The organism is Pseudomonas sp. C2B4 (assembly GCF_013359695.1).
Lineage (GTDB): Bacteria > Pseudomonadota > Gammaproteobacteria > Pseudomonadales > Pseudomonadaceae > Aquipseudomonas.
Genome location: NZ_JABFMU010000015.1, coordinates 57,173 through 112,265, shown reverse-complemented (window position 1 = coordinate 112,265; position 55,093 = coordinate 57,173). Strand labels below are relative to the sequence as shown.

The window sequence follows — 55,093 nt, the reverse complement described above, 5'->3', positions numbered from 1 at the left end:
AGGACCGGAGCGAGGGCATGCCGAGCCACAGCGAGGCACCGAACGACAGGGGCAAGAGCCCTTGGTTACTTGGGGCTCTTCCAAGTGACCCGCCGTAAGGGCGGAGCCGCCAGCAGCCATCACTCAAAAAATGGATATTCACACCATTCAAAATCAGACTAACCGCTCTAGCTCCGGCACAGCCTCAAACAAATCCCCCACCAACCCATAATCCGCCACCTGGAAAATCGGCGCCTCTTCGTCCTTGTTGATCGCCACGATCACCTTGGAGTCTTTCATCCCCGCCAGATGCTGGATTGCCCCGGAGATGCCGACAGCGATGTACAACTGTGGCGCGACGATCTTGCCGGTCTGCCCCACTTGCATGTCATTGGCGACAAAACCGGCGTCAACCGCCGCCCGCGAAGCGCCAACACCCGCACCGAGCTTGTCGGCCAGGGCATACAGGTGCTTGAAGTTGTCGCCGTTCTGCATGCCACGGCCACCGGACACGATGATCTTGGCGGCGGTCAGTTCGGGACGGTCGGACTTGGCCAGTTCTTCAGCCACGAAACGGGAAGTGCCCGTGTCGTAAACAGTGTCCACGCGTTCAACGCTGGCCGAGCCCCCGACAGCGGCAACCGGGTCGAAACCGGTGGCCCGCACCGTGATCACTTTCACCGCTGCATTCGATTGCACGGTGGCGATGGCATTGCCGGCGTAGATCGGCCGCTTGAAGGTATCGGCGCTTTCGACCGAGATGATCTCGGAAATCTGATCAACGTCCAGTTGCGCCGCCACCCGTGGCAGAAGGTTTTTGCCGTTGGACGTGGCCGGGGCCAGGACGTGGTTGTAGATCGAGTGCTGTTCGATCACCAGGCTCGCTACCAACGGGGCGACGTTCTCGGGGAGTTGATGGGCGTAGGCTGCGTTGTCGGCGACCAGCACCTTGGCCACGCCAGTGATCTGTGCGGCAGCTTCAGCCACGGCCCCCACGTCGGCTCCAACAACCAGCAGGTGAATGTCACCGCCGATCTTGCCGGCAGCGGCCACAGTGTTCAGTGTCGCCCCTGCCACTGTTTTGTTGTCGTGCTCAGCGATTACCAAAATAGTCATCAGATCACCTTCGCTTCGTTTTTCAGTTTCTCGACCAGTTCAGCCACCGACTTGACCTTGATCCCCGCGCTGCGTGCAGCCGGTGCTTCGACTTTCACGGTTTTGTTGGTGGACGCGATGGAAACGCCCAGTGCATCCGGGGTGACGGTTTCCAGCGGCTTCTTCTTGGCTTTCATGATGTTGGGCAGCGACGCGTAGCGCGGCTCGTTCAAACGCAGGTCGGTGGTGACGATGGCCGGCAGTTTCAGGGAAACGGTCTGGGCACCGCCGTCGACTTCCCGGGTCACGGCAACGCTGTCGCCGCTGATGTCGACGTTGGACGCGAACGTGCCCTGACCGTAGCCGCTCAATGCCGCGAGCATCTGCCCGGTCTGATTGTTGTCGCTGTCGATGGCTTGTTTGCCCAGGATCACCAGTTGCGGCTGTTCCTTGTCCACCACCGCCTTGAGCAACTTGGCAACCGCCAGGGAGCCCAGATCGTCAGCTGATTCGACGAGGATGGCGCGGTCGGCACCCAGTGCCAGGGCGGTACGCAGTTGCTCCTGTGCACCGGACGAGCCCACTGAGACCACCACAACCTCAGTGGCAATGCCTTGCTCCTTGAGGCGAACGGCTTCCTCGACGGCGATTTCGCAGAAAGGGTTCATCGCCATTTTCACGTTGGCGAGGTCGACGCCGGAACCATCCGCCTTGACGCGGACTTTGACGTTGTAGTCGACCACGCGTTTTACCGCAGCCATTACTTTCATTTGAGGGCTCCTATTGAGCAGGTTGTTTCAACTGTCCAGCCGATGCAGTGCGGCGTGATGATCGAAGGGTTGATAACGGTGTTGCTTGTCGCGGGCGATCTTGATCATCGCAACGCCGGGGTCGCGGGCCAGGAACAGCCGCCCACCTTGGGCAACCAGGTGGTCGAGCAGGCGTTCCTTTTCATCGATCAGGCCTTCCGGGTTGCGATCGAAAGCCGTCGTCAGATCGAGGGTGAGCCACTGCCTGGCGGGGACCAGGTCCCCGGCAAAGATGATCGGGCCACCCGGCATCTCGATTTCCGGCAGCAACTGCCCCGGGGTATAGCCATCGCTGACATGAAATCGCCAGCCTTCACCCAGCCAGTCGCTGGTGACGCCGTCCAGCAGATGCAGACGCCCGCTGCCTTGCAATTGGTTGATGACCTGCGGCACAAACAGCGCCCTGTCGCGCGGGTGGGGATGGCTGGCGCGCGTCCAGTGCTGGCGCCCGACCAGGTAACGCGCCGACGGGAACAACAGTCGGGGCGTGTCGCCGTCACTGATGGCCCGTCGCACGTCCGCCGCGAGCATCGCATGCAGATGGGTGAGCACCACGGCGTGGATCTGCCCTTCTTCCACTCCCAGACGGGCGAGGCTATCGAGCAGGCCAACCGCCGGACGCTGGCAGCGACAGGTACGCGCCAAGGGCGCCAACAGCGCATCGGTGCCGGCCATTACCAGAATATTCAGTCCGTTCTGCTGAACCAGCAGCGCACGGGACGCCAACTCGACTTCATTGTCGTAATCGGGGCTCAGCCACTCGACCCAGGCGCTGCGAGGCGTCGTACCAAACAGCGCGCCGCCATCGAGCTTGCGCGGCTTGCCTGTCACCGAAAATAGTTTGCGATACACCCGTTGCACCTCTCTGAACGCTGTCCACCCGATTGCCCGTAAAGGGGTTGGGGTATTCGGAGCTTATCCAAAGAAGGTCGTGCATGACCCTCCCTTGAATGGGTGGTCGGCACGTCCGAATGCACCCACCCTTTTTTGGGGTGGAGGGCTATGGGTGGAGCGTTTGTATGTCAAGCAGCCGCTTTCCCGGTCAGCAGAGCAATTCGCTCAGAGCCGCCCGCAGCGCTTGGGGAATCGGCACCGGGCGGTGACTGGCCCGCTCGACGAACACATGCACAAAGCGCCCGGCCGCACAGGCCTGCGGCTCCCCGGCCTTGAAGATGCCCAGTGAGTAATGCACCGAACTGTTACCCAACTTGCTCACCGCTAGCCCCACCTCGATCGGCTCGGGAAAGGCAATCGAGGCAAAATAGTCACAGCTGGAGCTGACCACGTAGGCGATCACATTGCCCTGATGGATATCCAGGCCACCGGATTCGATCAAGTAAGTGTTCACTGCACTGTCGAAGTAGCTGTAGTAGACGACGTTGTTGACGTGGCCATAGAGGTCGTTGTCGTGCCAGCGCGTGGTGATCGACTGGAAATGGCGAAAATCTTCGCGCAGGAATGTATCCATGGCAGGTGTCCCTTCATGAAAGCAAACCGCGCTGCCGATCGCCAAGGCATCGGCAGCGCGGTTTATTGAATCGATTGGGTGGATGGGCGCGGGGTTCAGAACGCGAAATCGGTCTCAGGCAGCGCCATCAGGCAACCGGCACCGGCCAGCAAGGCCTCGCGATGAGCAGTGGCCCGTGGCAACACCCGGCGCAGGTAGAACTCCGCCGATTGCAGCTTGGCCTGGTAGAACGCTGCTTCCCCGGTGCCCGCCGCCAGCGCTTCACTGGCGCGCACCGCCGCTTGCAACCACAACGCGGCCAACACGACATAGGCCGAGTAGGCGAGGAAATCCACCGACACTGCACCGATTTCCTCGGGATCGCGGTGGCAGGCTGCGAGCACCGACTGACCCAGCGCTCGCCATTCTTCCAGGCGCTGCCCGACCCGCTCGGCCATCTGCGGCTGAGCCGTTGACTGATTGACCTGAGCGGCCAGTTCGTCGATCAGTGCGTTGAGCTCGCGACCGCCATCACCCAGCAGCTTGCGGCGGATCAGGTCCAGGGCCTGGATACCATTGGTGCCTTCATAGAGCTGAGTGATACGGCTGTCGCGCATCAACTGCTCCATGCCCCACTCGCGGATGAAACCGTGGCCGCCGTATAACTGCACGCCAAGGCTGGCCACTTCCTGACCGCAATCGGTGAAAAACGCCTTGATGATCGGAATCAGGAAGGCGGCGCGACGGGTCGCCGCTTCACGCCCGGTCGCATCGCTGCCACCGTGCTCCAGATCCAGTTGCCGGGCACCATACGCCGCGAGCATGCGACAGCCTTCGCTGAGGGTTTTCTGGATCAACAGCATGCGCCGCACGTCCGGGTGGACGATGATCGGATCGGCCGGTTTATCCGGTGCCACGGGACCTGTGATCGCCCGTGACTGCAAGCGCTCGCGGGCATACGCCAGGCCGCCCTGGAACGCGGCTTCGGCGATGCCCAGGCCCTGCAGCCCGACCTGGAAACGTGCGTCGTTCATCATGGTGAACATGCAGGCCAGGCCCTGGTTCGGCTGACCGACCAGCCAACCGGTGGCGCCATCAAAGTTCATCACACAGGTGGAGGCGCCCTTGATGCCCATTTTGTGCTCCAGCGCGCCGCAGCTCAGGGCGTTGCGTTCGCCTGGCGCGCCATCGGCGTCGAGCAGCCGCTTGGGCACCAGGAACAGGCTGATGCCTTTGACACCGGGCGGTGCGTCGGGGAGTCGGGCCAGCACCAGATGAATGATGTTGTCACTCAGATCCTGCTCGCCGCCGCTGATGAAGATCTTGCTGCCGTTGAGCCGGTAGCTGCCATCAGCCTGGGGCTGGGCGCGGGTGCGCAGCAGCGCCAGGTCGGTCCCCGCCTGGGGCTCGGTGAGGCACATGGTGCCGGTCCACTCGCCGCTGACCAGGCGCGCCAGATAGCGCTCCTTGAGTTCGGCGCTACCGTGGCGATTGAGGGCCACGACCGTGCCTTCGGTCAATCCGGAGTAGACGCGGAACGACAATGAGGCGCTCATCAGCATTTCGTGGAAGCTCGCCGAAACCATTTGCGGCAAGCCCTGGCCACCGAACTCCACTGGCCCGGTCATGCTGGCCCAGCCTTGTTCGACGAACAGCTTATACGCCTCGGGGAAGCCCTCCGGGGTGGTCACTTGTCCATCCTGCAACTGACAGCCCTGCTCGTCGCTGTTGCGGTTGAGCGGTGCCACGACTTCGGTGCAAAACCGTGCGGCTTCTTCCAGTACACCGTCAATGGTGTCGCGATCCAGGCCGTTGTCCAATTGCTGACAATGCCCGGTCACGTCGAACAGTTCGTGCAGGACAAAACGCATATCGCGCAAAGGCGCCTGATAGTTCATGCCCGGCCCTCCACATCGGCAAACCCTTTGCCCGCCGCCACGCGTTCGGCAATCAGCGCCGCCGGTTTCCAGTGTTCGCCGAGTTTTTGCTGCAAGTCTTCCAGACGCTGTCGAATCGAGGCCAGGCCCTGGGCATCGGCCCAGCTCATCGGCCCGCCCACGGCGGCCGGGAAACCATAACCGTTGAGGTACACCAGATCGATGTCATGGCTGCTGGCGGCGATGTTTTCTTCAAGGATCTTCGCCCCTTCGTTGACCAGAGCCAGCAGGCTGCGCTCGACAATTTCCCGGTCATCGATTGCCCGGCGGTGATAGCCCAGATTGCTGGCGATGCGTTCGATCAGCGCATCGACCTCGGGGTCATGCCCGGCCTCGCGACTGCCTTCGGCGTATCGGTAATAGCCGCGACCGGCCTTCTGGCCGAAGCGCTCAAGGTCGCACAGGGCGTTGTCGACCTGCACGAGCGGACTGTCCATGCCCTGCCCGGCCAGTTGACGAGCACGCCATTCCAGGTCGACACCCACCACGTCGTACATGCGAAACGGTCCCATGGCGAAACCGAAGGCTTGCAGTGCGCCATCCACCTGCTGCGGCTGCGCGCCCTCAAGGAGCATTTTGCGAGCCTCGTCGGCGTAGGTCTTGAGCATGCGGTTGCCGATAAAGCCACGGCAGTTGCCGGCCACCACCGCCACCTTGCCCAGTCGTTGGCCCAACAGCGTGGCCTGCGCCAGCACAGCGGGTGAGGTCTGCGCGCCCCGGACGATCTCCAGCAGCTTCATGATGTGCGCCGGGCTGAAGAAATGCAGGCCCACGACCTGTTCAGGGCGCCGGGTGACAGCGGCAATGGCGTCGATATCCAGCGCCGAGGTGTTACTGGCCAGGATCGCGCCGGGCTTGAGGGTACCGTCCAGGAGGCGAAAGATTTCCTGTTTCAGCTCAAGATTCTCGTACACCGCCTCGATCACCAGATCGACGTCAGCCAGCGCCGCGTAACTGTCCACCGCCTGGATGCGGGCCAGGTTCTGCTCGGCTTGCTCTTCGCTGATGCGTCCCTTGACCACCTGATGGGCCCAGGTCTCGGCCGCCATTTTCAGGCCCGCCGTGACCATTTGCGCATTGGCGTCCAGCCACAACACTTCAATGCCGGCACTGGCCAGGCTGATGACGATGCCCCGGCCCATGGTCCCGGCGCCTACGACCGCCGCCTGTTTGATGTCGAATTCGTTGCTCACACCCACGCTCCCAAACTGAAAAGAAGGATTGCCGACACCCTAAGCAGCTGCCTACTATTTGAGAAATTTCATTTTCATATGCGTGATATTTGCGAAATGAATACAACCAACTTCGATCTCAACCTGCTGCGCATCCTCGACGTGTTGCTGCGCGAACAGAACGTCTCCCGCGCCGCCGAGCGCCTGGCCCTGAGCCAGCCCACCGTGAGCAACGCGCTGGCGCGCCTGCGCGAGTTGCTCGATGACCCGCTGCTGGTGCGCATCGGCCGTCGCATGCAACCGACGCCCAAGGCCCTCGCGCTGGAAGGCCCGATTCGCTCGGCGCTGCAACAGATCGAACAGACCCTCAAGGTCGACGACAGCTTCGACCCGCGCTCAAGTCGCCAGACGTTCCGCATTGCGATGACCGACTTCGTTGAACAGATCTGCATGCCGAGCCTGCTGCGGCGGTTACAGGACTTCGCGCCCAACCTGCGCCTGGACATCGCCCCACTGGCACCCAGCCTGCCGATTGATGCCCTGGACCGTGGACAACTTGACATGGTGCTGGGTCGTTTCGACGAAATCCCCGCGCGTTTCGCACGCCACCACTGGCGCAGCGAAACGTTGCAAATCGCCCTGCGCCAGGACCATCCGCTGGTCACGGGCACGCTGGACCTGGACACCTTCCTGCGCCTGCGCCATTTGTGGGTGCACGGCGGCCAGACACGCGGCATGGTCGATCAATGGCTGGGCGAGCAAGGGTTGTCGCGGCAAATCGTCTACACCACACCGAACTATTTGCAGGCGGCGCATCTGGTGGCGGCATCCGATCTTTGCGTGGTGTTGCCGACCCAACTGGCGCGCAACTTCGCGACGATGTTGCCGTTGCAACTGCATGATTTGCCGTTTGCGCTGGAAGCCTTCGAGCTGGACCTGGTGTACCTGGCACAGCGCGGACAGGACCCGGCGCTGGACTGGCTGGTGGGGGAAATTCTGCGGGTCGGTAAAAACTGATGATCCCCTATAGAGAGGGTCGTGAGCGATTACGCGTATACCCGATGCCCAGCGGCGCCCTCAGGTTTTTCGCGAGCAGCGCTCGCTCCTACAGGAGGGTTGCGGGCATCGGTTATTGCAACGGCGAAAACACGGCCGGCAAGTAAATCGTCGAACGCATGTCGCGCAGTTGCGGGCCGGAGTTTTCCGGTGGCCAGACGCCGTCCGCCACAGCCTGGGTCCGTACTTGCAAGCGCTGCTCCAACGTTGTCCACGGCCAGATGTGCAGGTAGCGCGGCAACGCGCCATCGGTGGCATAGAGCGCCGCGTACACCGGCGAGTACTGCTCCGCGGTGCGTGGCTCTATCGCCTTGGCCCAGCCATCGAGTGTCGGTTGCAACCCGGAACTGATCAGGTCGTACACGCGCATTTCATAAAACGCCCCGTGCTTGCCGGCGCTCAAGGGCTTGAGGAATGGAAACAGGCTGTAGTTTTCGATCCGCAGATCGGTGATGAACGCGTTGATACCGAACGCCGTGCCATCCAGCAAAAAGCGCTCGCGCTCGGCCTGCCGAGAACTTTCATCGGCAAATCCGCGCAGCACGGCGATCTGGTTCAACTGGCCGATCTCCGAGGCCCAGCACCCCATCAGGGTCCCGCCCACCTCCGGATCGGCCAGTGCCGTTTCAATGCACGCCAGTGCTTGTGCGACGGTGCGCACCCGTACCGTAAAGGTGATCAACTCAAACAACCGCATGACGTACCCCGACCTTGGACTGTGTAGCCGGTAGCCTAGGGCAGCGTGTTGCGGTGAGGTATTCGGACGATCACCCTCCATCACGGTAAATGCCGCAGTTCGCTAGGTAGTTTCTTTAGATTCACGACCTAGTTCGGGTCCAGCAACCCACCACTCCAGTTGCGCGACAAACGACTGCCCGTGAACTTCGCCACCCCCATGCCCTGGGAGATCAGGCGATCCCGATAGCGCGTGACCAGGCGGCCGGTTTGCTCGGCATGCAACACCACTTCCGAAGACGGGTCGCCCGGTCGGCGCAGGATGCGCGCAAAGCGCTGGCCTTCTTCGACGACATCGCCCAGTTCCTTTTCAAAGATCAGCACCCCGGGCTGCGGCGCGAGAATGGTCTCCATATGGCCCATTTCCACGGACTCCACGGTCCAGTCGAAGGGCGTTACCGCTTCATCGATGACGCCATAGGCACACAGCCAGGCATAGAGTCCCTCGGCATCCTGCCGGGCGAATCGATCGTTGACGTCGCCCTGCCCGCGCAGCTCCAGGGTCGCGGCCATGCGTTGGTCGGTCGTACCGTCACGCAGCCACGGCGCGATGATGGTTTCCTCGAAGGAGCCATCGTCGCCGTCATCCCAGATGATCGCCACGTCCATTTTCATGGCGGCCGCCAGCTCGCGGCCCCGGGGCCAGAAGCTGCGGTGAACGTAGAGGTAGGGCAAGGCTTCATCATCGGTGTGCAGATCGAGCATGACGTCTGCCGATGCCGCCAGTTGCACCAGTTGTTGTTGCCATTGCTGGACAACGGTTGAAGGTCGTTCCATCGCCGCCGACTGGTCGAAGCCGCGGTTGAAGTTGTGTCCGGTCGCATCGTGATAACGCCCCAGAATCCGTCCCTGACGAAACTGCCCGATACCCAGGGGATTGGCCTGCGGAACCACGGTCACGTTGCCCTTGAGCCGACCCGCGGACTCGGCCATCTCAAGACGCTGCATCAACAGGTGCAGGACGAGCATCCCGGCGATTTCATCGGCGTGCACCCCGGCCTGCAAATGCACCGTTGGCCCGTGGCCGTCGCCTTCAAAGCGCCAGGCACCGACCTGTACCGCATCGCCGTTATTGTTGCGAACGTTGAACGAAACATCCTGGACCATGCACCTACCCTCCCTTAATGACTGTCTGTGGCGAGGGGATTTATCCCCGTTCGGCTGCGAATCAGTCGTAAAGTCAGACAACTATGTTTGTTTGAACGGGCGCAGGGGGCCGCTTCGCAGCCCAACGGGGATAAATCCCCTCGCCACAACTTGGTGTGCACTGCGCCTTAAGTGAAGATCATTACCTCGCTGCCAAGACTGGAGATTGAACACACGTTCAACTAAGCTCGCCAACGTGGAACCGCACCCAAGGACTCTCCTGTGACCACTCCCTTGAAAAACCGCCGCACCGAACCCGACGAGCGCCGCGAATTGCTGGTGGCCGCCACCCTGCGCTGCCTGGTCCGCGATGGGCACGCCGGGATTTCCGTCAGGCGCATCGCCACCGAGGCCGGGGTGTCCGTCGGCCTGCTCAATCACCATTTCGGCAGCATCGATGCGCTGATCGCCGACACCTACCAGAAGCTCGCCAGCGAACTCACCACCGCCCTGCTCCATGAAATCCGCCAGGCCGGCACCCCGGCCGAAAAAATGGATGCTTTCCTGGTCGGTTCTTTTTCACCCCGGGTCATGGACCCGAAGCTGCTGGGGGCCTGGGTGGTGTTCTGGAGCCTGATCCGTCACTCCGAACACGTCAGCCAGTCCCACGAAAAAAGCTACGGGGCCTATCTCGATCTGCTGCGCCAGCTGCTCGATGACCTGGCGGCCAGCGAAGGGTTCGCGATTCACGACACCCGCCTCGCCGCCATCGGTTTATCGGCGATGCTCGACGGGCTCTGGATCGAGTGGTGCCTGAACCCCGAGACCTTCAGCCCGGCCAACGGCCTCCATATCTGCCGCTGCTGGATAAAGGGACTGCGACACGGAGCATTCGGCACCGACGACGTCCTGTGAGGGATGCCGGCCAAAGATCATCGCCAGGGTGCCGCTGACCGCGATCAAACCCGCACCGATCGTCAACGACACATCCATCAGCGTGCCCCAGATCAGGCTCGACAACAGGAACGCCCAGATCAGCCCGGTGTATTCGAACGGCGCCAACACCGTCGCCGTGGCGCGCCGGAAGCTGGCGAACAACAGGAACTGCCCCGCACCGCCCATCAGGCCCGCACCGAGCATGCCCAACCAGGCGGGCATCGGTGTCGGTGTGTGGGTCCAGGGCAACGCCACGGCCATGCAGATGACAAACACCACATTGGTGATCAGCATCTGTTCCAGCACCGAGGTCTGGTCATCCACCTGGCGCAGCTGGATGTAGGTAAACGCCCAGAACATTGCCGCCAGCAACGTCAGGACAATCGGCAAGGGCTCTGTCATGTGGGTGGGGCGACAGGCGATCACCACGCCGATAAAGCCGAGGATCAGGGCAAACCACTGCCAACCGGTGACGCGCTCCTTGAGAATGGCCGTCGCCAGCACCGTGACCATGATCGGTGCCGAGAAATACAGGGTGGTCATTTCCGCCAGTGTCAGGTCCCGGGCCGCCGTGTAGTACAGCAGCCACGCGGCAATCGACAGCAAGCCGCGCACCACCAGCAAACGGCGGCTCGGCGAGCGCCAGGCGCGCTGGATCAACTGCGTGCGCCCCGCGAGCACCACCGCAACCACCACCACGAGCGCACGCCAGAACAGGATGGTGAACACCGAATAATCGTCCACCAGCCACTTGATGCCCGCGTCCTGCAACGACAGGAACGCGTAGCCCAGGGTGCACAGGCCAATGCCCTGCAAGGTGCGATCAACCACGGGCTTGTTCATCATGCGGACCTGCGCACCGGCGTTCCGCGGCGTTCGGCAAGCGCGAACAACGCTTCGATCAGGAACGTCAGGCAGACGTAGACCCCGGCTACCAGCAACAAGGGTTCATAGACTTGCAGGGTCTGCGCCCGCACCACGTTGGCCGCGCCCAGCAGGTCGATGACCGCAATGGTCGAGGCCAGCGCCGTGGATTTGAGCAACATCACGGTTTCCCCGGCCAGGGTCGGCAACAGCAGGCGCAACGCTCGGGGCAAACGTACCCGCAACAACGCCTGGCGCGGCGTCATGCCAAAGGCCGAAGCGGCTTCCATTTCGCCCTTGGGCACGGCCAGCAGGCCGCCGCGAATCACTTCGCCGACATAGGCGCCGACCGAAACCACCAACGCGAAGACGATGTACCAGTAGCCATCGCGCAAATACGGCCAGAGAAAACTGCCGCGTATCAGCGGAAACTGCGCAAACAGGCTGCCCAGGCCGTAGTAGAAGATGTAGATCTGGATCAGCAGCGGTGTGCCGCGTGTCACGCTGGTATAGAACAGGCTGACCTTGGCGATCACTTTGTTTTTCGAGATCCGCGCCAGGGCGACCAGTACCGCCAGTACGAAACCCAGCACACTGGAAATCAACAGGATGGCAATGGTCGTTTGCAGCCCTCGGAGCAACAACGAGCCGTATTCTAGGGTCCACGCTGGAATCATTTCATTTACTCAGCCGGTTTAGTCAACAAGAGGCATCCAGCGACGAATGCGTCGTTCCAAACGCCCCGACAAATAGTTGGACACCAGCGTCACCGCGTAATACAGCGCGGCGGCCGTGAGGTAGAACAACAGGTAGTGACGTGTCGAACCCGCGCCTTGTTTGGCGGTGTAGAGCAGCTCGTTGGTGCCAACCACGCTGATCAGCGCGCTGTCCTTGATCAGGTTGATCCACAGGTTGGCCATCCCGGCCATCGCATACGGCGCCATGATCGGCAGCGTCACGCGGCGGAACAGGCCAAAGCCGTGCAAGCCGAAGGCCTTGGCCGCTTCGATCTGGCCAAAGGGAATCGCCTGGATCGCCGCGCGAAAAATCTCCGACGCGTAGGCGCCCTGCACCAGGCCCAACACCACGATAGCCGCCAGCGGACCGCTGACATTCGCCACGCCAAAGCCGAGCGAGGTCATCAGCGAGTTGAGCAGCATGGAACCGACGTAATACAACAACAGGATCAGCAACAACTCCGGCACCGCGCGGAACAGCGTGGTGTAGCCACGGGCCAGGGCCGCAATCGGTTTCGGCGCGCCCAACTTGACGCACGCCACCACCAGGCCGATGGCCAGCCCGAGCACAAAGGCCCCGGCCGATATCTGCAGGGTCATCCAGAGCCCCTTGAGCAGCGCCGCCCCCCATCCTTGTTCGCTGAAATTGATCAAATCGAACATTGCTGGCATTTCAGTCTCCAGTTATCGCTGGCGATCCCTGTGGGAGCGAGCCTGCTCGCGAAGGCGTCCGAACATCAAACGTCGATGCAAGCTGACCCACCGCTTTCGCGAGCAGGCTCGCTCCCACAAGGGATTCGGGGTGTTCCTGCTGTCAGAACGCCGGCTTCACGCTGGTACCGAAGTAGCTCTGGGACAGGTCGTCATAGTCCTTGCTCGCCAACAGTTCCTGGATGGCTTTGTCGAGCTTGGCCTTGAGTTCCGTGTCGTCCTTGCGCAGGCCTGCGCCCACGCCTTTGCCGAAGATCGGGTCGTAAGGCACGGCACCGAGGTATTGCAGGTTGCTGTTGACGGCATCCGGGGTCTTGGCGAAGGCCACCATCGCGGTGCCGTCGGCCATCATCAGGTCGATGCGCCCGGCAATCAGGTCGGCGTTCGCCGAGTCCTGGGTGTCGTAGTACTTAACGTCGGCGATTTTTTCGTAGTAGGTCTTCAGGTAACTGGCACTTACGGTGGAGTTCTGCACGCCGATGGTCTTGCCCTTTAGGTCATCCGGGTACTTGCTCACGGTGGTGCCCTTCGGCCCGACAATGGCCACGACCGAGTCGTAGTAGGCCTTGCTGAAGGCGATCTGTTTTTCCCGCTCTTCGGTGACCGACATCGAGGAGAAAATCACGTCGATCTTCTTGGCCAGCAGCGACGGGATGATCCCGTCCCAGGCCACTTCCTTGATCTCGCACTCGGCTTTCATTTCACTGCACAGCTTGTGGATCAGGTCCACTTCGAAGCCCTTCCATTCACCGTTGGCCTGTTTCTCGGTGTACGGCGGATAGGGTTCAGCGGCGACCGCGAAGCGGATCGGTTGGGCTTGCGCCGCGCTCATGCCAGCCAGCATTACAGCGGCCACGCCGGTGATCCAGGTTGCCAAACGTCGATTTCCCATGATTTTTGCCCCGTCTTTTGTTGTTTTTAGCGAGTCTGATGAGCGTTGACGAACTGTCGGCAACGCTCGCTGCGTGGGTGTACGAACACTTCGTCCGGCGAACCGGTTTCCTCGATCAGCCCCTGATGCAGAAAGGCGACCTTGGAAGAAACATCGCGTGCGAAGGCCATCTCATGGGTCACCAGGATCATGGTCCGGCCTTCTTCGGCGAGCGAGCGGATCACCCGCAGCACTTCCCCGACCAGTTCCGGGTCGAGTGCCGAGGTGGGTTCATCGAACAGCATGACCTTGGGCCGCATGGCCAGGGCCCGGGCGATGGCCACCCGCTGTTGCTGTCCCCCGGAGAGAAACGCCGGGTATTCGTTGCGCTTGGCCGCCAGCCCGACGCGTTCGAGCAAGGCTTCGGCCCGTTCGGTGGCCTCTGCCTTGCTCTCGCGCAGGACCTGGGTCGGCGCTTCGATGAGGTTTTCCAGCACCGTGCGATGGGGCCAGAGATTGAAGTTCTGGAACACCATGCCCAGGCTGGAACGGATGCGTACCAACTGTTTGGCGTCTGACACCAGTGGCGCGCCGGGGCGGGTGTGGTTCAGGTGAATGCTTTCGCCATCCACCAGAATGCGCCCCTGATCCGGCACTTCGAGCATGTTGATGCAGCGCAGCAAGGTGCTTTTGCCCGAGCCGCTGGCGCCGATCAGCGAGATGACTTCGCCTTCGCGGGCCGTCAGGGACACGCCCTTGAGCACTTCGATATTGCCGAAGCGTTTGTGCAGTTGCTCGACTTCGATCATGGTCCGGGCCGCGACGGGTTCGGGCTTCGCTTCGCAGGTCACACGGCTGATGACCGGTCGCGGCGCCTCACCCTTGAGCACCAGGACAAAATCGCGGATACGCTGGCAGGCTTCGGTCAGTCGCTCTTCACCCAGGGTGAAGGACAAGCGCACAAAACCCTGCGCCGGCTCGCCAAAGGCCGCCGCGTCGAGCACCGACACCCTCGCCTCTCGCAACAGGCGCCAGGCGAATTCCAGTGACGTCAGGCCGGTGGCGCGCACATCCACCAGCACGAACATGCCGGCATCGGGCGTGAGTACGCTGATCCCCGGGCAATCCGCCAACCCCGCCACGACCAGATCGCGACGGCGTCGATAGATGTCGCGCATACCGTGGGTGACTTCGTCGTGGGCCTGAACGGCCTTGAGCGCGGCTTCCATGGCAAACCCCGGCAAGCCGTAGAGCATGCTCAACGCCAGGGTTTCGACATGGGCGACCAGGGCCGGGTTGGCCACGATCCAGCCGATACGCCAGCCGGTCATGGCATGGGATTTCGACAGGCTGCCGATCACCACGCAACGCTCGGCCATGCCCGGCAAGGCGGCCATGCTCAGGTGGTCGCGTTCGAACGCCAGGCTTTCATAGACTTCGTCGACCACCACCCACAGGTCATGGGCGATGGCGAGTTCAGCAATGGCTTGCAGCTCTTCGCGATTGAGCATCACGCCGGTGGGGTTGTTCGGGTTGGACAGGAAGATTGCCCGGGTTCGTGGGGTGATGGCCTTCGCCAGCACTGCTGCGTCAAGACGGAAATCATCGTCCGCCGAGCACGGCACCCTGACCAGCGTCGCACCGGAAGCCTTGAGCGTCGCCTCGTACGTCACGTACATAGGATCAAGGGCGATCACCTCGTCACCGGCCGTCAGCAGGCACAACGAGGTGGCGAACAAGGCGTTCTGCGCCCCGGCCACGGCAATCACGTTGTCGGCTTGCAGCTCGCGGCCCAACAGTTTGCCGTAGCGTGCGGCGATGGCCTCGCGCAAAGCCGGGCGACCGGCAACTTCGGTGTAGTGGGTATCCCCTTCGCGCAGCGCGTGGATGGCGGCATCGGTGATGAAATCAGGGGTGGGGAAATCCGGGTCGCCGACGCTGAGAATGATCACATCCTCGCCCCGACGCCGTGCTTCAAACGCCGCGTAGTGAATATCCCAGGCGGCAACGCCCTGGCCCGATATCCGCTCAACAAAGGGTGAAAACCGCATGCCAGTGCCTCGTTCAAAATGAAGAAACGCAAGCCCGCAACCAGCCGGGAAAGAAGGTGAAACGAACATAGTCCAAGCTGAACACTCGTTCAACAGAAAACTGACAAAGGTTCGCGTTCAGCGCAAACAGGTCGTTTTTAAAACATTGGTGTGGCGAGGGGATTTATCCCCGTGGGTCGCGAAGCGGCCCTAAATCAAGCGCCTGCAGTGTCTCGGATAAAACGCATCCAACGGGTTTGCGACTGCTGCGCAGCCGAACGGGGATAAATCCCCTCGCCACACAGGCTCGCTCCTACAACAAGGGATTGCGTACCACCCATCCTCCTGGCGTCTATGCTGCTGTGATATTCCTCGGTCGGAAACGCGCAATGCCTCCAGCCACCCGCCCATTGCTGCTGTTTGCCGTGCTTGTCCTTGGCGGCTGCGTACGGTTGGGGCCGGACTTCCAGTCGCCCGGCGAGCCCTGGGTCGATCACTGGAATACGCCGAACCTCGACCACGCCAGCCAGCGGGCGCTGCAACCGGATATACGCCAGTGGTGGGAGATTTTTGCCGATCCGACCCTGGACCGATTGATCGCCGAAGCCGATGCGAACAACTCCAGCCTGAAAATTGTGGGTCTGCGGGTCATGGAGGCACGCGCGCAATTGGGCATCGCCGAAAGCGGCCGCTACCCGCAACTGCAACAGTTGAGTGCCGACAGTGTGTACGTGCATCGCGATCAATCCGGCGGGCGCAACCCGATAGACAGCCGATTCTGGCAGCACAGCGCCGGGTTCGATGTGGGCTGGGAACTGGATTTCTGGGGCCGCTTCAGCCGTGCCATCGAGGCGTCTGACGCTGCCTATTTCGCCGCTGAGGCCAACTATGACGACGCCCTGGTCCTGCTCCGCGCGCAGGTTGCCGACAGCTATTTTTCGCTGCGCACGACCCAGGCCCGTCTGCGGGTGGCCGAGGAAAACGCCCGCCAGCAGGAACGCAATTACGAGATCACCGAAAAACTGTTCAAGAGCGGACAGACCGCCGAACTCGACCTGCAACAAGCCAAGACCCAATACCTCGGCACCCTGAGCAGCATCCCCCTCCTGCAAGATCAGCTGGTGCGCTTGCGCAATGCCCTGGCGGTACTGATCGGCCAACCGCCGGGCGAACTGCCGTTGGTGGTCGAAAACAAGGGATTGATCCCGCTGGTGGATCGCGCCGTGCTGCAGGATGTGCCGGCCCAACTGCTGCTGCGCCGTCCCGACGTGCGCGCCGCCGAGTTGAATGTCGCCGCGCAGTCGGCGCTGGTGGGCGTCGCCGAAACCGATTTCTACCCGTCGCTGAGTCTGCTCGGCAGCATTGTCTGGTCCACCGATACCTTGAGCGGCAGCTCCCGCAGCCTCGACCTGATCGGCGGCCCGAGCCTGCGCTGGAACGTGTTCGATTACGGCCGCATCAGCAACAACGTGCGGGTGCAGGATGCGCGCTTGCAACAGCTGATCGAGGCCTATCGCGACAAGGTACGCCAGGCCGCCCGCGAGGCGGACGATGCCGCCAACGGCCTGACCCAGGCCTTGCAGCGCGAACGCATCCTGCGTGAGGCCGAAGGCGCGGCGAAGCGCTCGCTGGAGCTGGCCAACGCGCTGTATCGCGAGGGTTACTCGGACTTTCAACGGGTGCTGGATGCCCAGCGCGCCCTGCTCGACACCCAGGACAGCTACCTGGTCAGTCGGGGTGACGCGGTGAGTAACGTGATCGCTCTGTACAGGGCCCTTGGCGGTGGCTGGTACAGCGCCCAGGCCAAAGTCGACCCGGCCACGCGCCGGCAAATGGAACAACGCACCGACTGGGGCGACCTGCTGTCCGAGCCCCAACCTGCTGCCTCCTTTCCCAACCCGGTAAGCCACCATGACTGACGCCGCGCCTCTCTCCTCTGACGCCCCGCCGCCTCCCGCCGATCCAACAAAAAGCGGCGTGAAATGGGTGTTGCTGCTGATCGTCCTGAGTCTGGCCTGGTACCTGCTGGCGGATCGGTTCACGCCCTACACGCAGCAGGCGCGGGTCGGCGCCTTCGTGATTCCGGTGGCGGCGGAAGTCGCCGGCCGGGTGATCCGCGTCAATGTGCGCAACAACCAGGACGTCAAGGCCGGGGAAGTGATCTTCGAGATCGATCCGCAGCCCTATCAGATCGCCGTCGACCGGGCCCGCGCCGATCTTGAATCCACCCGTCGGCAGATCGGGGCCAGCACCGCCGGCATCGCGTCGGCGCAGGCCAACCTGCGGGCGGCACAGGCCAACGAACTCAAGGCTCGCCAGGACAATCAGCGGCTGGAAGGCTTGTACCGCGAAGACCCGGGCACCATCTCCGTGCGCCTGCTGGAAGTGTCCCGGGCCAACCACGAAGCCGCCGTGAGCAAGGTTGCCGCGGCCCGGGCCGAAGTGCAGCGCGCCCGTGAAACGGAAGGCGGCAGCGAGGATGACAACGCCAAACTGCGCAGCGCCGCCACGGCCTTGTCGAAGGCCGAGCTGGACCTGTCCAATACCCAGGTCCGTGCGCGCTCGGCCGGGCTGATCACCGACTTACGCACCGATGTCGGCCAGTTCGCCGCAGCCGGTAATCCGGTCATGACCCTGATCGCGATCCATGACGTATGGATCAGTGCCGACATGACCGAGAACAATCTCGGCCTGGTCAAAACCGGCACGCCGGTATCGGTAGTGCTCGATGCGTTGCCCGGCGAAGTATTCGAAGGCCGCGTGCGCAGTCTTGGCTACGGGGTCAGCGTGGGCCAGCCGGCCGCCCCTGGCACCTTGCCCACGGTGCAGAACAGCCGCGACTGGCTGCGACCGGCCCAGCGTTTCCCGGTGATCATCGAGTTTTCCGCCGAGTCACTGGCCATGCTCAAGGACAACCGCTCCATACGCGCCGGCGGCCAGGCCGAGGTGATGGCCTTTCCTTCCGAGGGCAATGTGCTCAACCCGTTGGGGCGGATCTTCCTCGGGCTGATGAGTTGGCTTTCCTATGCCTACTGAGCGCTCGCCGAGGGTCCAGCGCGCGGCACGCCTGGCCACCGGCACCGCGCTGTGCCTGGCCGCCAGTTATGGCCTGGCGCTGCCGATTCCGTTTCTGGCACCGGTGTTGTGCGCGCTGTTGCTGATTTCCCTCAACCGTCCCTTGTCGTTCAAGGCCGCCATAGCCCTCGGATTGATCGCGATGCTGACCACTGGCATCGGCCTATTGCTGATTCCGCTGCTGCGTTACTTCGGGTTCAGCGGCGTGCTGTTGATCGGGCTTTGTCTGTTCGCGGTGTTTGGATTTGGCTTGAGGGGTGGCAATAACCTGATCGTCACCTTGCTGGTGATCGGTCTGACCATGATTTCGTCAGCGGGATTTGCCGACTTCGATCTGGCGCTGACGGTGATCACGGCACTGGTCGCCGGGCTGCTGTTGGCGGTCATGGTCGGCGTGGTCAGTCACGGGTTGTTCCCGGAACCTGCCAATGCCCCTGCCCCACCCGCCGCCCCGCCCTTGCCGGAAAACGAAGTACACCGGGTAGCGTTGCGCGCGACCCTGATCGTGATCCCGGCGTTCCTGCTGGCGCTGATCGACCCGGCCAGCTACCTGCCCATCGTGCTCAAGGCGGTCAACCTGGGACAACAGAGTTCCACCACCTCGGCCCGCAGCGCCGGGCGCGAACTGCTGGGATCGACGCTGCTTGGCGGCCTGTTGGCGATCCTGTTCTGGTGCGCACTCAGCCTGTTCGTGCACCTGTGGATGTACTTCCTGTGGATGCTGCTGTTCGGCCTGATCCTGGCGCGCAAGCTCTACGGCCTGAGCCCCGGCCGCTGGAGCCCCGGTTTCTGGATGAACACCCTGATCACCCTGATCATCCTGCTGGGGCAATCGGTGCAGGACAGCGAGGCGGGCAAGGACGTCTACACCGCATTCGCGGTGCGCATGGGGCTGTTTATCGCAGTGACGCTGTATGCCTGCCTGATGGTCCACCTGCTCGAACAGCGGCAGAAAACCATTATCAAGGCCTGATGCCGCGATCCTTGTGGGAGCGAGCCTGCTCGCGAAAGCGGTGGGTCAGTCGACTTCGATGCTGAAGCTGATGGCCCCTTCGCGAGCAGGCTCGCTCCCACAGGATTTTTCCTGGCCGGGACAGGCTCAGGGATTGACCTGATAACCCTTGCCCTGCAAACAACTGGTATAGGCCGTCGATGTATTCGCGGCGTTGGTTTTGTTTTGCGCCCGTCGTTCCTGACGCTGACGTGAACCACCGACCACCGCCCCCGCCGCGGCGGTCTCCTTGGCGCGGTTCTGCCGATAATCCTGCTTGGTGTCGTCATCGACGCGATCATAAAACTCGTCATGCTGACGTCCACGCACTTGCGCGCCCGCCGCACCGGCAGCCGCCCCCACGGCGGCGCCCTTGAGCCGTCCACCGGACGGCGTCGACGTTGAAGATGCCTGACTGGCGGCGATGTTGTGGCAATCGTTGATGTCCACTTGGGTCTGTTGCGAATTCTGGCCTTTGAGCGGCACCACGGTTTCGGCCCATCCCTGAGCGCTGAAAACCGCCAATGCAATGCACAGGCCGATGGGTGACAACCTTTTCATGATGACCTCCGGACGGGAGTGCTCCATCCCTCAAGAGATTGTAGATCACCCCTCCCCAACCACCTCCATGACCAGGCTGTTTTCGACCCAGCGCACAGGCACCGCCTCCAGTTGCGCGCCTTTGCAGGGGCCGTCGATGCAATGCCCGTCCTCGAAACGAAACATGGCACTGTGATGCGCGCACATCAGGACCTTGCCCCGATAGGTGCAGAATTCCTGCGGGCGATAGTCCAGCGGCACCGAAAAGTGCGGGCATCGATTGATGTAGACCCACACCTGCTCGCCTTGCCGCACGGCAATCAGCCCGGCGGGATGCAGTTGTTGGTGTTGCGGCAGGCCCAGGGCGCCGCCGTCAGCGATGTCGTCGCGTTGGCACAACGTCAGGGTGGTCATGATCAGCCGCGCATCTCCGGATTGCCGAGGCTCCAGTGCCAGGGGCGGATCTGGATAGTCGCAAACAACCCGGCCTGCACATAAGGGTCGTCCTGAATGAACGCTTCCACCTCCGGCAGGCTGCCCGCCTCGATCACCAGCAACGTGCCATTCATCGCCGCCCCGGTGTCATCGAGGGTCGGACCGCCGAAGCGCACGACGACCCGGTGTGTCCCGGTCGTACGCAAATGGCTCTGATGACTGGGCCGCAGGCGTTGACGCAAGGCCAGCGAATCCGGGTGGTCGGTGGCAAATACCGCAAAAAACTGGCCCATGTTCACTCGGTTTCCATGACGAATTCGTAACACGCCCGTTTGAACGGCAACGGGATATCCAGCCTTTCGGACAGATCATCGTGGGTCGCCCGGTCTTCATAGATGACCTGCAGCGACTGTTTGACGCCGAATACCGCATCGGACTCCAGATAAGGATCATCGCGATTGAACAAGTGGGTGACGAGTTTGCGATACCCCGGTACATCGATCATGAAATGCAGGTGCGCGGGCCGCCACGGGTGGCGATTGGCGGCGTTGAGCATGCGCCCCACCGGGCCGTCGGTGGGAATCGGGTAGCACACCGGGACAATGGTGCGAATCGCGAAATAACCGTCGGCATCCGTGCGATATCGACCGCGCAGGTTGCCGAACGGCTGTTCAGTGTCCTGACCGGAATACATGCCATTTTCAGCCGTCTGCCAGATGTCCAGCACCGCGCCGGCCAGGGGATTGCCCCCGGTGTCGACCACCCGACCGCGCACCAGCGCCGTTTCGCCCGGGGTGAACGCCATGTTTTCACCGAATTCGCGCTCAGGCATGCCTTCGATATAGAACGGCCCGAACACGGTCGTTTCGGTGGCGTTTGCACTGTGCCGATGGTTGATCGCATCGACCAGCATCGACACGCCGAGTGTGTCCGAGAGCAGGATGAATTCCTGGCGCACCAGGCCATCGCATTTATGCCCGGTTTCAGTCAGGAAACGTATGCCTTCAAACCATTCCTGTTCGGTCAGTTCGACCTCGCTGACAAACCCGTGCAGATGGCGCACCAGGCTTTGCATGATCTGTTTATAACGGGCGTTGGGCGCATGATTGAAACTGTTCACCGCTTTTTCGGAGATCAGTGATTCGATGATTTTGTCTTGATCGGTCATTGTTGTTATTCCGACGGGGAAAAGATCAGGCCGGCGCCAGGCCTTTCAGGGCGCGGGTCAACAAGGCTTCAATCGGGCCTTGTTCAAACGGCCGTGGATTGTAGTAAGGACTGGCGCAGGCAATTTTCGCCGCTTCGGCTGGTCCGTTTTCAGGCAGGCCGATGTCCGCCAGGGCCAGTGGAATACCCAGCTTCTGGTTCAGCGCGTACAGCAAGCCACCCACCTCTCTCGCCTCGCGGCCACCCAGGGCGCGGGCGGCACGTTGCAACGGGCCTGCCGCCGCTTCACGGTTGTAATGCGCCGCGTGCGGCAGAACGATGGCATGCGCCTGGGCGTGGGGCAGATTGAAGGTCCCGCCCAGCGTATGACAGAGCTTGTGGTGCAAGGCCATGCCGACCGAGCCCAGGCAAATGCCTGCCAGCCAGGCGCCATACAACGCCTGGCTGCGCGCCTGCTGATCGTTGGGGTCATTGACCACGCCCGGCAACGCCTGTGCCAGCGAGCGAATGGATTCTTCGGCCATGAAGCCGATGATCGGGTTGGCGTCCTGGGCGTACAGCGCTTCAACGGCGTGGGCCATGGCGTTCATGCCCGAGCAGGCGGAGATCTGCGCTGGCAGGCTCAGGGTCAATTGCGGGTCGTAGATCACGGTTTTTGGCAAAACCCTGGGGTCGCGTCCGGTTTTCTTCAGGCGGTTTTCGGTCAACCCGTAGATCGGCGTCATCTCCGAGCCGGCGTAAGTCGTCGGTATCGCGACGATCGGCAACCCGGAATCCATGGCAATCGCCTTGCCCAGGCCGATGGTCGACCCACCGCCGATGGCCACGCAGCAATCGGCATCCAGCCGTGCCGCTTCGACCCGCGCCGCTTGTGCCACTTCCAGCGGAACGTGCATCACCGCCTTCGAATACACACCCGCCGCGCGATCGCCGAGCAACGCCGCGACCTGCTCACCGAGCCCGTGTTGTTCCGGCGTGGTGAGGATCAGCGCGCGCCGGGCACCCAGCCGCTCGATCTCTTCAGCCAGCGCCGAGAGCTTGCCCCAGCCGAACACCACGCGGGTCGGCAGGCTTTGGTAAATGAAGGGATTCATGGCAGGCCTCAGCGCTTGAAGTGTGGAGGGATCTTGGCGTCAACGTTGACCCACACCGAACGGGCCTCGGTGTAGTCGTGGATCGCTTCGAAGCCCATCTCGCGGCCATAGCCCGATTGGCCGACACCGCCGAACGGACTGCCTGGGCTGACACGCTTGTAGCAATTGATCCAGCACATGCCGGCATGAATCGCGTCGGCCATTTTGTGCGCCCGGGCCAGGTTCTGCGTCCACAGGCCACTGCCCAATCCGTACTCGGTGCCATTGGCAATGGCCAGGGCTTCTTCGTCGGTGCTGAAACGCACCACGGTGACGAAGGGACCGAAGACTTCTTCCTGGCAGACGCGATCACCGGGCTTGGCCTCGACCACGGTAGGTTCGACATAGAAACCATTGGCCAGGGCCTTGTCGTCCGGCGACTTGCCGCCAGCGAGGACCTTGCCGCCCTGCTCGATGGCGATATCGATGTACGCCAGCACGCGGTCGCGGTGCAGCGCCGAGGTCAACGGGCCCATTTCGGTTTCGGGGTCCATCGGATCGCCCAGGCGAATGGACTTGGCCAATGCGATGAAACGCTCAAGAAATTGGTCCGCGATGTCCTTGTGCAGAATCAGCCGCGAGCCGGCGATGCAGGCTTGGCCCTGATTGTGGAAGATCGCCCAGGCCGCGCCGTTGACCGCCGCGTCCAGGTTGGCGTCCTCGAACACGATGTTCGCGCCCTTGCCGCCCAGTTCCAGCTGGATGCGCTTGAGATTGCTTTTCGAGGCTTCAACAATCCGCCGGCCGGTCGCCGTGGACCCGGTAAAGGCAATCTTGCCCACGTCCAGGTGTTCGGCCAGCGCCTGGCCCGCAGTATGGCCGTAACCCGGCACCACGTTGACCACCCCTTTGGGGAAGCCGACTTCGGTCATCAGCTCGACGATGCGCAAGGTCGTCAGCGGGGTGATTTCCGACGGTTTGATCACGATGGTGTTACCGGCCGCCAGCGCCGGGCCCATTTTCCAGCTGGTGAACATCAGCGGAAAGTTCCAGGGCACAATCTGCCCCACCACGCCAATCGGCTTGCGCTGCACGTAATTGAGAAACCCGGCGTCGACCGGAATCACCGACCCTTCGATCTTGTCGGCCATGCCGCCGAAATAGCGGAAACAGGCGGCGGTGCGCGGAACGTCGAGGCCACGGGAGTCACGAATCGGATGCCCGGTGTTGAGGGATTCGAGTTGCGCCAGTTCTTCGCCACATTCCTCGATTTTGTCCGCCAACTTCAGCAACAAGCGCCCACGTTCGGCGGCGCCGAGGGCAGACCAGGCCGGGAATGCACGTTTGGCGGCGGCGACCGCGAGGTCGACGTCGGCGGCTTCGGCGGCGGCAATGCGGGTGATCAACGCGCCGTCATGGGGCGAGACGACGTCGATGGTGCCACCCGCGACCGCATCCACGAATCGGCCATCGATATAGAGCTGATTTTGCATAATGTTTTCCTCGCACCGCGCCGGTGGCGCAGTGTCTGACGACTGGATGCTTGATCGCCTGGCCCGACAATGCCGGGCCAGGCAAAGGTCTTAGAATTCGATCGGATACGGCTTCAGTTCGCCGCTCTCGTAGCGTTGCGGCAGGTTCGGCGTGGCGTTTTCCCAGACCATCAGCATCGAGCGCTTGGTGGAATAGCCCTGGTGGCGGATGTCGGCGGGCATGGCGCAAATGTCGCCGGCGCGCATGGTGATGCGGGCGCGCGGGTTGCCGTCGTCCTTGTCGCCGACGTCCCAGATGATTTCGTCGGACAGTTGCAGGAACCATTCGACCCGGTCATTGCCATGGAACACCGGCAGGATGAATTCTTCGGTGGTCGGGCAGAACAGGCTGGCCTTGCACACCGAGGTCACCGACGGGTTCCAGGTCACGTCGGAACGCGACAGGTACTTGAACAGGCTGAAGGCATGCAGCTCGCCTTCGAAACCTTCAGCGGCGTGCACTTCGGGTTCTTCCTGGGACACGTCGATGAACTGGCGATTGACCGGCAGATCGTTGCGCAGCGGCGAGTCATCCTTCAGGCCCGGCATGCGCTTGGTGGCGATACGGAAGCGTTCGATGGCCTCGATGTTGCTGCCGTTCTTGCGACCGAAGGCCGTGCCGGTTTCTTCCGGTGCGGCAAACGGGTCGAAGGTGGCGTTGGTCCAGTCGCGCAGGATCGCCTTGAAGGTCGCCATGATCAGCGGCGTTTCGAAATTTTCGGTGTAGTTGACCCCGGCGGCCTTGAGCGTACCGTTGAAGGTGCCGGCATACAGGTCGACCTTGCCGTAGTAATTGCGGGTGCCGATGACGTGGTCGAAGTTGACCCAGCCGTAGAAAAAGCCCCAGGCCACGTCGCGCATCAGGGCACGGAGGAAGGCATCCACCGGAATCAGGTGCGAGCGGGTCTGGCCTTTGGCGGGCCAGGTAATACGGGCGAAATACTCGTCCCGCGACAGTTCGAAGGCGCCGAGCTGGAAGGTGCAGTAGCCGGTCACGGGATGGGGCGGGCTGATCTTGACGTCATCGTCGGCAAACAGTGCGGTATCGGCAGCGGTTTCAAGCATGGCCATGTCGGGATTCCTCTTGTTTTGGTTGGCGGGGGTGGCTGGGCTGATCACTTGAAGCAGATGTCTGCCCACTTCTCGACCGACAACGGTCCTTTGATGGTTTGCTGCAAGATCACGCCAGGACGACTGGCTTCGAAGCGATACGCCGTGCCGACCGGCAGCAGGCACTGGTGGCCGCGTTTGAGCAGGACGTAACCCATGGGTTTGCCCGCCGGGACTTCACCGGCCAGCCGGGTGCCCTCGCCGTCTTTCAACGGCGCGTCGAGCTTGAGGAAATCGACCCGCACTTCACCGTCCATGACGATGGCGAACTCGTCGTGCGCCGCGGTGTACCAAGGCGATTGCCCTTCGGCGCGCAGGGTCTCGACGACGTAACCGAGATTGAGGCCGACCACGACTTTTTCATAAGGGCGCGATTGTTGCGCCACTTCGAAAATGTTGGAAAAGGCGTAGTGACTGGCCTGGCCGCTGATGATTTCAACGGAGCCCTTGCTGTAATTGTCCAGCGAGCCGAAGACTGTTTCGATTGCCGCGCTACTCATGGTTTTCACCGTTTTGTTGTTGTAGTAACAGTGGGCCAACAGTACGTCTCGCCCCTCGCGGGAACAATTAGGCAGTCGGCGACAACAGTGTTCGTGAAACGCAAACACTGGGGGCACTGCAATCCTTGTGGGAGCGAGCCTGCTCGCGAATGCGGTTTTACATCCTGCAGGGATGTTGGCTGACACAACGTCTTCGCGAGCAGGCTCGCTCCCACAGGTTTGGTGTATGACTCAGCGCACCCAGCCACGCTTCAGCAAAGGCTTGTCCCAGCAGGGTTCGTCGCCGAAGTTTTCCACCAGGAAGTCGATCAGCGTCCGCACTTTCAGGGCCCGGCGCTGGGTTGCGGGGTACACCGCGGAGAAATTGAAGGAGGACAAGGCGTACTCCGGCAGCACCGGAATCAGACGCCCGTTGAGCAGATCGTCACTGGCCACCAGGGTCGGCAAACAGACAATACACACCCCGGTCGAAGCGTAATCACGCAACAAATGCACGGAATTTGAACGCACCTGACCCGGCAGGCTCAGTTCCACCTGTTCGTCTTCGCGGGTGAAGATCCAGCGATTGCGCGACGGATAGCCCTCGTACAAGGCGATCTTGTGTTGCAGCAATTGCTGGGGATGCGTGGGCACGCCGAATTCCTCGGCATAGTCAGGGGACATGCAGAACAAACGGCGAACACTGAACAGTTTGCGCTCGATCAGGGTTTCCGCCATGGGCGGGAACATCTGGAACGCGACATCGAAGCCTTCTTCGATCGGGTCGACCACCCGGTCGTTGACGATCACGTCCACCTCGATGTCCGGGTACAGCCGCGTGAACTCCGCCAGCATCCTGCCAAAGTGGCCGATGGCGAACCCCGGCAGCATCTGCACCCGCAGTTTGCCCGTGGGCTTGGCCCGCAGTTCGCGCATGTGCTCGGTCAGCGAGTTGAAGCTCGCGACCATGTCCGCGCATTCCTTGTAGTACGTCTCCCCGACTTCGGACAGCCGCACATGACGCGTGCTGCGATGGAACAGCGGCGCATTGATGAACTGCTCGAGCTGCTGAATACGGTGGGTAATCACCGAACGGGTCACGCCCAACTGCTGGGCCGCCCTGGCGAAGTTACCGGTCTCGGCAACGCGCACAAAGGCTTCGACACTGAGTAAACGATCCATGGGGCAGGTTCTCTGGATGTGTAGGAGCGAGCTTGCTCGCGATGAACGCCCAGTCAACGCGGGCATTCAGATAGCCCGCGTTATCGTTAACGACCATCGCGAGCAAGCTCGCTCCTACAGGTAGCCGGACGGTACAGCGAGGTTAGCCTGTCGGCACCTCGCACTCCAGATTCCGGACGGCCCTTTATGGCCGGGGTTGCACGGACAACCGCCGCTGCATGGGAAAAACCTGCCAGCCCAGCCGCTCACTGATCAGGCCCCACACCCCTTGCGGCGCCTTGAGCATCATCACCACCGCGACCACGCCGAGAATGATCATGTACAGGGCCCCGTACTGGGCCAGGCATCCTCGCAACGCAAAATAGATCAGCGTGCCGATCAATGGCCCCTCCAGGGTGCCGATGCCGCCGATGATGACGATGAAAATCACCACCGCCGTCCAGTCCTGCAGGTTGAACGCCGCATCCGGGGAAATCCGCAGCTTTTGCAGGAAGATCAGCGCCCCGATCACCCCGGTGCAACCGGCCGCCAGTACGTACACCATCAACTTGGTCCGGAAGGTATTGACCCCCAGGCTGCCGGAGGCCGGTTCGGAGTCGCGGATCGACGCCAGGGCCAGACCCTGTCGCGAACGCAGCAAAAAGAACACCACCGCCACGGCACCGATGGCGATGGCTAGGGCGGTGAAGTAAATCAGCATCTCGCGCCCGTCCCGGTCCGTGCCGATCTGCCGTACGATCGCCGCCGGCAGACTTTGCCCGGAACCGCCGCCCAAGCTACTCATCTGCGCCAACCCCAGGCGAAAGACTTCGGCCACCACCCAGGTACCGATGGCAAAGTAGGCGCCGCGCAGGCGAAACACGATCAAGGCCGTGGGAATCGCCAACAGCGCGACCAGTACCCCCGAGAGCAACACCGCGAACAAGGGCGGCACCCCCAGTTGCGTCGACAGCATGAACAGCAGGTAGCCGCCCAGGCCCACAAACGCCTGCTGCCCGACCGACACCAGGCCGGCGTAACCCGCCAGCAGGTTCCACATTTGCGCCAGGGCCAGGTAATAGGCGAACTCCACCACCAGTCGCAGGCTGGCACGATCGGCCCACCATGGCGCACTGATCAGCACCAGCACGCACAGCCCGAGCAATGACAGCCCGAACCGGCTGCTGGTGGTCGTGCGTTGTACGCGCCAGGTCAGCGCAGGATTGTTCATCGCATTCATCAGTCCACACTCCGGGGAAACAGGCCACGCGGGCGCACGACCAGGATCAGCAGAAACACAAGGTGACCGGCGAGGATCTGCCAGCCGGGATCGATTTTTGCGCCCAGTGCCTGGGCGATGCCGAGAATCACCCCGCCGGCCAGGGTGCCCCACAGGCTGCCGAGGCCGCCGATGATCACCGCTTCAAAGCCGTACAACAGACGCGCCGGCCCCACGGTGGGGTCGAAACTGGTACGAATCGCCAGAAACACCCCGGCGATCGACACCACCGCCATCGCCAGCGCCATGGCCAGGCCGAAGATATGTGCGTTGTTCACGCCCATCAGCCGCGCGGTCTGCTGGTCATCGGAGGTGGCGCGGAACGCACGGCCCAACGCGGTTTTATAGAACAGCAATTGCAGACCGCCGATGATCAGCAGTGCACCGCCAAACACCATCAGCGGCATGATCCCCACGCTGAGGCTGCCGAAGCCGACACTCGCAACTTCCAGGTCGCCCTGGGACAGCTTCTGGCTGTCGGCGCTGAAAAACTGCAGCAGGACGTTTTGCACGATGATCGACAGACCGAAGGTCACCAGCAGCGGCGGCAGAATGTCCTGGCCGAGCGTCCGGTTGAGCAGACCGCGCTGCAACAGGTAGCCAAAACAGAACATCACCGGCACGACGATCATCAGGCTGGCGAGCGGACTGAAACCCAGGTGGTTGACCACCATCAGCGCCAGGTACGACGCCAGGACGATGAAGTCGCCATGGGCGATGTTGACCAGGCGCATGATGCCGAACATCAGCGACAGCCCGACCGCGAACATCGCGTAGAGGCCACCGAGCAACATGCCCTGGAGAAGCGTATTGATCCATTCCATCACTAAACCCCGAAGTACGCGGCTTTGATTTGCGCCTTGTCGACGTCTCCTGGCCGGCCGGTCAGGGACACGCGCCCTTCCTGCAAGCAATAGAAACGGTCGCAGACACTCAGCGCCTGATTGATGTCCTGCTCGACGAGAATCACCGTGGTGCCGTCGGCCTTGATCGAAGGCAACGCGGCGTAGATATCCTTGATCGTGGTCGGTGCCAGGCCCAGGCTGATCTCGTCGCACAGCAGCAAGTGCGGGTTGGCCATCAAGCCCCGGCCAATCGCAACCATTTGCTGCTGACCGCCGGACAGCGCGGTGCCGGGGCGCTTGCGCAGCTTTTCCAGCACCGGGAACAGCTGGTAAATCCTCGCCAGCGTCCAGGGCCCCGGGCGTTTGCTGTAGGCGCCGATTTGCAGGTTTTCCTCGACTGTGAGCGACGGAAACAGCTTTCGACCCTCCGGCACCAGGGCGATGCCGCGCTCGATCACCTGGTTCGCCGCCAGGTCACCGATGGCCTGGCCCCTGAAGGTGATGGCATCCGGGCGATTTTTGATCTGCCCCGCCAGCGAACGCAGGAAGGTTGATTTACCCGCGCCGTTGGAACCGATGATCGCCACGGTTTCGCCCTCTTCCAGGGTCAGGCTGAGGTCGTACAGCGCTTGAAAGTCGCCGTACCTGGCGCAGAGTCTGTCGATGGACAGCAGCTTTGTTTGGGTCGTCATGTCTCAGCTCCCGATGCCCATGTAGATGTCCTGGACCCGCGGATCGGCCATGACGCTGCGCGGCTCGCCTTCGGCCAGCTTGGCGCCGAAGTTGATCACCGTCAGACGGCTGACCACCGCCAGCAAGGCGTGGACGATGTGTTCGATCCAGATGATGGCGACGCCGGCCTTGTGGATGCCCTGAATGGTTTCCACCAGCGCCAGGCATTCCGGTTCGGTCAGGCCGCCGGCGATTTCATCGAGCAACAGCAGGCGTGGCTGGGTCGACAAGGCCCGCGCCATTTCCAGACGCTTGCGGTCAAGCAGGGTCAGCGAGCCGGCCAGCATGTTGGCCTTGCGCATCAGGCCCGTCAGTTCCAGGGTCTGCGCGCACCACTGGCTGGCCTCCTTGTCGCGCAACCGCGCGCCGAAGGTCGCGCCCACCAGCAGGTTCTCGAACACGGTCATTTTCACGAACGGGTGCGGGATCTGGTGGGAACGGCCGATGCCTTGCTGGCAGCGCTTGAACACTGGTTCGCGGGTGACGTTGCGGCCTTCGAAATGAATGCTGCCGCTGTCCGCCGCCACGCCACCGGCGATCAGGTTGAACAGCGTGCTTTTGCCCGCACCGTTGGGGCCGATGATGCCCAGGGCCTCGCCGGGTTGCAGGGTCAGGCTCATGGCATCGGTGACCTTCACCGAGCCGTAGCTTTTATGCACATCGTTCAGTTGTAGAAGTGGCTGTTGCATGGTGCACCTGCTTGCTTGAGCGCGATCAATACGTAATGGCCTGCATCTCGCCGCCCAGGGGGATCGCCGGCGCGGTGGCATTGCTGGTCACGACCAGGTCGTATTTGTTGTCTTGGCCCAGGCGCCATTGGCCACTGACCAGCGGCGTCTTGGCGACGTTCTTCACCGGCCCGCCGTTCCAGTTGATCGGCCCGACGACGGTCTTGAGATTGGTCTTGAGCAACGCGTCGCGCACGGCCTTCGGGTTACCGATTTCTTCGGTGCGCTGGAGGATGTCCACCGCCAGCTCGAACAGGGCGTGCACAAAGCCCAAGGGTTGCGTCCACTGTTTGCCGGTGGCCTGGGTGAAGCCCTGGGCGAGCTGCCCGGCACTGGCGCCGGTCAACGACGAACTGAACGGGTGCGTCGGGCTCCACCAGATTTCGGTGGACAGGTTGTTGCCCGCCTTGCCCAGCGCTTCGACCGCCGTGGGAAACAGCAACGCCTTGCCCACCGACACCGCTTTGGGCTTGAAGCCCTGCTGGCGAGCCTGGGTCCAGAACGTCGTGAGGTCCGGAGGGATGACGACGCCTGTGACAATCTCGACCTCGGCCTTTTTGAACGCGGCGATCTGCGCGGAAAAGTCATCGGTCAGGCTCTGGAAACGACCGGGGTCGACCAGTTGGAAACCCTTTTGCGCCAGCACCGGTGGAAACCCGAGTTTCGAATCGCCCCAGGCATTGCCGTCGCCATCGTTGGGAAACAGGCCGCCGATCACTTTGTCGGTCTGCATGGCACCCCACATCGAGGTGTAGGTGCCGATCACATCTTCCAGGCCCCAGAAAAAGTGGTAGGTCCACTCAAAGCCCTGATCGGGCTTGCCGCCACGGGTGAAGAACCACGGTTGCCACGGCGCCACTGTGGAAATGCACGGGATCTCGTTGATTTCGCATTGGTCGGACACCGGGTTGGTGGTTTCCGGCGTCGACGACACCAGCATCAGGTCGACCTGGTCGGACAGGATCAGTTCGCTCGCCACCTCCGCCGCGCGGTTGGGGTTGGACTGGCTGTCCTTGACGATGACTTCCAGGCGGTACGCCTTGCCGGCCACAGTAAGGGTGTTCTTCAGCGTTTGCTTGAGCGATTCGATGATGTAGTTGTCGGCGGCGGCAAACGGTGCGAGCGGCCCGGTTTGTGGGCTGACGTAGCCGAGCTTGATCACCCGCTCACTGCCCACGGCGAAGTTGAACGGCAGGCTGGCCAGGGCGATCCCGCCGGCGGCGATAGCGCTGCCACGCAGGAAATCACGACGTGAGACGTCGCGGCCAAACAGGTTTTTATCGTTGTTGTCTGTCATGAAAATTGCTCCAGTGCGGCGACGGGCCGGCAAAGTCCGGGCGAACAAAGTCGCAACGTGCGGGCAGAGCCATCACGTCGGGTCAGCGAAAGCGTCGGGTTAGAAGAAGAAACTGACGTCGAAAGACGCAACCACTTGCGAGTCCTTTTGCCCATCGGCGTAGGCGTCGCGACCAGGGCCGGAATGGATGTCGTAACGCAGTTCCGGGCGCAGGCGCACGTTGGGTGTCGGGGTCCAGGCCAGGTTGGTGGTGACACCGTAGAAACTGCCCCAGGTCGGGTCCGGAATTCCGGTGTTCGGGTCGATGTTGGCCATCATCACGTGCACCGGCGCATCGGTGTAGAACCACTCGGCGCGGCTGTTCCACATCAGGTTTTCGCTGAGTTTGTGGTACCAGTTAATGTCGGTGCCGTACCAGGTGGCATCGCTTTTGTTGGCGAACCCGGCGAACGCGCCCTGCTCCTGCGTACCATAGTTCAGCTCCAGCGCCACGCGGTTGTTCGGGTCGAGCACCTGGGACAAGGTCAGGTAGGACGCCAGGCGCTTGTAGTCGTCATCCTTGGTGCCGGCCGGGATAGGCGAGCCACAGCTGCAGTCGGCGAAGCTGTCGCCGGCGCCGTTGCCGTAGATGTTTTCCCAGTCGATCCAGGTGTTGAAATCCGCCGAACGCCAGCGCACGTTGGCGATGACATCCGGGTCGTGGTTGGGGTCTTGCAGGTTGTTCCAGCCCTGCACCACGCCCAGTTCGAAGCCGAGCATGCTTTCGCCGGGCGCCGATGGCAGTTTGAACGAGTACAGCGCGCCGGCATGCTTGGCCGGGCCGTGCATGAAGGAATAGGTGTGCGAGTAGAAGTCGGTCGGTGCCGGCGACGGCAAGGCGAAGCCGATTTCATTTTCCAGCGGCGTGTGGAAAATCCCGATCATCAGGTCCGAACCGCCGAGCACCGGGAAGTAGAAATCGACGTAGGCCTGGGCAACGGTGAACGCGGGATCTTCAGCCTTGTTGTCGCGGTTAACGCCCAGGTCTTCGTCCCAACCGTAGGTTTTGAAGAAGCGCGCATCCTTGCCGTAGAGCGCCGTGACGTTGAAGCCCCAGTCGGCTTCCTGCGGCATGGGCCCGGGAAACGGTCCGACACGCCCGATCACATTGCTGTTGGGTTTCTTTTCCACGGCCAGGGCGAACTGGTTGAGGTTCACGCCTTCGTCTGTGTTGAAGAAGCTTTGCTTGCTGACGTCATCCGTGCCGTTGTTGTTGTAGATCACACCTGCCTGGCCCCAGCCGTAGATCTTGATCCCGTGTTCACGTTCCAGGCTGTCGCCGAACACGCCACGCACCAGCGAACCCATCGGGTCTTCCGATGCGAGAGCCACCTGGGGAAACAAAACGGGGGCGAACAGGGTTGCTGCGCAAGCCCATGCACGAATACTCATACCTGCCTTCCTTATTTTTATTAGGCGCCAAACCCCCGAAGGGACGTAAGGCCGAAAGCAAGGTATGACGTCTTGATGAGCCCTGGCTGGAGCTCCACCGGATCGTTGGCCGATCCCGGTGTTCGGCGTAATGGAGGCTACAAGCCGGCCACTTCGCCAACAATTCCAATCTCGGCGACTTCAGTGTTTGCGTATTCAGAACAATCGCGCTTCCAAACGGAAGATCAAACTGTGGGAGCGAGCCTGCTCGCGAAAGCAGTGTGTCAGTCACCATCAATGCTGGATGTGCCGAAGCATTCGCGAGCAGGCTCGCTCCCACAGGGGATTGTGTCGGACTCGCCAATTGGGTGCTGCATTGTCTTCTGTAGGAGCCGAGCTTGCTCGCGATGGCGGTCTGTCAGTCACACCAGCAGTGGCTGTTCCGGCGCAATCGCGAGCAAGCTTTGCTCCTACAGGGGATTGTGTCGGACTCGCCAATTGGGTGCTGCATTGTCTTCTGTAGGAGCCGAGCTTGCTCGCGATGGCGGTCTGTCAGTCACACCAGCAGTGGCTGTTCCGGCGCTATCGCGAGCAAGCTTTGCTCCTGCAGGGTTGGTGGGGTTGATCATGCATCCGCGGCGGCGGGTTGGCGCAGTGGATAGAGCAGGTCATCGAACTGTGACAGCTTGGGGAATACCAGTGGTTGTTCGTCGCTCAGGTGTTGCAGGCGCCGGGTGTAATCCACCAGGAATTGCTGCCGCGCCTCGTCGCTGATGTACGGCACATGCCAGGCCACGAAGGGTTCCAGTACATCGAAGCCGACATACGCCAGGGTGCCGCGCAGGATCGGCCGCAGCATGTCCTGCAACGGGCCGTGGATCGCGTCTTCACCGAACATATGCTCGCGGCCACCGAGGGTGACGCTCACCAGTGCCTTTTTACCTGCCAGCCCGCCCTGATCGTAGAACCGCTTGCCGCCGTAGCAGATCCCCGACACCAGCACCCGGTCGATCCAGCCCTTGAGCATGGCCGGGGCGGAGAACCAGAAGATCGGGAAGTTAAGGATCAGCAGGTCGGCCCACAGCAGTTTGTCCAATTCGCCCTGAATATCCGCCGCCAGCGATTGGCTTTTCACCCCCAGGCGTTGCTCCAGCGCATACACCAGGTACTCGGGATTTTCCCGCTTTGAGAAGTCGTCGGCGCTGGCCACCGGGTTCCAGTTCATCTTGTACAGGTCGCTGACCTGCACTTCATGACCCTGGGCCTCAAGGGTGGCAATCGCCTGATCACGCAGGGCGGCGGTGAAGGATTGTGGCTCGGGATGAGCGTGAACGATCAGTACTTTCATGGTGATTCCTTAGACTTTTTCCAGCGTAGGGTTTGAATTCGTTGCAGCGCGAGTGGCCAGCAAGCGGTCGAGCCAGTCCGGGTCCATTTGCGGTTCCGAAGAGAACAGCAGACCGGTGTAATCCTGATGCGGCGGAGTGAAAATCTGGCTGCGCGAGCCGTGGTCCACCACCCTGCCCCGTTGCATCACCAGCACCTCATCGGCAATCGCCCGCACGGTGGCAACGTCATGGGTGATGAACAGGTAGGCGACGCCCAACTGTTGTTGAATGCGGTTGAGCAACTTGAGCACGCCTTCGGCCACCAGTTGGTCGAGGGCCGAGGTAACTTCGTCGCAGATGATCAGTTGCGGGTCGGCCGCCAAGGCGCGAGCGATGCAAATCCGCTGTTTTTGTCCGCCGGACAGTTCGCGGGGCTGACGCTCCATGAAGGTTGCCGGGTCCAGCTCGATCATCTCCAGCAGCTCGGCCACCCGCGCGCGCATGGCCTTGCCCTTGAGGCCCAGGTAGAAAGTCAGCGGCCGGCCGATGATATCGACGATGCGCTGGCGTGGATTGAGCGCCGTATCGGGGATCTGGTAGATCATCTGGATACGTCGCAATTGCTCCTTGCTGCGCTGACGGAAGTCGGCAGGCAGCGGCTGGCCGTCGTACAGCACTTCGCCGTAGGTGGGCGGCAACAGGCCGGTGATCAACCGCGCCGTCGAACTCTTGCCGCTGCCGGACTCGCCGATCACCGCCAGGGTCTGGCCCTTGTACAGTTTCAACGACACGTCATGCAGCACCGGTTGATGACCATAGCTGGCGCAGCTGTTGCGCAATTCCAGCAGCGGTTTTTCCTCCTGCGGACAGGCCTTGGGTTCGGTGCGGAAGCTGCGCACCGCCCACAACGACTTGGTGTACTCCTCCTTTGGGTCGCCGAGCATCTGGCGGGTCTCGGCCTCTTCCACCAGTTTGCCGTGGCGCAACACCATGATGCGGTCGGCCATCTGCGCCACCACCGCCAGGTCGTGGCTGATGTAGATCGCGGCGCTGCCGTAGGTTTTCACCGCATCGCGAATCGCCGCCAGCACTTCGATCTGGGTGGTGACGTCCAGTGCGGTGGTCGGTTCGTCGAAGATGATCAGGTCCGGATGACAGGCCATGGCCATGGCGGTCATGACCCGCTGCAACTGGCCGCCGGAAACCTGATGCGGATAGCGCTGGCCGATCTGCTCGGGGTTGGGCAGGCGCAGCACGCGGTACAGTTCCACCGCTTCGTTCATGGCCTGTTCGCGGCTCATGCCGCCGTTCTTCACGGCGGTTTCCACATGCTGGTCGATCAAGCGATGGGCCGGGTTGAACGAGGCCGCCGCGCTTTGCGCGACATAGGCAATGCGCAAGCCACGCAATTGACGCAGGGCTTCGGGCCTGGCCTTGAGCAGGTCAATACCGTCAAATTGCACCGAGCCGCCAGTGATCCGGCAGCCATCGCGGGTGTAGCCCATGGCCGACAAACCCAGGGTTGACTTGCCCGCCCCCGATTCACCGATCAGCCCCAGCACTTCGCCCCGTTGCAGGGTCAGGTCGATGCCTTTGATCAATGGATGCCAGGCGTCTTCGTAGTGACCCTCGATGTGCAGGCTGCGGATTTCCAGCAAAGGTTTGTTTGTCGTCATGTTCAGCACTCCTTGAGGCCGCTGGACTTGTGCAGCATCCAGTCGACGACGAAATTGACGCTCACGGTGATCAGCGCCACGGCCAACGCAGGCAGCAACGGGCTGATGTCGCCAAAGGTGATCAGCACGGCGTTGTCGCGCACCATGCTGCCCCAGTCGGCGGTGGGCGGTTGAATCCCCAGGCCGAGGAACGACAGCGCACTGATGAACAGGAACACGAAGCAGAAGCGCAGGCCGAATTCGGCAATCAGTGGCGCGGCGGCATTGGGCAGCACTTCCCGGGTCACCAGCCACCACAGCCCTTCACCGCGCAGGCGCGCGGCTTCGACGAAGTCCTGCACCACCACGTTCATCGCCACCGCCCTTGAGAGGCGAAACACCCGGGTTGCATCCAGCAGCGCGATCACCAGCACCAGCGACGTCGCCGTGGTGCCGACCACGCTGAGGATCAGCAGGGCGAAAATCAACTGTGGAATCGCCATCAGGATGTCCACCACCCGCGACAAACCCTGATCAATCGCACCACCCTTGATCGCCGCGATCAGACCGCCGAGTCCACCGAGCAGGAACGCCAGCACCGTGGTCAGGAAGGCAATGCCCAGGGTGTTGCGCGCGCCGTAGACCAGGCGGCTGAACATGTCGCGCCCCAGGTTATCGGTACCCAGCAGGAACTGCCCGCCCCAGGGCGCGAAGCCTTCGCCCACCACCTGGGTTTCGCCGAACGGCGCCAATACTGGCGCGAACACGGCCACCAGGATGTACAGCACAATCACCAGCAGCCCGAATTTGGCGCTCAGCGGCGCCCGTACTAATTGTTTGAACAGGCTCATGGCTTACCCCTTCGGATGCATCAGGCGTGGATTGCTGGCGATCGACAGCACGTCGGCACTGGTGTTGAGCAGGATGTAGGTCGCGGCGAAGATCAGGCTGCAGGCCTGCACCACCGGGATGTCGCGCTTGGCCACCGAATCCACCAGCAACTGACCCAGACCCGGATAGACGAACACCACCTCGACCACCACCACACCCACCACCAGATAGGCCAGGTTCAGCGCCACCACGTTGACGATGGGCGCCAGCGCATTGGGCAAGGCGTGGCGGAAGATGATCCGCGACTGGCTGATGCCCTTGAGCCGCGCCATCTCGATATAGGGACTGGCGAGCAGATTGATCAACGAAGCGCGGGTCATGCGCATCATCTGCGCGATCACGACCAAGCTCAGGGTCGCGACCGGCAGCACCGAACGCTCCAGTACCTCACCGAGCGAGGCGTTGGGCGACAGGTTGGAAATGCTCGGGAACCAGTTGAGTTTCACCGCGAACACCAGAATCAGGATGTACGCGACAAAGAACTCGGGGAACGACACCGCGCTCAGGGCCGAGGTATTGAGCAGGCGGTCGAACCAGCTGTTGCGATACAACGCCGCGAGCATACCCAGCAGCAACGCCAGTGGCACCGATACCAGTGCAGCCAAAAGCGCCAGGCTGAAGGTGTTGCCCAGGCGCGCGCCCACCAGCTCGGCGATGGGCCGCTGGTTAGCCAGCGACACGCCGAGGTCACCTTGCAGCAGGTGCCAGATCCAGTGCCCGAAGCGGGTCAGCGGCGGCATGTCCAGGCCCAGTTGCGCCCGATACGCCGCCACGGTTTCCGGGGTGGCGGACTGGCCGAGCATGGCCTGGGCGATATCGCCCGGAAGCATCCCGACCGCGAGAAAAATGATCACTGACACCGCAAACAGCGATAACAGCCCCAATGCCAGACGCTGAAGTAGCAGCTTGAAAATACTGTTCACTGCGTAATTCCTTACGACGACCACAATTTCCCACTGTAGGAGCGAGCCTGCTCGCGATAGCGGTGTGTCAGCCACCAAAAATGTATCTGACAGGGCCTAATCGCGAGCAGGCTCACTCCTACAGTGGATCTTCATTGTTTTGACTGGCGCTTACGCCTGCCACCACCGCTCAATCACCCGCAACCCATCCAGCTCGCCGTAGGGCGCGGTCTGCCCGCCATGCACCACGCGGTTGGAGCGCGCCGCCACGGAGCTGGCGAACAGCGGCACGATCGCCCCGCCGTCATCGCGGCACAGCGCCTGCATTTCGTTGTACATCTCGCGGCGCAGCGGGTCGTTCATTTCGCCGCGGGCGGCATTGAGCAACTGGTTGAAGCGCGGGTTGTCCCAGTGGGTTTCGTTCCACGCCGCGCCCTTGGCGTAGCCGATGCTGAACATGCGGTCGGCGGTCAGGCTGCTGTACCAGAACGAGGTGGTGAACGGCTGCTTCATCCAGACGTTGGAGAAGAAACCGTCGGCGGGTTCGCGTACCACATCGATGTCGATCCCGGCGGCACGGGCCTGCTCCTTGAACAGCACCGAGGCATCCACCGCACCGGTATACGCGGCGTCAGAGGCTTGCAGGCGCACCTTGAGCGAATCCAGGCCGGCCTTTTTCAAGTGGAATTTCGACTTGTCCGGGTCGTAGGTGCGCTGTTCCAGCGCGGTATTGATGAAGCGACTGCCGGGCTGGATCGGGTGATCGTTGCCGACCAGGCCATAGCCGTACAGCACCGAAGCCAACAGGGTTTCGCGGTTGATCGCGTGTTTCATGGCCAAGCGGACGTCGTTGTTCTGGAACACCTGGCTGTCGGTGAGCATCGGGAAGGTGTAGTGCTGGGCGCCCTTGGTTTCCTCGATGACCAGGTTCGGGTTGCGCTTGAGCAGCGCTACGGTTTTCAGGTCGACCTTGTTGATCACGTCCACCTGCCCGGTCACCAGCGCGTTGACCCGTGCCGCACCATCGGCAATCGCGATCAGCTCGGCGCTGGCGAAGTGCGCCCGGCCCGGTTTCCAGTAATCCGGGCTGCGCTCCAGGGTCATGCGCACGCCCGGTTCGAAGTCCTTGAGGCGATAGCCACCGGTGCCGACGCTGGACTGCCACTCGGGCACGCCGTCCTTGCTCGGCATGATCACCAGATGGTAATCGGCGACCACATAAGAGAAATCGGCGTTGCCCGAGTGCAGTTCGAACACCACGCTGTCGCTGCCGTTGGCGCTGACCTTGGCCACGTCGCCCAACACGGTTTTTGCCGCCGAGGTGGATTTTTCCCCAAGGTGATGCTGGATCGAGGCCACCACATCATCGGCGGTCAGGGTCTTGCCGTTATGGAAGGTCACACCCTGGCGAACCTTGAAGGTCCAGACGCGCGCGTCGGGAGTGGAAGTCCAGCTTTCTGCCAGTTCGGGAATCGCGGTGCCGTCCACGGCAATTTCGGTGAGGGTGTTATAGACCGCCGAGAAGCCGACGAAGGTGAAGGTGTCGGCCCAGGAGCCCGGATCGCGGGAGTCGGTGGTGCTGCCACCGGCCAGGCCCAGGCGCAGCACGCCACCGGGTTTTGGCGTGGCTTCAGCAGCAAAGGCGCCAAACGGCAAGCCCATGGAGAACGCCCCGGCCACCGCCGCGGCGGTGGCGCTGTACTTCAAGAAGTCCCTGCGAGGGAGACTGAATTCATGGTTCGCTTGAGTAATCTTGTTTTTGTTATCGCTCATTGCATTGCCCCTGATAAACGCTAATGAAATACCTGTTCAAAACCACGCAAGACACCGGGCCTGGGCCCGGTGCTGTTTATGTTTGAATGTCCAACGGTCACACCTGGATCGCCTTCACTTCGACGAATTCGCTGAGCCCCTCTTCCCCCCATTCACGTCCATTACCCGATTGTTTGTAGCCCCCGAACGGCGCCTGATAGTTGAACGCCGCGCCATTGAGAAAACACTGACCCGCCCGCAGTTGCCGCCCCAGCTCCAAGGCGCGCTCGGTGCTGCCGGCCCAGACGCCACTGGACAGGCCGAACGGCGAGTCGTTGGCGATCTGGATCGCTTGCGCTTCGTTTTGGTAAGGGATCAGGCACAGCACCGGACCGAAGATTTCTTCCTGGGCGATGCGCATGCGGTTGTCGACGTCAGCAAACAGCGTCGGGCTGACGTAGTAGCCGCGCTCGAACTCCGGCGCCGCGTCACCACCGCACAACAGGCGTGCCCCCTCCTCCTGGCCGGCCTTGATGTAATCGAGGACAGTGCGGCGTTGCCCGGCGGAACACATCGGACCGAGGAAGCTCTGCGGATCCAGCGGATCGCCCATCTTCAGGCTCAAGGTTTCTTCCAGCGCGATCTCCAGTGCCTCGGCATAACGGCTGGCCGGCAGCAGCATGCGAGTCAGCGCAGTGCAGGTCTGGCCGGAGTTGATCATCACGTCCTGCACGCCGTAGCGCACCGCGGCGTCCAGATCGGCATCGTCGGCGATCAACAGCGCCGATTTGCCACCCAGTTCCAGGCACACGCGTTTGACCGAAGGTGCCGCTGCCTGCGAGACCCGCACACCGGCGCCGGTGGAGCCGGTGAACGACACCATGTCCACGTCCGGGTGCCTGGCCAGGGCTTCACCGACTTTCGAACCCGGCCCGCTGACCAGGTTGAACACCCCGGCCGGCAGGCCGATGTCCTCGATCATCTGCGCCAGCAAAAACGCGTGCAGCGGGGTTTCCTGGCTCGGCTTGACCACCACCGTGCAGCCAGCGGCCAGCGCTGGCGCGAGTTTGCCGATCAACTGATGCAGCGGGTAGTTCCACGGATTGATGAAGGCACAGACGCCCACCGCTTCGCGGATCACCAGCGAGTTGCCGACTTCGCGCACTTCGTCCATCAAGCCGGCCAGTTCGACGTACTGCTCAAGGCCGATGATCGGCCCGTCAACCTGCACCGAACGCGACCATTGCACCGGCATGCCCAATTCGGTGGTGATCACCGCCGCCATTTCATCGGCGCGGGCTTTCAGTTGTTCGGCCAGGGCGCGGATGTACCCGGCACGTACACTGGACGGCGTACGCGACCACGAGGCGAAGGCCTTGCGCGCCGCCGCCACAGCGTTGTCGACATCGTGCTCATCGCCCAACGGCACGCTGCCGGCGATTTCTTCAGTGGCCGGGTTGATCACCTCGGCGACGCCTTGCCCTGACGGGGTTTGCCAGCGGCCATCAATAAACAGTGCCTTGTAATTAAGCATCAACCTCAGCCTCCATCAGTTCTTCGGCGCAACGAGCGATACGCTGGCAGGCATCACGCAGTTGTGCAGCCCCCACCACCAGCCCAAGGCGGATATGACCGGCCGCGCTCGGGCCGAACGCTTCACCGGCCAGCACTGAAACGCCATGGCGATCCAACAAGCGGTCGGCAAACGCCTGGGCGCTGAGCCCGGTTTCGCGGATATCGACCATCACGAACATGCCGCCGTCGGGTTTCAAGGCACGCACACCGGGGCAATCGGCCAGGCTTTCGCAGACCAGATCCCGACGCTGGCGATAGGCTTCGCGCATGGCTTCGAGTTCCGGCAGCTGGCTTTCCAGCGCCACCACGGCGGCGTCCTGAATGAAATCCGGCGAGCCATAGAGCATGCACAGCGCGAGGTTTTCCAAGTGCGCGGACAAGGACGGCGGCGCCACCACCCAGCCGACGCGCCAACCGGTCATGGCGTGGGATTTGGACAGGCTGTTGAGGGTCGCGGTGCGTTCGGCCATGCCCGGCAGACTCGCCGGGCTGATGTGTTCGCCTTCGAACAACAGCTCGCTGTAGACCTCATCGGAAATCAGCCACAGGTCGTGGGCGATACACAATTCGGCCAGCGCCTGCCAGGTGCTGCGCGGCAGGCTGGCCCCCGATGGGTTGTGCGGACTGTTGAGCGCCAGGGCACGGGTACGCGGGGTGATGCGTGCCGCGACGTCTTCGGGCCGTACGCGGAAACCATTTTCCGAGCGCACCGGCACCGGTACCACCACCGCACCGCAGGCACCGAATACCGCTTCGTAGGTGACGTACATCGGTTCGGCAACGATCACTTCATCGCCTGGATTGAGCACGCACTGAGCCACGCTGAACAGCGCGCATTGCGCACCGGCCAGCACCGTGACCTGATCCGCCGTGACCAGTTGGCCGCTACGCTGCCGGTGACGTTTGGCGATGGCTTCACGCAAGGCGCGCTTGCCGCGTACCTCGGCGTAGTGGGTGTTGCCGGACAACAAACTGTCGATGGCGCCCTGCACGATGGGCTGCGGCGTATCGAAATCCGGGTCGCCCACCGACAGCAGCAGAATGTCCTTGCCCTGCTCCAGCATGGCCAGTGCGCGGTAATGAATATCCCAGGCGGCAGCGCCGTCACCGGCGATTCGTTGAGTCAGATCGGAAAAGCGCATGGCCTTCCTCCTATAAAGACGATCGATGTAACAGCTGGCGTAGTTGTGGCGAGGGGATTTATCCCCGTTCGGCTGCGAAGCAGTCGTAAACCCGGAGATCGCAGTGTTTCAGGCCCACCCCGTCGTCTGGGTCTGCGACGGCTGCGCCGCCGAACGGGGATAAATCCCCTCACCACAGATTCGCCAGTTGCTACAGATTCTTGTGCCACGTCAGTGATCAGCGAACGCACGCATGCTTGAGCTCGATCAGGGTGACGCCATTGCGATTGAAGCCGTGGCGCAGGTCGGTTTGCAGTTCCGCGAGGTTCTGCGGCTGAGTCACGGTGCAGCCAAAGGCTCGGCCAAGGGCGGCGAAATCCGGGTTGCGCGGCAGCACACCGATCGGCTCGATATCCAGGCCAATCATGTCGTCACGGATCTGCCCCAGTGCATCGTTGTTCCACAGCAACACCACCAGCGGGCTGTCCAGTTCCTCGACAGCCGTCGCCAGTTCCTGCGCGGTGTAGAGGAAACCGCCATCGCCCACCAGCACCAGGCCCGGGCGTTGCGGCGCGCCGAACTTGGCGCCGATCCCCGCGGGCAAGCCGTAGCCAAGGGTGCCGTAGCCGGTCGGGTGCAACCAGCTGCGGGTGGCCTGGCTGGCGAACGCGTAGTTGCCGGTGTAGGCCAGTTGGGTCATGTCGGTGCTGATGAAGGCATCGGCGGGCAGTTCGGTGGCGATGCGTTGCAGAATCGCCTGGTGGATCGACTGCAACGGACCATGACCGGACTGAATCGCTTCCCGCAGCGCCGCGACTTTGGCCGTGGCTGCGTTGGCGTCACGCACGTCCGCCGACAGGCGTTCGAGCAAGGCCGCCAGCGTCTGTTGCGCATCCCCGTGCAGTGCCACGGAGCACGGGTAGAAATCGTTGAACTTGCGCGGATCGATGTCCACCCGCAGCACTTCGCCGTTGAGCGGCAGGCGTTCGCGCCAGAAATCGGTGTCGGCCATTTCCGTGCCGACCGCCAGCACCACGTCGGCCTCGGCGATCAGGTTCCAGCCCGGCTCGACGCACAGGGATGAACCGGCATTCAGCGGCGCATCCGGTGGCAGCAGGCCTTTGCCGGCGACGCTGGTGAACAGCGGCGCGGCCAGACGGGTGCTCAGTTCCTGCAATTGCGCGGCGGCATTCAAGGCGCCGCCGCCGGCGATGATCATGGGTCGTTTGGCGCCTTGCAGTTTGGCCACCGCTTCGTCCAGTACAGTGGCGGCCGGCGTGCCGCGCCCCGGACGACGCACGACGTCTTGGCTCCAGTCACGGGCGACCGGTGCCGCCAACACGTCCAGCGGCACCGAGATGTGCACCGGGCGAGGACGCTCGCTGTCGAACACGGCGTAGGCACGGGCGATCAGCTCCGGCAGGTCTTCGGCGGTCAGGGCCACTGCCGAGAACGCGGTGATGGGCGCGGTCATGGCGCGCTGATCCTGGCACTCGTGCAGGATGCCCCAGCCCTTGCCGAGGCTGGCGGTGTGGTTGACGCTGGAAATCACCAGCATCGGAATCGAATCGGCGTAGGCCTGGCCGATACCGGTGGCGGCGTTGGTCACGCCGGGGCCGGTGATGACGAAGCACACGCCGGGTTTGCCGCTGACCCGGGCATAGCCGTCGGCCATGAAACTGGCGCCTTGTTCATGCCGGGTCAGCACGTGGCGAATGCCGCTGCCGGGCAAGCCGCGATACAGCTCCAGGGTGTGCACGCCGGGAATGCCGAACACGGTGTCGACGCCGTAGTTGGCCAGCAGACGCACCAGCGCCTGGCCACCGGTCAAGGTTTTGCTTTGCATGTTCAGTTCCTCATTCATGGCCGAGGCGGATCAACGCGTCGACCGCGGTCGTGCCATCGGCGCCGACCAACAATGGGTTCACATCCAGTTCCAGCAACTGCGCGGCGTTTTCGCAGGCGTAATCAGCCACGGCGCGGATCGCTGCGACCAAGGCATCCAGATCCGCCGCGTCGCGACCGCGAAAACCTTGCAATAACGGGGCGCTGCGCAGGCTCAGCAAGGCCTGGCGAATCGCGCCGTCGGTAGTCGGCAGCAACAGGCTGCGACTGTCCTTGAGCAGCTCCACCAGAATCCCGCCCGCGCCAATCACCAGCGCGACGCCGAAATCGTTTTCACGTTTGATGCCGACGATCAGCTCCGCCAGTGGCGGCTTGGCCATGGGCTCCAGCAGCAATTGTTCGAAAGGCACGTCCGGTGCGTACGCCTTGATGCTGGCGCGCATTTTTTCCAGTGCGGCACTCAGGGCCGCGCCGTCCTTGAGGTTCAGTGCCACGGCACCGGCTTCGGTCTTGTGCGGTAGTTGCGCGCTGACGGCTTTGACCACCAACGGGTAGCCCAGCGCTGCGGCGTCTACTAGCGCTGTGTCTGGCGTGCTCAACGCGCCGTTGGGCGTCGACAGGCCAAAGGCACGCAAGGCCTGCTTGGAATCCCATTCGTTGAGCAAATGCCCTTCGCCTTCCAGCGCTTGCGGGCAGAGCGGCACCAGTGCGGATTCGCCGAGGGCCAACAAGGCCTGACGATTGCGCTGGTAACCGGCAATACGACCCCAGGCGGCCAGGCCGTCTTCGACACCCTGCAACGCTGCCACACCTTGGGCATGCAAACGCTCACGGGCGTGAGGCGGCAGCAGTTCCGGGAAGGCCGAGGTGACGAAACCGGTCTTGCCATGACGCTCCAGCGCCTTGCAGTACAGGTCCAGCAACAGGTCGCATTCCTTGCGCTCGCCGGTGAACTCCGCCGGGTAGTCGAGCACCAGCATCGCCGCGTCGGCTTCGGTGCGCAGGGCACTGTCGAGCATGCGGTTCAAGGCTTCGCCGTCGCCCCAGATCGCCGTGGTGAAATCCAGCGGGTTGACCAGGTTGGCGTAGCTGGGCAGCACTTGGGCCAGTTCAGCGACCTGGCCCTGATCGAGTTTGGGCAGCGCCAGTTCATTGCGTTCGGAGTAGTCGGCGATCAGCCCGGCGTCGCCACCGGAGCAGGCCAGCGCGATCAGGCTATCGCCCGCCGGCAGGTTGCCGCAGGCCGCGGCCTTCAGGGTTTCGACGAAACTCACCGGGCCACTGACGCGAATCACCCCGAGACGGTCGAACAGTGCGTCGTACAACGCATCGGAACCGGACAGCGAGCTGGTGTGACTCAGGGCCAGTTCGGCACCGATCTGCGACACGCCGGTTTTCAGGGCGATGATCGGAATGCCCTTCTCCAGCGCCTTGTGCGCGGCACGGGCGAACCCCGGTACATTTTTCAGGCCTTCCAGGTGCAGGCCGATGGCGGTGACCCGTGGCTCATCGAGCAGCACGTCCATCAGTTCGGCCACGCCCAGTTGCGCCTGATTGCCCACCGAGGCCATGTAGGCCACCGGCAGCGAGCGGTCGCTCATGGACAGGTTGTAGGCGAAGTTGCCGCTCTGGGTCAGCACCGCCACGCCCTTCTCCACCGCCTTGCCGCCATGGGCCACCGGCCACAGCGCGGAGCTGTGCAGGTAGTCGAGCAGGCCGTAGCAGTTGGGACCGAGCAAGGCCATGTCGCCGGCGGCTTCCAGCAGCTGGCGTTGCAGGGCCTGTCCTTCGGCGCCGACCTCGGCGAAACCCGAGGCGTAGCAGATGGCACCGCCGGTGCCGATGGCGGCGAGTTCGGCGACGCAGGTCAGGGTCAGGTCACGGTTGGTGGCGATGAACACCGCGTCCGGCCCGCAGGGCAAATCAGCGATGCTGCGCACGCACGGCACGCCTTCAAGGCTGTCGTGCTGCGGATTGACCAGCCACATTTGCCCCTGGTAACCGCCCTCGGCACAGCGCTTGAGGGCGCGCGCCATGCTGCGGCCGCCGACGAACGCCACGTGCTTGGGCGCGAGCATGCGTTTGAGGTTGTCACGAATCGATTGCGACATGGGAATTCTCCGGGGCGATCAGCGCAGCAGCGGCCGCAGCAATTCGCGGGAAATGATGTGGCGCTGGATTTCCGAAGTGCCTTCCCAGATCCGCTCGATCCGCGCATTGCGCCAGATGCGTTCCACCGGCCCCTCATCCATCAGGCCCATGCCGCCAAAAATCTGCACCGCCTCGTCGGCCGCGCGACCCAGCACTTCGCTGGCAAACAGCTTGGCCATGCCGGCCTCGCCATCGGTCATGGTGCCCTGGTCCATTTTCCAGGCGGTGTGCAGGGTCAGCAGTTCGGCGGCGCGAATCTGCGTGGCCATGTCCGCCAGCTTGAATGACACGCCTTGGTAGGTGCCGATCGGCTGGCCGAATTGCTTACGATCCGCCGCCCATTGCAACGACACGCCCAGTGCCCGTTGCGCCTGGCCGACGCAGTTGGCAGCCACCATCACCCGTCCGGCGGTCAGCCAGGCGTTGGCCACTTCCCAGCCCTTGCCGACTTCGCCCAGGACCTTGGAGGCTGGCACGCGGCAATCATCAAAAAACATTTCGAAGGTGTGGTAGCCACGGTTGCTCACGCACTTCGGCCCACGGCGAATGGTCATGCCCGGGGTGTTGCGGTCGACCAGGAACGAGGTCACGGCGTTGCGCTTCTTGCCGTTTTGCTCGTAGGTGTCGGTCACGGCGAAGACGATGGCGAAATCGGCGTGGCCGGCGTGGCTGATGAAGTGCTTGCTGCCGTTGAGAATGAAGTCGTCACCGTCACGCACGGCGCGGGTCTTGATCGCGTTGGCATCGGAACCGGCACCCGGCTCGGTGAGGGCGAAGCAATCGATCTTCTCGCCCTGGATGCACGGCAGCAGGTAGTCGTTGATCTGGTCGCCCTTGCAGGCCATGAGGATTTTCGACGGCCGCGCGACGAACACGTGCAGCGCCCAGGACACCTTGGACAGCTCACGCTCGATCAGTGCCTGGGACAGGTAGTCCAGACCGCCACCGCCCACCTCTTCCGGCATGTTGAAGGCATAGAAACCGGCGGCGATCGCCTTGCCGCGAATCTGTGCCGCCAGTTCCGGGGAGACTTCGTCGGCACGGTCGACCTGGTCTTCATAGGGCAGCAGTTCCTTCTCGACAAAACTGCGTACCGCGTCCACCAACATTTCTTGTTCTTGGGTCAGTTGGAAATTCATGGTGCTACCTGTTGTTCGTGTGCTGATGGGTGTGTGCCGTGGCTTATCGACCGATGAAGCGTGGCGGACGCTTTTCCATGGCGGCGCGCAGCGCTTCATTGCCGTCTTCGCTGCGACCGCATAACAGGCCGGCGGCCAGTTCCGCTTTCAGCTGCTCGGACAGGCTGCGGTCGGCGCCTTCGCGCATGAGCTTTTTGGTCTGGGCAAAGGCAAAGGTCGGCCCGACGGCCAGGCGTGTGGCCAGTTCGCTGGCGACGGTGTGCAATTGATCGTCGGCGCAGACATCGCTGACCAGGCCGGCGTCGAGGGCACGGTCGGCGCCCCACAGTTCGTCGAGGAACAGCAGGCGCTTGGCTTGCTCGACGCCGATCAGGCGTGGCAAGTGCCAGCTGGCACCCGCGTCCGGCGAATAGGCCATGCTGGTGTAGCCGGCCTTGAAGCGTGCCGATTGCGCGGCGATGCGCAGGTCGCAGCACAGCGTCAGGTCCATGCCCGCGCCGACGGCGGTGCCGTTGATGGCGGCGATGGTCGGTTTTTCCAGGCTGTGCAAGCGGGTCATCAGGGCATGGGCGGTTTCGGTCCAGCCATAGGTTTCCAGCGCGCCACGGGCTTCGGCTTCCGCCCATTCGTCGAGGTCGGCACCGGCGCAGAAGCTGCGTCCGCTACCGGTCAGCACCACGACGCGAACCGCAGGATCGGCGTTGTAGGCGTCGAGCAGTTCGTGGATTTTTTTCAGCGTCGGGATGTCCAGCGCGTTGCGCTGAGCGGTGCGATTGAGGGTGATCCAGGCAACGCCTGCTTCGACCTGACTGAGCAGCGAATCGTGAGTAGTCATGCGAGTCCTCGAATTATTTTGATTGGTCTGAGGTGTGGCGACTTGAGGCCATACTAAACGAGTGTTCAGTAAGGCGGCAATTGGTTGCTAAATAAGCTGTAACAGGCTTATAAATTGATTATCTAATTGATTTATAAGTATTTATTATCTTCGTACGATTTTTGACTGACGACTCTGTTACAACTTCGAACAACTGCCCACAGGACACCGCAAAAACAACTGTGGGAGCGAGCCTGCTCGCGAAAGCGGTGCATCAGTCAACGGGGATGTTGAATGTGATGCCGCCTTCGCGAGCAGGCTCGCTCCCACAGGGGGATGTGCTGAATAGGGGACTTATGCGCTAGGCAGGCTCGGCGCCAACACCGCTTCACGCTTGCGATGGAACAGGAAGTACGCGCCATAGCACAGCGCAATGAAGCCAAAGCCCCAGTACAGCGACGGCCGTTGGGTCTCATCCAGCGCCAGGAACACGAAGAGCGAGCAGCACAGGGTGATGCACATCAGCGGCAGCACCGGGAACCACGGGGCGCGGTATTTCAGGCCGCTGAGTTTTCCGCCATCACGCAGGTAGGCCTTGCGGAATTTGTATTGCGCCAGGGCGATGACAATCCAGGTCACGGTGCCGGACATGCCGCTCACCGCCATCAACACCATGAACAGCGTGTCCGCCGCGACGAAACTGGTCATCAGCGACACCAGGGCGAAGCACAGGGTGATGCTCAGGGCGCGCAACGGAACGCCCCGCTTGCTCAGTGGCGACAGACTCTTGGGCGCCATGCCGGTTTTCGACATCGCCCACAGGATGCGGGTCGAGGCGTACAGGCCGGAGTTGCCCACCGACAGGATCGCCGTGAGGATCACGAAATTCATCAGGTCGGCGGCGAACGGAATGCCCACCATGTCGAACACCTGCACGAACGGACTTTCCATCAAGCCCGCCTGCTGCCACGGCACGATGGCTGACAACACGACAATGGCCAGCACATAGAAAATCAGCACGCGGAACACCACGTTGCGCACGGCGCGCGGGATGCTTTTTTCCGGCTGGTCGGTTTCACCGGCCGCCACACCCATGATCTCGCAGCCCTGGAAGGCGTAGACCACGGTCATCATCACCGCGAACACCGCCGACAGGCCGTTGGGGAACAGCGAATCGCCGATCAGGTTGCTCATCATCGGTGCCGGTGCGCCGCTGGTCAGCGGGATCGCACCGAAGATCACCAGTACACCGACGACGATGAAACCGAGAATGGCCGCGACCTTGATCCCGGAGAACCAGTATTCCGCCTCACCGAAAGCGCGGGTCGCCAAGGCATTGATGCCAAACAGCACCACCACGAACAACGCCGACCAGTACCAGATCGGTACCGCCGGGAACCAGCGGGTCATCAGCATGCCAGCGGCGGTGAACTCGAGGCCGACCGTGGTGGCCCAACTCATCCAGTACACCCAGCCGATCATGAAACCGGTGGCCGGGCCGATGAATTTCGTGGCGTGGGTCTGAAACGAACCGGACACCGGCATCTGCACCGACAGTTCGCCCAGGCAGACCATCACCAGGTACATCAGGAAACCGGCGACCAGGTACGCGAGGATCGCCCCCAACGGCCCGCCCTGGTTGATGGTTACACCCGAGCCCATGAACAGCCCGGTGCCGATCACGCCACCCAGGGATAGCATGAAGATGTGCCGGCTTTTCAGCGCACGGGTCAGTTGGATGCCTTTGCGATCAGTGTTTTCGTTCATGTCGGCACCTCAGCAGTCAATGAGGTGCGCGGCGCAGGACAGGATGTCACGGCGCAGGGAAGGATCAGCTTTACGGCCATTCATTATTATTATCTCCAATAAGCTTCGAAGACCGCGCTGCGGCGGTTGGGTCGATTATTGGAAAGCCATGTAAGACCCTGTTGTACGTAAAGATCGAAGATGTAAAAAGTCGTAACAACCTTGTACACCCACGAGGCAATACGCATTTCCCTGTGGGAGCGAGCCCGCTCGCGAAGGCGGTGTACCAGTTCGCACATATGTTGACTGACACGCCGCATTCGCGAGCGGGCTCGCTCCCACAGTGCTATGCGGTTTTCCAGATCATCGCGGCAAGCCCACTCCCAGGAGGTCCTCCAGCGTTTGCAGCGACCGTTGGATTTGCGCTTGAACGGACGGCACCAGCGTGCGGATTTGCGTTTCATCATTGCCCAGCGCCGCCGTTTCCAACCTTCGCAGGACCTCAGCCAGCCCACGAAACCCCAGCGAATCACTACTGCCAGCCAGACGGTGCGCCAGTTGCGCCACCTCGGTGCAATCGTCGGCTCCGGTCGCTTCGTCCAGCGCTTCACGGTGCTGAAGGATCGAACGACGCAATCCCGCCAGCAAACCCTGGACCTTTTGTTCGCCGAGCAGCGTGCGGTGGGTTTGCAGCAACGGCCAGTCGATTGTTTCGTCCTCCACCACGGCCTCGTTGACCGTAGCCTGCCCCGCCAGCACCTGGCGCAGGCTTTCCAGCTTCAGCGGCTTGGCCAGAATGCCGTCCATACCGGCATCCAGGTAACCACGCACCAATGCCGGCTGGACGCTGGCGGTCAGCGCGATCATCGGCGTCTGGCGATTCGGCCCGTCGCTGCTGCGCAAATGGCTGCATAGTTCGACCCCGCTCATGCCCGGCAGATGCACATCCAGCAGGATCAGATCGAAGGTCCGCCCGGCACATTGGCGCATCGCGTGTTCTGCATCTTCGGCGAGCCACACCCGATGGCCGTCCCGTTGCAGCAGTCCCTCGGCCACTTCGCGGTTGAGCGCCACATCCTCGACCACCAGAATGTCCAGCGCCGCACCCGGTTCACTCACCATCGCCGGCTCGATGACATCGCTGGCCGGCTGCAAGGTCAGCTCGAACCAGAAGCAACTGCCGCGCCCGACCTCGCTGCTGACACCGATGCTGCCGCCCATGTACTCCACCAGATGTTTGCAGATCGCCAGCCCCAACCCGGTGCCGCCGAAGCGCTGGGCGATTTCTTCGCTGGCCTGGGTGAAACGCTCGAAAATCTTCGCCTGCATCGTCGGCGAAATACCGATGCCATTGTCCGTGACGCTGACCCGCAGATGCTGTCCGTCCTGCCCTTCAGCCTGGGTGAGCAATGCCACCTCGACGCTGACTTCGCCGTCTTCGGTGAACTTGATCGCGTTGGCCAGCAAGTTGCTGAGGATCTGCCGCAGGAATTGCTCGGCACCGTGGTGACGCGCTGCCAGCCGCTCATCGACACGGCTAAGCAGGATGGTCTGGTTGCTCAACGCCTTGGGCTCCAACAGGGTCAGCACTTCGTCGAGCAATTGGCGAATCGAGAAGTCCACTGGCTCGGGCAGGCTCGCGCCCTCCTCCAGCCTGGCGAAAAACAGCACTTCGTTGAGGATGCTCAGCAGCCCTTCACCGGCCTTGTGCAAGGCATCCAGACGCTTGCTGTCCTGTTGATTCAGGCTGGCGCCACGGAGCAATTCGGCCATGCCAAGAATGCCGTTGAGGGGCGTGCGCAGTTCGTGGCTCATGGTCGCCAGAAACCGCGACTTGGCCTGGTTGGCCGCTTCGGCTTCCTCCTTGGCCCGCATCAGGCTGGCGGTGCGTCGTTCGACCCGGCGCAGCAATTCATCGCGATTGTCCTGCAAGGCGAGGCGATCGGTTTCGCGGCGGTCGATGTCACTGAGGATGGCGCGGCGCATGTCATCCAGGGCGTAGGCCACGCTGTCGATCTCGTCTTCCTGGGTGCTGCGTCGCTTGTCCAGACGCAGTGGCTCGTGCCATTGCCCGGCGGCAATACGCCGGGCGAATTCGGCCATGACTTGCAGGTGGCGGGTCACCAATCGATAAAACAGGCCGGACAGCGCCACCGCCAGACCGCAGAGAAACGCGCCCATCCACAACAGGCTGGTCAACCCGCTGGCGTACAGGCGCCGGTACACCGCGCCCAGATCGGTGCTGACTTCCAGTTCGCCCAGTTGACGCAACGGGCCGGAGGGCGGTTGGTAGTCCAGGGCAAAACGCTCGATGCGCAACGGGCCGACCGGGTCCGGGTTGCCTTGCAGCAAGTCGTAGTCCGGACTGATCAGGTGCACCCTTGCCACGTCGGAAAAATCCACCAGGCCGCGCATCTGCACGGTCAGTTGTTCCTGATTCAAGTCCCACAAGCTGCGCTCCAGACTGGCCAGGTAGCCGGCGCGAATCAGCTCCATGCGCGAATCGATCTCGCGCATTTCCCGGCGGTATTCGATGTACAGCTGCACGCTGCTGGCGAGCACGGTAAAGCACAGGCTGAACAACAGGATGAACAACAGCAGGCGACGCAGCAGGCCACCGGGACGGGCACGGATCATGGCGCGTTCTCCGGCAGGTTGATCATGTCGCGGTAGGTGACTTCGCTTTCATTGAGCAGGCGCTCGATGTCGCCGGCCTCCACCATGCGTTGCAGTTGCGCATTGATGTCCGGCATGCGCGTGGCCAGCGGCGAAAGGCGCGAAACGGCAACCCGCAGATAGTCGACGCTCAGGGCATTGGGCAAGGCGACGATGTCTTGCGCGCCGGGCAGGTTTTCCACGTACAACTGCCCGGTGCGACGTTCCTGGGTGATGAAGTCGATACGTCCGCGAATCAGCTTGCCGAAGTTCTGGCGGCTGTCAGAGACCCATTCGATGTTGTTGTTTTGCGCGACCATGCGATCGAACTCCACGCCGTAGCTTTCACCGAAAAGCAGTCCGCCCCGGTAGTTGGCCAGATCCTGCAGCCGTTCGAATGTCACCGGGCGCTGTCGATTGATGAACAAGGCCACCTCTTCACGCAGCACCGGCACGGTGGAGAACAGCATGCTCTGTTCCCGTTGCGCAGTGCTGTAGGCCAACACCACGTCGACCCGACCTTCGGCGGCGTCGAGCAAGCAACGTTTCCAGTTGCCCAGCACCACGACTTCGACCTCGTAGCCCAGTTCGCCGAACAGCTTTTTCACCACGCTCGGCGCCAGCCCCCGGACCTGTTTACCGTCGCTCCAGGAAATCGGCGGGTACACCGGGTAATCGCAATAGCGCACCTTGTCCGCCGCCTGCGTGATGCCCGACAGCAGCACCAGCAGCCAGAGTAGTCGCCCCACGCGGCTCACGCCGCCAGGCTGGCGGTAAAGAGGTAACCGGCGCCGTGGATGGTGATGATCAGCTGCGGTTCGGCGGGATCGTCGTGCAACTTGCGACGCAAACGACCCACCAGCACATCGATGGAGCGATCGTTGGGCACCCATTCGCGATTGCGGATCTGGTCCATCAACTGATCGCGGCTGAGGGTGTGGCCGCTGTTGCGCAGGAACACGCTGAGCAACTGGTATTCCCCATGGGTCAACAGCGTTTCACTGCCGGACGGATCGATCAGTCGACGGCGGTCGGTATCCAGCGCCCAATCGGCGAACTGTTTGACCGGTTTGGAGACAGGCGCCACGGGTTGCGGGGATTGTGCATGGCGAACCCGACGAATCAGGTTTTTCGCCCGGGACACCAGCTCCCGTGGATTGAGGGGTTTGATCACGTAGTCATCGGCGCCGCATTCAAGGCCGACGATGCGGTCGATTTCATCGTTGCGCCCGGTGATCAGGATGATCCCCACTTCCGAGCGCACCCGCAGTTCGCGGGTCAGGGTCAGGCCGTCCTTGCCCGGCAGCCGGATATCGAGCATGACCAGGTCCACGGACTGGCTGGCCAGGAAGGTTTCGGCCAGTTCCGCCGTGGCGGCGCAATGAACGTCGTAGCCTTCCTGGGAAAGATAGGCATGCAGCAGTTCGCGAATCAGCGGATCGTCATCGACGATCAGTACCCGAGGCGTCATTACAAGGAGTCCTGCACAGGCCCGAAGGCGTATTTCTTATTAGAGTGTTTTGTTGCATCTGCGCCAGAGAGTAGCCACTGCTGAACAGGCGATCAACAGCTGCTCGTCTGCACGCAAAACCTTTGGCGCCCGCCCGCTTGCAATCCGTCGACCCAGGCCTCGCAAATCTGGATGCCCTGCTCCGGGGTGAAAGTGCCGGGGTTCAGGCCCAATTCCAGCCACAGGCCATCGAGCAAGGCGCTGAGGCTGATCGCCGCGAGATCGGCGTCGAAGTTTTCCCAGCCTTCTTCCTGCGCCAACTCGGTCAGCGCCTTGCCCAGGATGGCGCGGTACTCGCCATAGGAATGATCGTGAGCCTGATTGATCGCCTCGGCGGTTTTCACCGCGCCCCAGAATGCCAGCCAGGCGTCGATCAGCTGCGGGTCGAGCAATTCGGCGGAGAACGAACCACGGAAAAACGCCGACAACCGCTCGCGGGCATTGGGTGCCGCCTGCTCCATGGCATCGCGCAGCAGGGTCATGACCCGGCTGGTGATCGCCATATAGGCCTCGGCCACCAGTTCGTCCTTGCCGGAATAGTGATGGCTGATCAGCCCCACCGACACACCGGCCTCGGCGGAAATCTTGCGGATCGAAGCACCCTGGAAGCCATGGCGTTTGAGGCACACCAGCGTCGCCTCGATCAGATTGGCCTTGCGCAACTCCGGTTCCATGCGGGAAAAACGGGCT

Annotated in this window: 48 protein-coding genes and 1 pseudogene (1 of these 49 only partly in view); 5 read left to right on the top strand and 44 right to left on the bottom strand. The window is 62.4% G+C overall.

The genetic code is table 11. The features are described from left to right. Window positions 1-153 precede the first annotated feature (153 nt). The 6 genes from HNQ83_RS12920 to HNQ83_RS12895 all read right to left on the bottom strand — a co-directional run bounded on the left by HNQ83_RS12920 (window position 154) and on the right by HNQ83_RS12895 (window position 6,460). The gene (locus HNQ83_RS12920; RefSeq protein WP_175389320.1) at window positions 154-1,095 is read right to left on the bottom strand and encodes an electron transfer flavoprotein subunit alpha/FixB family protein; all 942 of its coding nucleotides are present in this window, start codon (window positions 1,093-1,095) and stop codon (window positions 154-156) included. Next, a complete protein-coding gene (locus tag HNQ83_RS12915; protein WP_175389319.1) occupies window positions 1,095-1,844 on the bottom strand; it encodes an electron transfer flavoprotein subunit beta/FixA family protein in 750 nt (249 codons plus the stop codon). The genes HNQ83_RS12920 and HNQ83_RS12915 overlap by 1 nt, the downstream gene beginning before the upstream one ends. A 27-nt stretch (window positions 1,845-1,871) precedes the next feature. Next, the gene (locus HNQ83_RS12910; RefSeq protein ID WP_175389318.1) at window positions 1,872-2,735 is read right to left on the bottom strand and encodes an MBL fold metallo-hydrolase; all 864 of its coding nucleotides are present in this window, start codon (window positions 2,733-2,735) and stop codon (window positions 1,872-1,874) included. Between the two features lie 190 nt (window positions 2,736-2,925). Then, window positions 2,926-3,351, bottom strand: coding sequence for a thioesterase family protein (locus HNQ83_RS12905; protein WP_175389317.1), 426 nt, complete (start codon window positions 3,349-3,351; stop codon window positions 2,926-2,928). 95 nt (window positions 3,352-3,446) lie between these two features. Further along, window positions 3,447-5,228 carry an acyl-CoA dehydrogenase C-terminal domain-containing protein gene (locus HNQ83_RS12900; RefSeq protein WP_175389316.1) on the bottom strand — a complete coding sequence of 594 codons (1,782 nt, stop codon included), beginning with the start codon at window positions 5,226-5,228 and terminating at the stop codon, window positions 3,447-3,449. Then, entirely contained in the window at window positions 5,225-6,460 is a 1,236-nt protein-coding gene (locus tag HNQ83_RS12895) for a 3-hydroxyacyl-CoA dehydrogenase NAD-binding domain-containing protein (protein WP_175389315.1), read from the bottom strand. The genes HNQ83_RS12900 and HNQ83_RS12895 overlap by 4 nt, the downstream gene beginning before the upstream one ends. Before the next feature lie 78 nt (window positions 6,461-6,538). Between HNQ83_RS12895 and HNQ83_RS12890 the strand changes: the two genes are divergently transcribed. Then, complete coding sequence (locus HNQ83_RS12890; RefSeq protein ID WP_372241897.1) at window positions 6,539-7,456, top strand: LysR family transcriptional regulator; 918 nt, start codon at window positions 6,539-6,541, stop codon at window positions 7,454-7,456. 112 nt (window positions 7,457-7,568) lie between these two features. On the opposite strand, the gene HNQ83_RS12885 is transcribed toward HNQ83_RS12890, so the two are convergent. Both HNQ83_RS12885 and HNQ83_RS12880 read right to left on the bottom strand, forming a co-directional pair. Then, complete coding sequence (locus HNQ83_RS12885; RefSeq protein WP_175389313.1) at window positions 7,569-8,192, bottom strand: NIPSNAP family protein; 624 nt, start codon at window positions 8,190-8,192, stop codon at window positions 7,569-7,571. A 128-nt stretch (window positions 8,193-8,320) separates the two neighbouring features. Continuing rightward, window positions 8,321-9,337 carry a succinylglutamate desuccinylase/aspartoacylase family protein gene (locus tag HNQ83_RS12880; RefSeq protein WP_175389312.1) on the bottom strand — a complete coding sequence of 339 codons (1,017 nt, stop codon included), beginning with the start codon at window positions 9,335-9,337 and terminating at the stop codon, window positions 8,321-8,323. Between the two features lie 261 nt (window positions 9,338-9,598). On the opposite strand from HNQ83_RS12880, the pseudogene HNQ83_RS12875 reads away from it, so the two are divergent. After that, window positions 9,599-10,135, top strand: a pseudogene (locus HNQ83_RS12875) (TetR/AcrR family transcriptional regulator); the annotation flags it as partial. Here the strand turns inward: HNQ83_RS12875 and HNQ83_RS31180 are convergent. The 5 genes from HNQ83_RS31180 to HNQ83_RS31450 form a co-directional block, all read right to left on the bottom strand. Beyond that, window positions 10,091-11,095 (bottom strand): DMT family transporter, encoded by a 1,005-nt coding sequence (locus HNQ83_RS31180; protein WP_256668966.1) that lies wholly within the window; start codon window positions 11,093-11,095, stop codon window positions 10,091-10,093. The pseudogene HNQ83_RS12875 and the gene HNQ83_RS31180 overlap by 45 nt on opposite strands. Continuing rightward, complete coding sequence (locus HNQ83_RS12870; RefSeq protein WP_175389310.1) at window positions 11,095-11,793, bottom strand: ABC transporter permease; 699 nt, start codon at window positions 11,791-11,793, stop codon at window positions 11,095-11,097. The genes HNQ83_RS31180 and HNQ83_RS12870 overlap by 1 nt, the downstream gene beginning before the upstream one ends. Window positions 11,794-11,811: 18 nt before the next feature. Then, on the bottom strand, window positions 11,812-12,525 hold the full coding sequence (locus HNQ83_RS12865; protein WP_175389309.1) for an ABC transporter permease: 714 nt from the start codon (window positions 12,523-12,525) through the stop codon (window positions 11,812-11,814). 142 nt (window positions 12,526-12,667) lie between these two features. After that, window positions 12,668-13,456 carry a transporter substrate-binding domain-containing protein gene (locus HNQ83_RS12860; protein ID WP_175389308.1) on the bottom strand — a complete coding sequence of 263 codons (789 nt, stop codon included), beginning with the start codon at window positions 13,454-13,456 and terminating at the stop codon, window positions 12,668-12,670. Window positions 13,457-13,482: 26 nt separating this feature from the next. Further along, window positions 13,483-15,486, bottom strand: a complete 2,004-nt coding sequence (locus tag HNQ83_RS31450; protein ID WP_175389307.1) for an aminotransferase class I/II-fold pyridoxal phosphate-dependent enzyme — start codon at window positions 15,484-15,486, stop codon at window positions 13,483-13,485. Window positions 15,487-15,854: 368 nt separating this feature from the next. On the opposite strand from HNQ83_RS31450, the gene HNQ83_RS12850 reads away from it, so the two are divergent. Genes HNQ83_RS12850 through HNQ83_RS12840 form a run of 3 tightly spaced genes read left to right on the top strand, consistent with a single transcriptional unit; the run spans window position 15,855 to window position 19,513 of the window. Continuing rightward, a complete protein-coding gene (locus HNQ83_RS12850) occupies window positions 15,855-17,384 on the top strand; it encodes a TolC family protein (protein WP_175389306.1) in 1,530 nt (509 codons plus the stop codon). Beyond that, entirely contained in the window at window positions 17,377-18,501 is a 1,125-nt protein-coding gene (locus HNQ83_RS12845) for an HlyD family secretion protein (protein ID WP_175389305.1), read from the top strand. Before HNQ83_RS12850 ends, HNQ83_RS12845 begins: the two co-directional genes overlap by 8 nt. Then, window positions 18,491-19,513: a DUF2955 domain-containing protein gene (locus HNQ83_RS12840; RefSeq protein ID WP_175389304.1), complete on the top strand. Its 1,023-nt coding sequence runs from the start codon at window positions 18,491-18,493 to the stop codon at window positions 19,511-19,513. The genes HNQ83_RS12845 and HNQ83_RS12840 overlap by 11 nt, the downstream gene beginning before the upstream one ends. A 126-nt stretch (window positions 19,514-19,639) precedes the next feature. On the opposite strand, the gene HNQ83_RS12835 is transcribed toward HNQ83_RS12840, so the two are convergent. The 31 genes from HNQ83_RS12835 to HNQ83_RS12685 all read right to left on the bottom strand — a co-directional run. Further along, on the bottom strand, window positions 19,640-20,092 hold the full coding sequence (locus HNQ83_RS12835; protein ID WP_175389303.1) for a YMGG-like glycine zipper-containing protein: 453 nt from the start codon (window positions 20,090-20,092) through the stop codon (window positions 19,640-19,642). A 45-nt stretch (window positions 20,093-20,137) separates the two neighbouring features. Next, window positions 20,138-20,485 carry a Rieske (2Fe-2S) protein gene (locus HNQ83_RS12830; protein ID WP_175389302.1) on the bottom strand — a complete coding sequence of 116 codons (348 nt, stop codon included), beginning with the start codon at window positions 20,483-20,485 and terminating at the stop codon, window positions 20,138-20,140. 2 nt (window positions 20,486-20,487) lie between these two features. Then, complete coding sequence (locus tag HNQ83_RS12825) at window positions 20,488-20,799, bottom strand: YciI family protein (RefSeq protein WP_175389301.1); 312 nt, start codon at window positions 20,797-20,799, stop codon at window positions 20,488-20,490. A 2-nt stretch (window positions 20,800-20,801) separates the two neighbouring features. Beyond that, a complete protein-coding gene (locus HNQ83_RS12820; protein WP_175389300.1) occupies window positions 20,802-21,674 on the bottom strand; it encodes an intradiol ring-cleavage dioxygenase in 873 nt (290 codons plus the stop codon). Window positions 21,675-21,699: 25 nt separating this feature from the next. Then, the gene (locus HNQ83_RS12815; RefSeq protein WP_175389299.1) at window positions 21,700-22,767 is read right to left on the bottom strand and encodes a maleylacetate reductase; all 1,068 of its coding nucleotides are present in this window, start codon (window positions 22,765-22,767) and stop codon (window positions 21,700-21,702) included. A gap of 8 nt (window positions 22,768-22,775) precedes the next feature. Continuing rightward, complete coding sequence (locus HNQ83_RS12810; RefSeq protein ID WP_175389298.1) at window positions 22,776-24,239, bottom strand: aldehyde dehydrogenase family protein; 1,464 nt, start codon at window positions 24,237-24,239, stop codon at window positions 22,776-22,778. A 90-nt stretch (window positions 24,240-24,329) separates the two neighbouring features. Further along, window positions 24,330-25,349, bottom strand: coding sequence for a hydroxyquinol 1,2-dioxygenase (locus HNQ83_RS12805; protein WP_175389297.1), 1,020 nt, complete (start codon window positions 25,347-25,349; stop codon window positions 24,330-24,332). Between the two features lie 44 nt (window positions 25,350-25,393). Then, a complete protein-coding gene (locus HNQ83_RS12800; RefSeq protein WP_175389296.1) occupies window positions 25,394-25,888 on the bottom strand; it encodes a hydroxyquinol 1,2-dioxygenase in 495 nt (164 codons plus the stop codon). Between the two features lie 231 nt (window positions 25,889-26,119). After that, window positions 26,120-27,049: a LysR family transcriptional regulator gene (locus HNQ83_RS12795; RefSeq protein ID WP_175389295.1), complete on the bottom strand. Its 930-nt coding sequence runs from the start codon at window positions 27,047-27,049 to the stop codon at window positions 26,120-26,122. 184 nt (window positions 27,050-27,233) lie between these two features. Next, complete coding sequence (locus HNQ83_RS12790; RefSeq protein WP_175389294.1) at window positions 27,234-28,268, bottom strand: branched-chain amino acid ABC transporter permease; 1,035 nt, start codon at window positions 28,266-28,268, stop codon at window positions 27,234-27,236. Then, on the bottom strand, window positions 28,268-29,131 hold the full coding sequence (locus tag HNQ83_RS12785) for a branched-chain amino acid ABC transporter permease (protein ID WP_175389293.1): 864 nt from the start codon (window positions 29,129-29,131) through the stop codon (window positions 28,268-28,270). Before HNQ83_RS12785 ends, HNQ83_RS12790 begins: the two co-directional genes overlap by 1 nt. Window positions 29,132-29,133: 2 nt before the next feature. Further along, entirely contained in the window at window positions 29,134-29,826 is a 693-nt protein-coding gene (locus tag HNQ83_RS12780) for an ABC transporter ATP-binding protein (RefSeq protein ID WP_175389323.1), read from the bottom strand. 21 nt (window positions 29,827-29,847) lie between these two features. Beyond that, window positions 29,848-30,573 (bottom strand): ABC transporter ATP-binding protein, encoded by a 726-nt coding sequence (locus tag HNQ83_RS12775; RefSeq protein ID WP_175389292.1) that lies wholly within the window; start codon window positions 30,571-30,573, stop codon window positions 29,848-29,850. Between the two features lie 25 nt (window positions 30,574-30,598). Beyond that, entirely contained in the window at window positions 30,599-31,909 is a 1,311-nt protein-coding gene (locus tag HNQ83_RS12770; RefSeq protein WP_175389291.1) for an ABC transporter substrate-binding protein, read from the bottom strand. 99 nt (window positions 31,910-32,008) lie between these two features. Continuing rightward, complete coding sequence (locus tag HNQ83_RS12765) at window positions 32,009-33,340, bottom strand: outer membrane beta-barrel protein (RefSeq protein WP_175389290.1); 1,332 nt, start codon at window positions 33,338-33,340, stop codon at window positions 32,009-32,011. 604 nt (window positions 33,341-33,944) lie between these two features. Further along, complete coding sequence (locus HNQ83_RS12760) at window positions 33,945-34,667, bottom strand: NAD(P)H-dependent oxidoreductase (protein ID WP_175389289.1); 723 nt, start codon at window positions 34,665-34,667, stop codon at window positions 33,945-33,947. 9 nt (window positions 34,668-34,676) lie between these two features. Beyond that, entirely contained in the window at window positions 34,677-36,323 is a 1,647-nt protein-coding gene (locus HNQ83_RS12755; RefSeq protein ID WP_175389288.1) for an ABC transporter ATP-binding protein, read from the bottom strand. A gap of 2 nt (window positions 36,324-36,325) precedes the next feature. After that, the gene (locus HNQ83_RS12750) at window positions 36,326-37,153 is read right to left on the bottom strand and encodes an ABC transporter permease (RefSeq protein ID WP_175389287.1); all 828 of its coding nucleotides are present in this window, start codon (window positions 37,151-37,153) and stop codon (window positions 36,326-36,328) included. 3 nt (window positions 37,154-37,156) lie between these two features. Beyond that, window positions 37,157-38,116 (bottom strand): ABC transporter permease subunit, encoded by a 960-nt coding sequence (locus HNQ83_RS12745; protein ID WP_175389286.1) that lies wholly within the window; start codon window positions 38,114-38,116, stop codon window positions 37,157-37,159. A 150-nt stretch (window positions 38,117-38,266) separates the two neighbouring features. Then, window positions 38,267-39,868, bottom strand: coding sequence for an ABC transporter substrate-binding protein (locus tag HNQ83_RS12740; RefSeq protein ID WP_175389285.1), 1,602 nt, complete (start codon window positions 39,866-39,868; stop codon window positions 38,267-38,269). A 97-nt stretch (window positions 39,869-39,965) separates the two neighbouring features. After that, window positions 39,966-41,381, bottom strand: a complete 1,416-nt coding sequence (locus HNQ83_RS12735) for an aldehyde dehydrogenase family protein (RefSeq protein WP_175389284.1) — start codon at window positions 41,379-41,381, stop codon at window positions 39,966-39,968. Continuing rightward, a complete protein-coding gene (locus HNQ83_RS12730; protein ID WP_175389283.1) occupies window positions 41,374-42,564 on the bottom strand; it encodes a pyridoxal phosphate-dependent aminotransferase in 1,191 nt (396 codons plus the stop codon). Before HNQ83_RS12730 ends, HNQ83_RS12735 begins: the two co-directional genes overlap by 8 nt. A 217-nt stretch (window positions 42,565-42,781) precedes the next feature. Beyond that, entirely contained in the window at window positions 42,782-44,389 is a 1,608-nt protein-coding gene (locus tag HNQ83_RS12725; RefSeq protein ID WP_175389282.1) for a 5-guanidino-2-oxopentanoate decarboxylase, read from the bottom strand. Window positions 44,390-44,399: 10 nt separating this feature from the next. Next, window positions 44,400-46,499: an acetate--CoA ligase family protein gene (locus HNQ83_RS12720; protein ID WP_175389281.1), complete on the bottom strand. Its 2,100-nt coding sequence runs from the start codon at window positions 46,497-46,499 to the stop codon at window positions 44,400-44,402. Between the two features lie 18 nt (window positions 46,500-46,517). Beyond that, the gene (locus HNQ83_RS12715; RefSeq protein ID WP_175389280.1) at window positions 46,518-47,678 is read right to left on the bottom strand and encodes an acyl-CoA dehydrogenase family protein; all 1,161 of its coding nucleotides are present in this window, start codon (window positions 47,676-47,678) and stop codon (window positions 46,518-46,520) included. A gap of 43 nt (window positions 47,679-47,721) precedes the next feature. Next, entirely contained in the window at window positions 47,722-48,513 is a 792-nt protein-coding gene (locus tag HNQ83_RS12710) for an enoyl-CoA hydratase/isomerase family protein (RefSeq protein ID WP_175389279.1), read from the bottom strand. Window positions 48,514-48,846: 333 nt separating this feature from the next. Then, window positions 48,847-50,259, bottom strand: a complete 1,413-nt coding sequence (locus HNQ83_RS12705) for an amino acid permease (RefSeq protein WP_175389278.1) — start codon at window positions 50,257-50,259, stop codon at window positions 48,847-48,849. Between the two features lie 342 nt (window positions 50,260-50,601). After that, window positions 50,602-52,875 (bottom strand): ATP-binding protein, encoded by a 2,274-nt coding sequence (locus HNQ83_RS12700; RefSeq protein WP_175389277.1) that lies wholly within the window; start codon window positions 52,873-52,875, stop codon window positions 50,602-50,604. Further along, window positions 52,872-53,642, bottom strand: coding sequence for a transporter substrate-binding domain-containing protein (locus tag HNQ83_RS12695; RefSeq protein WP_175389276.1), 771 nt, complete (start codon window positions 53,640-53,642; stop codon window positions 52,872-52,874). Before HNQ83_RS12695 ends, HNQ83_RS12700 begins: the two co-directional genes overlap by 4 nt. Window positions 53,643-53,647: 5 nt before the next feature. After that, window positions 53,648-54,364: a response regulator gene (locus HNQ83_RS12690; protein WP_175389275.1), complete on the bottom strand. Its 717-nt coding sequence runs from the start codon at window positions 54,362-54,364 to the stop codon at window positions 53,648-53,650. 92 nt (window positions 54,365-54,456) lie between these two features. After that, window positions 54,457-55,093 carry the 3' portion of a TetR family transcriptional regulator C-terminal domain-containing protein gene (locus HNQ83_RS12685; RefSeq protein WP_175389274.1) on the bottom strand. Its footprint extends 11 nt past the window's final position, so 637 of the gene's 648 nt are visible here — the last part of the coding sequence; the start codon falls outside the window, past its right edge — the gene reads right to left on this strand; the stop codon is at window positions 54,457-54,459.

Coding starts and splice junctions, on each gene's coding strand:
- HNQ83_RS12920 (WP_175389320.1), bottom strand. CDS start 1,095: ATGACTATTTTGGTAATCGCTGAGCACGACAACAAAACAGTGGCAGGG.
- HNQ83_RS12915 (WP_175389319.1), bottom strand. CDS start 1,844: ATGAAAGTAATGGCTGCGGTAAAACGCGTGGTCGACTACAACGTCAAA.
- HNQ83_RS12905 (WP_175389317.1), bottom strand. CDS start 3,351: ATGGATACATTCCTGCGCGAAGATTTTCGCCATTTCCAGTCGATCACC.
- HNQ83_RS12900 (WP_175389316.1), bottom strand. CDS start 5,228: ATGAACTATCAGGCGCCTTTGCGCGATATGCGTTTTGTCCTGCACGAA.
- HNQ83_RS12890 (WP_372241897.1), top strand. CDS start 6,539: ATGCGTGATATTTGCGAAATGAATACAACCAACTTCGATCTCAACCTG.
- HNQ83_RS12885 (WP_175389313.1), bottom strand. CDS start 8,192: ATGCGGTTGTTTGAGTTGATCACCTTTACGGTACGGGTGCGCACCGTC.
- HNQ83_RS12880 (WP_175389312.1), bottom strand. CDS start 9,337: ATGGTCCAGGATGTTTCGTTCAACGTTCGCAACAATAACGGCGATGCG.
- HNQ83_RS31180 (WP_256668966.1), bottom strand. CDS start 11,095: ATGAACAAGCCCGTGGTTGATCGCACCTTGCAGGGCATTGGCCTGTGC.
- HNQ83_RS12870 (WP_175389310.1), bottom strand. CDS start 11,793: ATGATTCCAGCGTGGACCCTAGAATACGGCTCGTTGTTGCTCCGAGGG.
- HNQ83_RS12865 (WP_175389309.1), bottom strand. CDS start 12,525: ATGCCAGCAATGTTCGATTTGATCAATTTCAGCGAACAAGGATGGGGG.
- HNQ83_RS12860 (WP_175389308.1), bottom strand. CDS start 13,456: ATGGGAAATCGACGTTTGGCAACCTGGATCACCGGCGTGGCCGCTGTA.
- HNQ83_RS31450 (WP_175389307.1), bottom strand. CDS start 15,486: ATGCGGTTTTCACCCTTTGTTGAGCGGATATCGGGCCAGGGCGTTGCC.
- HNQ83_RS12850 (WP_175389306.1), top strand. CDS start 15,855: ATGCCTCCAGCCACCCGCCCATTGCTGCTGTTTGCCGTGCTTGTCCTT.
- HNQ83_RS12845 (WP_175389305.1), top strand. CDS start 17,377: ATGACTGACGCCGCGCCTCTCTCCTCTGACGCCCCGCCGCCTCCCGCC.
- HNQ83_RS12840 (WP_175389304.1), top strand. CDS start 18,491: ATGCCTACTGAGCGCTCGCCGAGGGTCCAGCGCGCGGCACGCCTGGCC.
- HNQ83_RS12835 (WP_175389303.1), bottom strand. CDS start 20,092: ATGAAAAGGTTGTCACCCATCGGCCTGTGCATTGCATTGGCGGTTTTC.
- HNQ83_RS12830 (WP_175389302.1), bottom strand. CDS start 20,485: ATGACCACCCTGACGTTGTGCCAACGCGACGACATCGCTGACGGCGGC.
- HNQ83_RS12825 (WP_175389301.1), bottom strand. CDS start 20,799: ATGGGCCAGTTTTTTGCGGTATTTGCCACCGACCACCCGGATTCGCTG.
- HNQ83_RS12820 (WP_175389300.1), bottom strand. CDS start 21,674: ATGACCGATCAAGACAAAATCATCGAATCACTGATCTCCGAAAAAGCG.
- HNQ83_RS12815 (WP_175389299.1), bottom strand. CDS start 22,767: ATGAATCCCTTCATTTACCAAAGCCTGCCGACCCGCGTGGTGTTCGGC.
- HNQ83_RS12810 (WP_175389298.1), bottom strand. CDS start 24,239: ATGCAAAATCAGCTCTATATCGATGGCCGATTCGTGGATGCGGTCGCG.
- HNQ83_RS12805 (WP_175389297.1), bottom strand. CDS start 25,349: ATGGCCATGCTTGAAACCGCTGCCGATACCGCACTGTTTGCCGACGAT.
- HNQ83_RS12800 (WP_175389296.1), bottom strand. CDS start 25,888: ATGAGTAGCGCGGCAATCGAAACAGTCTTCGGCTCGCTGGACAATTAC.
- HNQ83_RS12795 (WP_175389295.1), bottom strand. CDS start 27,049: ATGGATCGTTTACTCAGTGTCGAAGCCTTTGTGCGCGTTGCCGAGACC.
- HNQ83_RS12790 (WP_175389294.1), bottom strand. CDS start 28,268: ATGAATGCGATGAACAATCCTGCGCTGACCTGGCGCGTACAACGCACG.
- HNQ83_RS12785 (WP_175389293.1), bottom strand. CDS start 29,131: ATGGAATGGATCAATACGCTTCTCCAGGGCATGTTGCTCGGTGGCCTC.
- HNQ83_RS12775 (WP_175389292.1), bottom strand. CDS start 30,573: ATGCAACAGCCACTTCTACAACTGAACGATGTGCATAAAAGCTACGGC.
- HNQ83_RS12770 (WP_175389291.1), bottom strand. CDS start 31,909: ATGACAGACAACAACGATAAAAACCTGTTTGGCCGCGACGTCTCACGT.
- HNQ83_RS12765 (WP_175389290.1), bottom strand. CDS start 33,340: ATGAGTATTCGTGCATGGGCTTGCGCAGCAACCCTGTTCGCCCCCGTT.
- HNQ83_RS12760 (WP_175389289.1), bottom strand. CDS start 34,667: ATGAAAGTACTGATCGTTCACGCTCATCCCGAGCCACAATCCTTCACC.
- HNQ83_RS12755 (WP_175389288.1), bottom strand. CDS start 36,323: ATGACGACAAACAAACCTTTGCTGGAAATCCGCAGCCTGCACATCGAG.
- HNQ83_RS12750 (WP_175389287.1), bottom strand. CDS start 37,153: ATGAGCCTGTTCAAACAATTAGTACGGGCGCCGCTGAGCGCCAAATTC.
- HNQ83_RS12740 (WP_175389285.1), bottom strand. CDS start 39,868: ATGAGCGATAACAAAAACAAGATTACTCAAGCGAACCATGAATTCAGT.
- HNQ83_RS12735 (WP_175389284.1), bottom strand. CDS start 41,381: ATGCTTAATTACAAGGCACTGTTTATTGATGGCCGCTGGCAAACCCCG.
- HNQ83_RS12730 (WP_175389283.1), bottom strand. CDS start 42,564: ATGCGCTTTTCCGATCTGACTCAACGAATCGCCGGTGACGGCGCTGCC.
- HNQ83_RS12725 (WP_175389282.1), bottom strand. CDS start 44,389: ATGCAAAGCAAAACCTTGACCGGTGGCCAGGCGCTGGTGCGTCTGCTG.
- HNQ83_RS12720 (WP_175389281.1), bottom strand. CDS start 46,499: ATGTCGCAATCGATTCGTGACAACCTCAAACGCATGCTCGCGCCCAAG.
- HNQ83_RS12715 (WP_175389280.1), bottom strand. CDS start 47,678: ATGAATTTCCAACTGACCCAAGAACAAGAAATGTTGGTGGACGCGGTA.
- HNQ83_RS12710 (WP_175389279.1), bottom strand. CDS start 48,513: ATGACTACTCACGATTCGCTGCTCAGTCAGGTCGAAGCAGGCGTTGCC.
- HNQ83_RS12705 (WP_175389278.1), bottom strand. CDS start 50,259: ATGAACGAAAACACTGATCGCAAAGGCATCCAACTGACCCGTGCGCTG.
- HNQ83_RS12700 (WP_175389277.1), bottom strand. CDS start 52,875: ATGATCCGTGCCCGTCCCGGTGGCCTGCTGCGTCGCCTGCTGTTGTTC.
- HNQ83_RS12690 (WP_175389275.1), bottom strand. CDS start 54,364: ATGACGCCTCGGGTACTGATCGTCGATGACGATCCGCTGATTCGCGAA.